At 56.3% G+C, this 57,089-nt stretch carries 56 protein-coding genes (2 of these 56 running past the window's edge); 30 read left to right on the top strand and 26 right to left on the bottom strand.

Features of this window, described 5'->3' with window-relative positions; all coding sequences use genetic code 11:
* From hslU to ACR0D7_RS11970, 3 genes are all read left to right on the top strand, one after another.
* Positions 1–1,200: the 3' portion of an ATP-dependent protease ATPase subunit HslU gene (gene hslU / locus ACR0D7_RS11980; RefSeq protein WP_480679213.1), read on the top strand. 108 nt of this gene lie to the left of the window's left edge; 1,200 of the gene's 1,308 nt are visible here — the last part of the coding sequence; the start codon falls outside the window, past its left edge; its stop codon occupies positions 1,198–1,200.
* Between the two features lie 97 nt (positions 1,201–1,297).
* On the top strand, positions 1,298–2,392 hold the full coding sequence (locus tag ACR0D7_RS11975; protein WP_170570881.1) for an alpha/beta hydrolase: 1,095 nt from the start codon (positions 1,298–1,300) through the stop codon (positions 2,390–2,392).
* Complete coding sequence (locus ACR0D7_RS11970) at positions 2,389–3,609, top strand: MFS transporter (RefSeq protein WP_480679212.1); 1,221 nt, start codon at positions 2,389–2,391, stop codon at positions 3,607–3,609. The genes ACR0D7_RS11975 and ACR0D7_RS11970 overlap by 4 nt, the downstream gene beginning before the upstream one ends.
* Here ACR0D7_RS11970 and ACR0D7_RS11965 read toward each other — a convergent pair.
* The 3 genes from ACR0D7_RS11965 to ACR0D7_RS11955 are packed head-to-tail and all read right to left on the bottom strand — an operon-like array spanning position 3,606 to position 5,889.
* Entirely contained in the window at positions 3,606–4,193 is a 588-nt protein-coding gene (locus ACR0D7_RS11965) for a Smr/MutS family protein (protein ID WP_480679211.1), read from the bottom strand. The two genes, ACR0D7_RS11970 and ACR0D7_RS11965, sit on opposite strands and share 4 nt — an antisense overlap.
* The gene (gene mltA, locus ACR0D7_RS11960) at positions 4,193–5,233 is read right to left on the bottom strand and encodes a murein transglycosylase A (RefSeq protein ID WP_480679210.1); all 1,041 of its coding nucleotides are present in this window, start codon (positions 5,231–5,233) and stop codon (positions 4,193–4,195) included. The genes ACR0D7_RS11965 and mltA overlap by 1 nt, the downstream gene beginning before the upstream one ends.
* The gene (locus tag ACR0D7_RS11955; protein WP_170382335.1) at positions 5,230–5,889 is read right to left on the bottom strand and encodes a Tim44/TimA family putative adaptor protein; all 660 of its coding nucleotides are present in this window, start codon (positions 5,887–5,889) and stop codon (positions 5,230–5,232) included. Before ACR0D7_RS11955 ends, mltA begins: the two co-directional genes overlap by 4 nt.
* Before the next feature lie 107 nt (positions 5,890–5,996).
* On the opposite strand from ACR0D7_RS11955, the gene ACR0D7_RS11950 reads away from it, so the two are divergent.
* The gene (locus ACR0D7_RS11950) at positions 5,997–6,494 is read left to right on the top strand and encodes an FxsA family protein (protein ID WP_170570893.1); all 498 of its coding nucleotides are present in this window, start codon (positions 5,997–5,999) and stop codon (positions 6,492–6,494) included.
* Positions 6,495–6,548: 54 nt separating this feature from the next.
* Positions 6,549–7,046, top strand: coding sequence for a protein-export chaperone SecB (gene secB, locus ACR0D7_RS11945; RefSeq protein WP_170382331.1), 498 nt, complete (start codon positions 6,549–6,551; stop codon positions 7,044–7,046).
* Positions 7,047–7,074: 28 nt separating this feature from the next.
* On the opposite strand, the gene dnaQ is transcribed toward secB, so the two are convergent.
* From dnaQ to ACR0D7_RS11925, 4 genes are read right to left on the bottom strand one after another with little or no spacing between them, the layout of a single operon-like run.
* Positions 7,075–7,797, bottom strand: a complete 723-nt coding sequence (dnaQ, locus tag ACR0D7_RS11940) for a DNA polymerase III subunit epsilon (protein ID WP_480679209.1) — start codon at positions 7,795–7,797, stop codon at positions 7,075–7,077.
* On the bottom strand, positions 7,790–8,383 hold the full coding sequence (gene coaE, locus ACR0D7_RS11935; RefSeq protein ID WP_480679208.1) for a dephospho-CoA kinase: 594 nt from the start codon (positions 8,381–8,383) through the stop codon (positions 7,790–7,792). The genes dnaQ and coaE overlap by 8 nt, the downstream gene beginning before the upstream one ends.
* Positions 8,380–9,213 carry a shikimate dehydrogenase gene (locus ACR0D7_RS11930; RefSeq protein ID WP_480679207.1) on the bottom strand — a complete coding sequence of 278 codons (834 nt, stop codon included), beginning with the start codon at positions 9,211–9,213 and terminating at the stop codon, positions 8,380–8,382. Before ACR0D7_RS11930 ends, coaE begins: the two co-directional genes overlap by 4 nt.
* Entirely contained in the window at positions 9,210–9,809 is a 600-nt protein-coding gene (locus tag ACR0D7_RS11925; protein WP_480679206.1) for a Maf family protein, read from the bottom strand. Before ACR0D7_RS11925 ends, ACR0D7_RS11930 begins: the two co-directional genes overlap by 4 nt.
* Positions 9,810–10,213: 404 nt before the next feature.
* Between ACR0D7_RS11925 and ACR0D7_RS11920 the strand changes: the two genes are divergently transcribed.
* The 7 genes from ACR0D7_RS11920 (at position 10,214) to ACR0D7_RS11890 (ending at position 17,576) form a co-directional block, all read left to right on the top strand.
* On the top strand, positions 10,214–10,663 hold the full coding sequence (locus ACR0D7_RS11920) for a CopD family protein (RefSeq protein WP_480679205.1): 450 nt from the start codon (positions 10,214–10,216) through the stop codon (positions 10,661–10,663).
* A gap of 122 nt (positions 10,664–10,785) precedes the next feature.
* Complete coding sequence (gene rho / locus ACR0D7_RS11915) at positions 10,786–12,057, top strand: transcription termination factor Rho (RefSeq protein ID WP_480679204.1); 1,272 nt, start codon at positions 10,786–10,788, stop codon at positions 12,055–12,057.
* 30 nt (positions 12,058–12,087) lie between these two features.
* Complete coding sequence (mnmE, locus tag ACR0D7_RS11910) at positions 12,088–13,374, top strand: tRNA uridine-5-carboxymethylaminomethyl(34) synthesis GTPase MnmE (protein ID WP_480679203.1); 1,287 nt, start codon at positions 12,088–12,090, stop codon at positions 13,372–13,374.
* 12 nt (positions 13,375–13,386) lie between these two features.
* On the top strand, positions 13,387–15,255 hold the full coding sequence (gene mnmG / locus ACR0D7_RS11905) for a tRNA uridine-5-carboxymethylaminomethyl(34) synthesis enzyme MnmG (RefSeq protein ID WP_480679202.1): 1,869 nt from the start codon (positions 13,387–13,389) through the stop codon (positions 15,253–15,255).
* Entirely contained in the window at positions 15,252–15,866 is a 615-nt protein-coding gene (gene rsmG / locus ACR0D7_RS11900; RefSeq protein WP_480679201.1) for a 16S rRNA (guanine(527)-N(7))-methyltransferase RsmG, read from the top strand. Before mnmG ends, rsmG begins: the two co-directional genes overlap by 4 nt.
* Positions 15,859–16,662, top strand: coding sequence for a ParA family protein (locus ACR0D7_RS11895; RefSeq protein WP_480679200.1), 804 nt, complete (start codon positions 15,859–15,861; stop codon positions 16,660–16,662). Before rsmG ends, ACR0D7_RS11895 begins: the two co-directional genes overlap by 8 nt.
* Positions 16,663–16,682: 20 nt before the next feature.
* Complete coding sequence (locus tag ACR0D7_RS11890; protein ID WP_480679199.1) at positions 16,683–17,576, top strand: ParB/RepB/Spo0J family partition protein; 894 nt, start codon at positions 16,683–16,685, stop codon at positions 17,574–17,576.
* Here ACR0D7_RS11890 and ACR0D7_RS11885 read toward each other — a convergent pair.
* Genes ACR0D7_RS11885 through rph form a run of 4 tightly spaced genes read right to left on the bottom strand, consistent with a single transcriptional unit; the run spans position 17,566 to position 20,391 of the window.
* Positions 17,566–17,919 carry a YbaN family protein gene (locus ACR0D7_RS11885; protein ID WP_480679198.1) on the bottom strand — a complete coding sequence of 118 codons (354 nt, stop codon included), beginning with the start codon at positions 17,917–17,919 and terminating at the stop codon, positions 17,566–17,568. The two genes, ACR0D7_RS11890 and ACR0D7_RS11885, sit on opposite strands and share 11 nt — an antisense overlap.
* A 3-nt stretch (positions 17,920–17,922) precedes the next feature.
* On the bottom strand, positions 17,923–19,077 hold the full coding sequence (gene hemW, locus ACR0D7_RS11880; protein WP_480679197.1) for a radical SAM family heme chaperone HemW: 1,155 nt from the start codon (positions 19,075–19,077) through the stop codon (positions 17,923–17,925).
* Positions 19,067–19,681: an RdgB/HAM1 family non-canonical purine NTP pyrophosphatase gene (rdgB, locus tag ACR0D7_RS11875; RefSeq protein WP_480679196.1), complete on the bottom strand. Its 615-nt coding sequence runs from the start codon at positions 19,679–19,681 to the stop codon at positions 19,067–19,069. The genes hemW and rdgB overlap by 11 nt, the downstream gene beginning before the upstream one ends.
* A complete protein-coding gene (gene rph / locus ACR0D7_RS11870) occupies positions 19,678–20,391 on the bottom strand; it encodes a ribonuclease PH (RefSeq protein ID WP_480679195.1) in 714 nt (237 codons plus the stop codon). Before rph ends, rdgB begins: the two co-directional genes overlap by 4 nt.
* A 112-nt stretch (positions 20,392–20,503) precedes the next feature.
* On the opposite strand from rph, the gene hrcA reads away from it, so the two are divergent.
* Positions 20,504–21,568, top strand: a complete 1,065-nt coding sequence (gene hrcA, locus ACR0D7_RS11865) for a heat-inducible transcriptional repressor HrcA (RefSeq protein WP_480679194.1) — start codon at positions 20,504–20,506, stop codon at positions 21,566–21,568.
* Positions 21,569–21,578: 10 nt separating this feature from the next.
* Positions 21,579–22,142 carry a nucleotide exchange factor GrpE gene (locus ACR0D7_RS11860; RefSeq protein ID WP_480679193.1) on the top strand — a complete coding sequence of 188 codons (564 nt, stop codon included), beginning with the start codon at positions 21,579–21,581 and terminating at the stop codon, positions 22,140–22,142.
* A 58-nt stretch (positions 22,143–22,200) separates the two neighbouring features.
* Here the strand turns inward: ACR0D7_RS11860 and mutS are convergent, their stop codons facing one another.
* Positions 22,201–24,816 carry a DNA mismatch repair protein MutS gene (gene mutS / locus ACR0D7_RS11855; protein ID WP_480679272.1) on the bottom strand — a complete coding sequence of 872 codons (2,616 nt, stop codon included), beginning with the start codon at positions 24,814–24,816 and terminating at the stop codon, positions 22,201–22,203.
* Between the two features lie 163 nt (positions 24,817–24,979).
* Between mutS and ACR0D7_RS11850 the strand changes: the two genes are divergently transcribed.
* Positions 24,980–27,235 (top strand): NADP-dependent malic enzyme, encoded by a 2,256-nt coding sequence (locus ACR0D7_RS11850; protein WP_480679192.1) that lies wholly within the window; start codon positions 24,980–24,982, stop codon positions 27,233–27,235.
* Between the two features lie 3 nt (positions 27,236–27,238).
* Positions 27,239–28,108, top strand: a complete 870-nt coding sequence (locus ACR0D7_RS11845) for a ribokinase (protein ID WP_480679191.1) — start codon at positions 27,239–27,241, stop codon at positions 28,106–28,108.
* Here ACR0D7_RS11845 and msrA read toward each other — a convergent pair.
* From msrA to ACR0D7_RS11825, 4 genes are all read right to left on the bottom strand, one after another.
* Positions 28,105–28,776: a peptide-methionine (S)-S-oxide reductase MsrA gene (gene msrA, locus ACR0D7_RS11840; protein WP_480679190.1), complete on the bottom strand. Its 672-nt coding sequence runs from the start codon at positions 28,774–28,776 to the stop codon at positions 28,105–28,107. The two genes, ACR0D7_RS11845 and msrA, sit on opposite strands and share 4 nt — an antisense overlap.
* Before the next feature lie 95 nt (positions 28,777–28,871).
* Complete coding sequence (locus tag ACR0D7_RS11835; protein ID WP_170382288.1) at positions 28,872–29,153, bottom strand: SCP2 sterol-binding domain-containing protein; 282 nt, start codon at positions 29,151–29,153, stop codon at positions 28,872–28,874.
* A gap of 79 nt (positions 29,154–29,232) precedes the next feature.
* Entirely contained in the window at positions 29,233–29,637 is a 405-nt protein-coding gene (locus tag ACR0D7_RS11830) for a DUF1810 domain-containing protein (RefSeq protein WP_480679271.1), read from the bottom strand.
* Between the two features lie 32 nt (positions 29,638–29,669).
* Positions 29,670–30,896 carry an argininosuccinate synthase gene (locus ACR0D7_RS11825; RefSeq protein ID WP_480679189.1) on the bottom strand — a complete coding sequence of 409 codons (1,227 nt, stop codon included), beginning with the start codon at positions 30,894–30,896 and terminating at the stop codon, positions 29,670–29,672.
* Positions 30,897–31,034: 138 nt separating this feature from the next.
* On the opposite strand from ACR0D7_RS11825, the gene ACR0D7_RS11820 reads away from it, so the two are divergent.
* Both ACR0D7_RS11820 and ilvA read left to right on the top strand, forming a co-directional pair.
* On the top strand, positions 31,035–31,799 hold the full coding sequence (locus tag ACR0D7_RS11820) for a hypothetical protein (protein WP_480679188.1): 765 nt from the start codon (positions 31,035–31,037) through the stop codon (positions 31,797–31,799).
* Positions 31,800–31,858: 59 nt separating this feature from the next.
* Positions 31,859–33,085 (top strand): threonine ammonia-lyase IlvA, encoded by a 1,227-nt coding sequence (gene ilvA / locus ACR0D7_RS11815; protein ID WP_480679187.1) that lies wholly within the window; start codon positions 31,859–31,861, stop codon positions 33,083–33,085.
* On the opposite strand, the gene ACR0D7_RS11810 is transcribed toward ilvA, so the two are convergent.
* Positions 33,082–33,411 carry an Hpt domain-containing protein gene (locus ACR0D7_RS11810; protein ID WP_480679186.1) on the bottom strand — a complete coding sequence of 110 codons (330 nt, stop codon included), beginning with the start codon at positions 33,409–33,411 and terminating at the stop codon, positions 33,082–33,084. The genes ilvA and ACR0D7_RS11810 overlap by 4 nt on opposite strands.
* Positions 33,412–33,567: 156 nt before the next feature.
* Between ACR0D7_RS11810 and ACR0D7_RS11805 the strand changes: the two genes are divergently transcribed.
* On the top strand, positions 33,568–34,839 hold the full coding sequence (locus tag ACR0D7_RS11805; RefSeq protein WP_480679270.1) for a PP2C family protein-serine/threonine phosphatase: 1,272 nt from the start codon (positions 33,568–33,570) through the stop codon (positions 34,837–34,839).
* On the opposite strand, the gene ACR0D7_RS11800 is transcribed toward ACR0D7_RS11805, so the two are convergent.
* On the bottom strand, positions 34,836–35,282 hold the full coding sequence (locus ACR0D7_RS11800) for an NUDIX domain-containing protein (RefSeq protein WP_480679185.1): 447 nt from the start codon (positions 35,280–35,282) through the stop codon (positions 34,836–34,838). The genes ACR0D7_RS11805 and ACR0D7_RS11800 overlap by 4 nt on opposite strands.
* A 76-nt stretch (positions 35,283–35,358) precedes the next feature.
* Here ACR0D7_RS11800 and hslO point away from each other — a divergent pair, with 76 nt between their 5' ends.
* From hslO to ACR0D7_RS11760, 8 genes are all read left to right on the top strand, one after another.
* On the top strand, positions 35,359–36,336 hold the full coding sequence (gene hslO, locus ACR0D7_RS11795) for an Hsp33 family molecular chaperone HslO (RefSeq protein WP_480679184.1): 978 nt from the start codon (positions 35,359–35,361) through the stop codon (positions 36,334–36,336).
* On the top strand, positions 36,326–36,925 hold the full coding sequence (locus ACR0D7_RS11790; RefSeq protein WP_480679269.1) for a CoA pyrophosphatase: 600 nt from the start codon (positions 36,326–36,328) through the stop codon (positions 36,923–36,925). The genes hslO and ACR0D7_RS11790 overlap by 11 nt, the downstream gene beginning before the upstream one ends.
* A complete protein-coding gene (locus ACR0D7_RS11785; RefSeq protein WP_480679183.1) occupies positions 36,922–38,076 on the top strand; it encodes a CCA tRNA nucleotidyltransferase in 1,155 nt (384 codons plus the stop codon). The genes ACR0D7_RS11790 and ACR0D7_RS11785 overlap by 4 nt, the downstream gene beginning before the upstream one ends.
* 191 nt (positions 38,077–38,267) lie before the next feature.
* On the top strand, positions 38,268–40,106 hold the full coding sequence (locus ACR0D7_RS11780) for an ABC transporter ATP-binding protein (protein ID WP_480679182.1): 1,839 nt from the start codon (positions 38,268–38,270) through the stop codon (positions 40,104–40,106).
* A complete protein-coding gene (locus ACR0D7_RS11775; RefSeq protein ID WP_480679181.1) occupies positions 40,103–41,935 on the top strand; it encodes an ABC transporter ATP-binding protein in 1,833 nt (610 codons plus the stop codon). Before ACR0D7_RS11780 ends, ACR0D7_RS11775 begins: the two co-directional genes overlap by 4 nt.
* 57 nt (positions 41,936–41,992) lie before the next feature.
* Positions 41,993–43,222 carry a class I SAM-dependent RNA methyltransferase gene (locus ACR0D7_RS11770; protein WP_480679180.1) on the top strand — a complete coding sequence of 410 codons (1,230 nt, stop codon included), beginning with the start codon at positions 41,993–41,995 and terminating at the stop codon, positions 43,220–43,222.
* 20 nt (positions 43,223–43,242) lie between these two features.
* Positions 43,243–44,028, top strand: coding sequence for an ion transporter (locus ACR0D7_RS11765; protein WP_170382264.1), 786 nt, complete (start codon positions 43,243–43,245; stop codon positions 44,026–44,028).
* Positions 44,029–44,090: 62 nt separating this feature from the next.
* Entirely contained in the window at positions 44,091–44,609 is a 519-nt protein-coding gene (locus tag ACR0D7_RS11760; protein WP_480679179.1) for a L,D-transpeptidase family protein, read from the top strand.
* Here the strand turns inward: ACR0D7_RS11760 and ACR0D7_RS11755 are convergent.
* From ACR0D7_RS11755 to cysQ, 7 genes are all read right to left on the bottom strand, one after another.
* Entirely contained in the window at positions 44,593–46,038 is a 1,446-nt protein-coding gene (locus ACR0D7_RS11755) for a nodulation protein NodH (RefSeq protein WP_480679178.1), read from the bottom strand. The two genes, ACR0D7_RS11760 and ACR0D7_RS11755, sit on opposite strands and share 17 nt — an antisense overlap.
* Positions 46,039–46,044: 6 nt before the next feature.
* Entirely contained in the window at positions 46,045–47,745 is a 1,701-nt protein-coding gene (locus tag ACR0D7_RS11750) for a DUF5927 domain-containing protein (RefSeq protein ID WP_480679177.1), read from the bottom strand.
* Entirely contained in the window at positions 47,742–48,728 is a 987-nt protein-coding gene (locus ACR0D7_RS11745) for a glycosyltransferase family 2 protein (RefSeq protein WP_480679268.1), read from the bottom strand. Before ACR0D7_RS11745 ends, ACR0D7_RS11750 begins: the two co-directional genes overlap by 4 nt.
* A 165-nt stretch (positions 48,729–48,893) precedes the next feature.
* The gene (locus tag ACR0D7_RS11740) at positions 48,894–49,931 is read right to left on the bottom strand and encodes a glycosyltransferase family 2 protein (protein ID WP_480679176.1); all 1,038 of its coding nucleotides are present in this window, start codon (positions 49,929–49,931) and stop codon (positions 48,894–48,896) included.
* 7 nt (positions 49,932–49,938) lie between these two features.
* Positions 49,939–50,922 (bottom strand): UDP-glucose 4-epimerase GalE, encoded by a 984-nt coding sequence (gene galE, locus ACR0D7_RS11735; protein WP_480679175.1) that lies wholly within the window; start codon positions 50,920–50,922, stop codon positions 49,939–49,941.
* A 66-nt stretch (positions 50,923–50,988) separates the two neighbouring features.
* Positions 50,989–51,789 (bottom strand): 3-deoxy-manno-octulosonate cytidylyltransferase family protein, encoded by an 801-nt coding sequence (locus ACR0D7_RS11730; protein ID WP_170570988.1) that lies wholly within the window; start codon positions 51,787–51,789, stop codon positions 50,989–50,991.
* Entirely contained in the window at positions 51,790–52,587 is a 798-nt protein-coding gene (cysQ, locus tag ACR0D7_RS11725; RefSeq protein WP_480679174.1) for a 3'(2'),5'-bisphosphate nucleotidase CysQ, read from the bottom strand.
* 122 nt (positions 52,588–52,709) lie between these two features.
* Between cysQ and ACR0D7_RS11720 the strand changes: the two genes are divergently transcribed.
* Positions 52,710–53,531 (top strand): ABC transporter permease, encoded by an 822-nt coding sequence (locus ACR0D7_RS11720; protein ID WP_170382249.1) that lies wholly within the window; start codon positions 52,710–52,712, stop codon positions 53,529–53,531.
* On the opposite strand, the gene ACR0D7_RS11715 is transcribed toward ACR0D7_RS11720, so the two are convergent.
* Positions 53,528–54,130 (bottom strand): alpha-ketoglutarate-dependent dioxygenase AlkB family protein, encoded by a 603-nt coding sequence (locus ACR0D7_RS11715; RefSeq protein ID WP_480679173.1) that lies wholly within the window; start codon positions 54,128–54,130, stop codon positions 53,528–53,530. The genes ACR0D7_RS11720 and ACR0D7_RS11715 overlap by 4 nt on opposite strands.
* Before the next feature lie 212 nt (positions 54,131–54,342).
* Here ACR0D7_RS11715 and dnaK point away from each other — a divergent pair, with 212 nt between their 5' ends.
* Positions 54,343–56,250: a molecular chaperone DnaK gene (gene dnaK, locus ACR0D7_RS11710; RefSeq protein ID WP_480679172.1), complete on the top strand. Its 1,908-nt coding sequence runs from the start codon at positions 54,343–54,345 to the stop codon at positions 56,248–56,250.
* 74 nt (positions 56,251–56,324) lie between these two features.
* Positions 56,325–57,089, top strand: partial view of a molecular chaperone DnaJ gene (gene dnaJ / locus ACR0D7_RS11705; protein ID WP_480679171.1) — the 5' portion only. Its footprint extends 384 nt past the window's final position; only the first 765 of its 1,149 coding nucleotides appear in the window; its start codon is at positions 56,325–56,327; its stop codon lies off the right edge, out of view.

Here is a 57,089-nt window from a genome sequence, read left to right as displayed (position 1 = left end):
CGCAAGCAATTGGCCGATGACATTCGGGAAGAGGTCTATCCCAAGAACATCTTGATGATCGGCCCCACCGGTGTCGGCAAGACCGAAATCAGCCGCCGTCTGGCCAAGCTGGCCCGCGCGCCCTTTATCAAGGTCGAAGCGACCAAGTTCACCGAGGTCGGTTATGTGGGCCGCGACGTGGAACAGATTATCCGCGATCTGGCCGATGCGGCCATCATCCAGACCCGCGAATACATGCGCGAAGACGTCAAGGCGCGTGCTCATCAGGCCGCCGAGGATCGGGTGATCGCTGCCATTGCAGGCGAAGACGCCCGCGAAGGCACGCGCGAGATGTTCCGCAAAAAGCTGAAAGCAGGTGAACTGGATGACACAGTGATCGAACTGGAACTGTCCGACAGCTCAAATCCGATGCCAATGTTCGACATTCCGGGTCAGCCCGGCAGCCAGATGGGGATGATGAACCTAGGCGATATCTTTGGCAAAGCCTTTGGCGGACGCACTGTCAAGAAGCGCATGACCGTCGCAGAAAGCTACGACGCACTGATCGGGGAAGAGGCCGACAAGCTGCTGGATGATGAAACCGTCAACCGTGTGGCGCTGGAGTCGGTCGAACAGAACGGTATCGTGTTTCTGGACGAGATCGACAAAGTCTGCGCGCGCACAGACGCACGCGGTGGCGATGTCAGCCGCGAAGGGGTGCAGCGGGACCTGCTGCCTCTGATCGAAGGCACCACTGTTTCAACCAAGTACGGCGCGGTGAAAACCGATCATATCCTGTTCATCGCATCTGGTGCGTTCCACATTGCCAAACCGTCAGACCTATTGCCGGAACTTCAGGGCCGCCTGCCGATCCGCGTAGAACTGCGCGCCCTGACCGAAGAAGATTTCGTGCGCATCCTGACCGAAACAGACAACGCATTGACCCGCCAGTACACCGCATTGATGGGAACAGAAGAAGTCACCGTCAGCTTTACAGATAACGGCATCGCTGCGCTGGCTCGTATCGCTGCTGATGTGAACCAGAGCGTCGAAAACATCGGTGCGCGGCGGCTGTACACTGTGATGGAGCGCGTGTTCGAAGAGCTTTCATTCACCGCACCCGATCAGGCCGGAGCCGAGATCACGGTAAACGCGCAGTTTGTAGAGGACAATCTGGGCGAACTGACCAAATCAACTGACCTGAGTCGTTACGTCCTGTAACCTTTTCAGCCAGATTTCGCTGTTGTTCTGCCCCTATGTCGCTGGACGTGGGGTCAAAATTCGATAGCTTAGCGCAAAAGGCCGCAAGGACCCATTTATGCGCTATCTGATCGTTTTGTTTATCTCTCTTTCACTGGGCGCCTGCGTTGACAGGACGGTAACCGAAATTGTGCCTGCGGCTGCAACCATCGGTACACCAACGACCGTCTTTGCAAGCACCACCCGCGCCCGCGAAGCAGACGGGTCTTACGGCTTCCGGCGCGGTGAAAAGCTGCAGTTTCTGGACACCACCGTCTCGATCCCGCCGACACATACGCCGGGTACGTTGAAGTTTTCATATGCGAACCCGAACCCGAAAAAAGAATTCGTCCTTGCAAATGTGACCGAACTGGACGGGCCTCAGGGGCTGCACGAGCATCTGCGCGGTCAAGACGACGTCACGATTTTTGTGCACGGCTACAACTCCACCCAAACAGAAACCATATTCCGCGCGGCGCAGCTGTCTCATGATATTGGCATTCCGGGTTCTATTCTGGTTTATTCCTGGCCCAGTCGCGCGACTGGATTTGGATATGCCTACGATTTGGACAGCATGCTTTTCGCCCGCGATGGTCTGGAACAGACTATTCGTGAATTGAAATCCATGGGTGTCAAACGGGTTCTTCTCGTGGCACATTCCATGGGCAGCGCCCTTTCAATGGAGATGATGCGCCAGACGGAACTGCAGGAACCGGGCTGGGCCAACAGAAACATTGAAGGTGTGGTTCTGATCTCTCCCGATTTGGATGTGGATCTGTTCCGGTCACAGATGGGACGGATCAAAAATCCGCCTGACCCATTCATTGTCATGGTTTCACAAAAGGACAAGATTCTGAATATATCATCCCGCCTTCGTGGTACGGATGAAGGAGAGCGGCTGGGCAACATCAGTTCGATTGAAACATTAAAGGAATTCCCGATCAACGTGATCGACACGACTGCATTTAACAGCGATGCTCAATCTTCGCATTTCGTTGCAGCGACGTCTCCGGCTTTGCTGGCAATCCTTAGCTCGGTCCGCCGTGTCACCAATACCTTCGGGCCAGATGAAAAAACCCTCGACATTCTGGTTCCGCCTGACGAACGCAACCCTGTCGGCGCAACCGAAATCGTCTTGACGGAAACCGGGCAGGCGCAGGTCTCAACTCCGTGACGCAGTACAAGCTGCTTGGTTTCCTTTACCAGAACGCCTCATGGCTGAGTGCCGGTGTTTTGTTGACCTTCCTGTCCAGTTTTGGCCAGACATTCTTTATCTCGATCTTCGCTGGTGAAATCCGCGCGGCCTATGGGCTAAGCCACGGATCATGGGGCGCAATCTATTCGCTGGGCACCACCCTGTCGGCTGTTGTGATGATCTGGGCAGGAGGGCTGACTGACATCCTCCGCGTGCGGGTATTGGGCCCAGTGGTGCTGGCTGGATTAACACTTGCCGCGCTAGCCATGGCGCTGAACAGCTGGGTATTTCTGTTACCTCTGGTGATTTTCCTGTTGCGTTTGTTCGGGCAAGGTATGAGCACCCATCTTGCTTTGGTCGCCATGGCGCGCTGGTTCACCGCAAACCGGGGAAAGGCGCTGTCGATTGCCTCAATCGGCTATGCGTTTGGCGAGGCGCTGCTGCCGCTGGCCTTTGTTGCGGCGATGGTTTTTCTGGATTGGCGCTGGCTTTGGGTTGTCGCAGCGGGCATCGCTGCTTTGGGTATTCCCATACTAATAAGGTTCTTGCGCCAGGAAAGAACGCCACAAAGTCTTGCGGCCGGGTATTCGTCTACCGGCATGCAAGACCACCACTGGACGCGGCGCGAGGCGCTGCTGCATCCGTTGTTCTGGTTCATGATGCCCGCTGTTCTGGGCCCGTCGGCCTTTATCACCGCCTTTTTCTTTCATCAGGTTCATCTGGCAGAGGTTAAGGGCTGGCTTCATATCCAACTCGTGGCCCTATTTCCCGTCTACACAGGTGTATCGCTGGTTTCGATGTTCGCCGCAGGCTGGGCATTGGATAAATTGGGCACGGCACGCCTGATGCCATTTTATCAACTGCCAATGGCGCTTGGATTTACCATTTTGGCCATATCATCAACCATTGGTGGCGCTACGGTCGGGCTGATTTTCCTGGGGCTGACAGTGGGCGCCAACAGCACCCTACCGAGTGCATTCTGGGCCGAGTTCTACGGCACACAGCATATCGGCGCGATCAAGGCGCTGGCCACGGCGGTCTTGGTTCTTGGCTCTGCCATTGGGCCCGGCCTGACCGGAGTTCTGATCGACTTGGGTGTCCCGCTTAGCACTCAGTTTCTGTGGATTGGTGGTTTTTTTGTTGGGGTCTGCGTGCTGGTCTGGAGAGGTGTATCCCGCGCAGAACCCAGCCTTTAGCGAATACGGCGAAGATAGACGTAATAGGCGCCGTCACCACCGTGACTGATATGCGCAGGTGTAACCTGCATAACCGCTTGCGCCAATGGTGGGATCGTCAACCAATGCGGAACCTGATTGCGCAGAATACCACGCGGGGTCGGGATTGGACCGGGCTCGTCCCTGTCCTTGCCCTTGCCTGTCACCACAAGGACCAACCGTTTGCCCTGCGCCTGAGCTGTCAGTACAAAACGGATCAACGCCGGATGTGCTGCATCCACCCGCATTCCATGCAGATCCAACTTGCCTTCTGGCTTCAGCTTACCACGCTTCATCCGGCCAAAGGCCTTGCTGTCCATCTGAACCGGCGCATTGCGTAGCGTATCTGTTACCGATGGTTTCAGATCGTTAGTCTTTGTCTTTGATTTATGTGACTGGCCCAGCTCGAACGCTTCAAAGCGGGGTTTTGGCACCTTTTTGGGCTTGGGTTTGGGCAGAGACGTTGGATGTACCGTTTGCGGTATCTCAGGATGCATGCGCTCGGCCTGTTTGGCGACCTTGCGCCATAGCTCGATCTCTTCAGCGGTCAGTTTACGGCGAGACATCAATACTCATCCGTGATCAAGGCATAGGCGCGTTGGATTGGCAGCAAGACCACCATTCGACCCGGATCTTTCAGACGTCCGGCCGCCTGACCGGCACTGTCGCCGGTGCCGAAAAAGATGTCGGCCCGCTGTGCACCCTTGATGGCAGCACCAGTGTCTTGCGCAATCATCAGCCTGCGCATTGGATCCTTTCCATCTTTCTCAACCCAAACCGGAGCCCCCAACGGCGTATAGGATGGATCGGCCGCGATACTGCGCATTGAAGTAACGGACCTATTCATCGCCCCCAACGGCCCAAACTCGGGAGCGACGCGCGTGACCTCACGGAAAAACACATAGGAGGGGTTGTGAAACAGCAGTTCGGCCCCAGCTTCGGGGTTCTTGCGCACCCAGGCGCGGATCATCTGGGCGCTGACCTCATGCGCGCCCAAAGCGCCGCGGCGGATCAGCTCGGCCCCGATTGAACGATAAGGATGTCCATTCGCGCCGCCATAACCCACACGCAACGCGCCGCCATCTGGCAGGCGAATACGGCCCGAGCCCTGAATCTGCAAAAAGAACAACTCAACCGGATCATCGACCCAAGCGATTTCAAGCCCCCGGCCCGTCATGGCATCGGTAGACAGGATTTCTCGGCGGCTGAGCCACGGCCCTTCGGCCCGTGCCTCGGGCGGCATTTTGTAGATTGGGTTTTTGTATCGATCCGTCCGTGTGCGCGATCCGTCCAATTCGGGTTCAAAATACCCGGTGAACAGCGCATCCTTTCCGTCTTCGACCAGAACCGGACGGAAGAACAGCTCAAAGAACGACCGCGCAGCATCGGCTTCATAGGTCCGCGCCACACCGCACAGCGCACGCCAGTCTGGGTCTTCCAGATCGCCACATGTGTTCAGAAAAACAGAAAGGGCCGCCCCGTGATCATCGGCGGCCCAGTCTTCAAGGTCGTCAAACGACAGGATCGAGCGCGTCGCCTCAGCTCCGGCGGCACTTGCGGTGGTCATCGCGCCCACCAGTAAGAGCGACCGGAGTGCGGCAATCATGCGTCCGTGGCAACAAGCAGCCAGTTCGGATCGTCCGAGCCCATAACACGGGCAAAGGTCCAGCTGTCCTTTTGGCGTTTGACGGTATTCGGGTTGCCTTCGATGATGTCGCCGCCACGATCCCGAACAACCGAGGTCAACTCACCCACAAACTTCATGGTAATCTCGGCCTGATTGGTATCCTTGTCGAACTTCGCGTCAGTCAGCGCTGTTTCGCGTACACCGATGAACTCGGCCTCGATGGTCAGGCCCTTGTCTTCACGGTCTGCAACGACAGAGACAAATGTGTCGAACACCTCTTCGGACAGGAAAGGCTGGATCTCGTCCAGGTTCCCTTTTTCGAACCCCATGACAATCATCTCATAGGCGCCACGCGCACCCTGCACAAATTCACTGACGGAAAAGCTGGGTTCAATCCGCTTCATCGCGGCCAGTGTCTGTGCTTGTTCGCTGTCTTCGGCGACATGGTCTGTAATGTCGTGATCCGGGCCGCCGTCGATCACTTCGAACCCGCGGCGGGCGCTGTGCCCTTCGGGTTGTTGCTGAACGGGGGGTTTCTCAAAACCTTCACGCGTGCCCAGCACACTTTTCAGGCGCAGGATCAGGAAAACGGCTATTCCGGCAAGGACCAGCAACTGGATCATCGGTTCGTTCATTTCATCCTCTTTTCAGACCGCGACTTTGTATACGCGGCCTCATGCCACTATGTAGGTGACAGTTCGTGGCAAGTCCACTGCCCGACCTCTGGTAAAGGATAACGCAAATGTACCTGTTCTTGGCATTTTTATTGGTCCCGATCATCGAGATTGCCCTGTTCATTCAGGTGGGTGGCCTGATCGGGTTGTGGCCCACTCTGGCAATTGTGGTGCTGACGGCCGTTCTGGGCACCGCTTTGGTCAGGACACAAGGTCGCATGGCGCTGGCCGATCTGCAGCGATCTTTTGCCGAACTGGATGACCCGACCGAGCCGCTGGCCCATGGCGCGATGATCTTGATGTCTGGCATGTTGCTGCTGACGCCGGGCTTTTTCACCGACGCGGTTGGATTTGCACTCCTTATTCCCGGTGTTCGAATCTCGGTCTTTCGCTATCTGAAATCCAGAGTGAAGATCACTCAGTTCCAAATGGGCACTGGATCGCAATTCCGATCCGGACAAACGACGTTTGACGATGACGTGATCGATGGTGAATTCACCGAGGTAAAGCCACGCCAAAACCCGGCGAAACCGTCGAAATGGGTCGAAGGACCGCACCAGCATTGAGGTACCGCGCCCAACTTGCTAAGCAATGGCGGATTTTATTTTTGGAGTAGTTCCATGGCCGAAGAAAACGCTGCAGAAAACACTGCGGCCCAAACCGCCCCTCAAGTTCAGATGCGCGTTCTGGGACAATTCATTCGCGATTTGTCCTTTGAAAATGTAATGGCGCAAAAGGGCGTATCCGGGGACGTACAGCCCGAGATTGCAGTTCAGGTAAACCTGGATGCGAAAAAGCGTAAGGTAGAGCATCAGTACGAAATCTCGATAAAACTGAATCTGACGTCCAAAGCCAAAGGCATGGAAGACGTCCTGTTTCTGTGCGAGATCGACTATTGCGGTCTGTTCCACGTGGAAGGCGTTGCCGAAGATCAACTGCACCCGTTCCTGCTGATTGAATGCCCGCGGATGCTGTTCCCGTTCCTGCGCCGCATCGTCAGTGACGTCACCCGCGACGGTGGTTATCCGCCGGTCAATCTGGACAATATCGACTTTGTTGCACTGTATCGCAACGAGTTGATGCGCCGTCAGGCCGAAGCTCAGAAAGCGCAAGCTTAATAAGTCTGACCCGCGCTGGGTTAGTTTCTCAGGCGCGGGTCCACAGGGCATTCTCGCCCAGTTTTTCTACAAACGCCTCATGCGCAGAACGCTCTTCTTCGGTGATCTTCGACGCCAACGGGGTCGGGCGCGCTGTTGGGCGCCAGTCGTCCTGACCACCCGCACCCGATGAAGCCGCAGATGACAGGCCGAAATCCGGTTGCCGACCCCCGATCAGCTCCAGATAGACCTCGGCCAGAATTTCCGAGTCCAAAAGTGCCCCGTGCAGCACCCGGTTCGTGTTGTCGATGTTAAATCGCCTGCACAGTGCGTCTAGTGACGCGGGCGAACCCGGAAACCGTTTGCGCGCAATCGCCAGCGTATCCAGCGCTTGATCCATTGGGATTTGGGGCAAACCCATCCATCTGAGTTCTGCGTTCAGGAATTTCATATCGAAGGATGCATTGTGGATCACCAGCTTTGAATCCTTGATGAAATCAAGAAACCCCTGACCGATCTTGGCAAAGACAGGTTTGTCCTTCAGCGTGACCTCGCCTTTTTCTGCCGGGCGCGGATTCTCCAAAAGGTCGGGGCCGATGCCGTGCACGCCAAACGCCTCTTCAGGCATGGACCGTTCGGGGTTGATATAGACGTGATAGGTCTCGCCCGTGGCCACGTGGTTCCACAGCTCAACCGCGCCGATCTCGACAATCCGGTCGCCGCTTTCGGGGTCGAACCCGGTGGTTTCGGTATCGAGTACAATCTCACGCATCTGCCATCCCCGCCCGTATCTGCCTGACCACATCCTGCACCTGCGCGCGGGCATGGTCCAGCGTATCCGTCACGATCACATAGTCCGACCGCGCGCATTTCTCATCATTCGGCATCTGCTTGGAGCGGATCTGTTCGAACTGCGCCTCGGTCATCGTGCCGCGCTCCATCACGCGGCGCTTTTGTTCATCGGCGGGAATCGAGACGCAGGCAACGGCATCCATCGCCGCGTCACCGCCGGTTTCAAACAGCAAGGGAATGTCGAACACCAGAATATCCGCCGTGGCCTGCTCCCGAAACGCTGCACGATCAGCGGCTACCAGAGGGTGCACGATGGCCTCGATCTGTTTCAGTGCAGATGGGTCCTGCGCAATGATCCGTTTCAGCGCATCACGGCTGACGGTATCCTCGACAATCGCCTCAGGAAAGGCCTCGCGCATGGGCTCAACTGCGGCTCCACCCTTTGTATAGAGTCTATGTACGGCCGCATCAGCATCCCACAGCGCGCAGCCCTCCTCGACAAACATCTGTGCCGTGGTGCTTTTACCCATACCGATCGAGCCTGTCAGGCCAAGCGCAAAACTCATCCCAAAACCGCCGCACGGAGATCGTCGGTCACCTCGGGGCGGATGCCGAACCAGCGTTCAAATCCAGGTACCGCCTGATGCAGCAACATACCCAACCCGTCGACCGTCGTGCAGCCCGCCTCGTCCGCCGTTTTCAGCAAATGTGTTTGCAGCGGGGCATAGACCAAATCCGTAACCACCGCGCCAGACTGCAACCCATCCAGTGGCACTCGTAGTTCAGGCTGGCCCTGCATACCCAGAGAGGTAGTGTTGACCACCAGTTCAGCCTCTTCAACAGAATTCCCGGCCTGAACCCAATCCACCACGGTGATGCGGTCTCCGAATTCCTCTTTCAGCTGTTCAGCCCGTGCCCGAGTACGGTTGGTCAGCATAATTTTCGGTACGCCAGCCTCAAGCAGCCCTTGCAGAACCGCGCGCGCTGCACCGCCTGCACCAAACACCAATGCGGGTCCGTCTGATGGCACCCAATCCGGCGCGCCACTGTGCAGGTTCTGCATAAACCCGTAGCCATCAGTGTTGTCCGCATGGATTGAGCCGTCGTTCTGAAACACAAGCGTATTCGCAGCACCAATCAGCTTGGCCCGCTCAGATACATGGTCTGCAATTCGCAGCGCAGCCTCTTTATGGGGTACAGTCACATTTGCCCCTACAAAACCCGCTTTGGGTAGAGTGCGTAAAACACGCTCAAAATCTGCAGGCGCAACATCCATTGGGATGTAATGCCCAGCCAGCCCATAACTTTTTAGCCAGTGCCCATGCAGCTTGGGCGATTTGGAATGTGCAATCGGATGCCCGATCACCCCGGCCAGCGGAATATGATTATGCGTCATTGGTCGATCACCCCTTTGACAGCCAGATAATTGAGCAGTTCCAACAGGGGCATACCCAAGACATTAAAGTAGTCGCCGTCAATGGTAGCGAACAGACGGACACCTTCCTCTTCCAGCTTATAGGCGCCGACCGCATGGCGGATGCTGTCCCAGTTGCGGTTGATATAATCGCGCAGAAACGCATCCGAGCTCATCCGCATCCGCAGGCGCACTTGCCCGACATGGCGCCAGATCGGCTCTCCATCCTGATAGATCACCGCAGCAGACAACAGCATATGCCGCTTGCCCCGCATCGCCTTGAGCTGCGCAAGAGCATCTTCGAATGTTTCAGGTTTCGACAACAGTTGCCCGTCAAAATCCAACACCTGATCGCAGCCCAGAACCATCGCGCCGGGATTTTTGTCGCTAACTTTGCGAGCTTTCATCTCGGCGAGTGCATCAGCAATATCACGGGGAGATGCCTCTTCGGCCAACAGTGCGCGTTTTATGGTATCCTCATCCACGCGCGCCACCTGAACGGAAAATGGCACGCCTGCGTTTTCCAGCAGCTGTGCGCGAATAAATGACCCCGAGGCCAGGATGATGGGGACAGACATGTGGACAACCCCGTGTGCAAATCGTTGAGCGTTACTGGACGGTTTGTATGGTTTTCAGATTGACACGCAACCCCGGGATTTTCGCCCAAAACTTCCCTGAGTCGCTCAAACCCTGTCCATCCGGGACAAGGATAAGTCTAAAGACATGGATAACCCGATATTCCGGGTTTACCCAAAGAGTTATCCTCAGAGGTCTTCTATATGCCAATATACAACTTATTGTTTTAAAACTATAAATCATGAAATTCACAGAATCACCTGAAAATCACGGAACTCTTTCCACCTGGGGAAAAAGCATGTGTAAAAAAGTAATCCACGGATTTTGTTCACCCTACAAAACCATCTTCCTTTTTCTTTTCTTATTTTTTTATTAGGGAGAGTTCCGAACAACACCCGGAGCCAGAATGACCGATCTTCTTTTCACGATTTACCCGTGGGTGAAGTCTTTACACATCATGGCCGTGATCTCGTGGATGGCAGGACTGTTCTATTTGCCCAGGCTGTTCGTCTATCACGTAGAAAAGGCACAGACGGTCGACGGGGCAGAAACCATCTTCTTTGAAATGGAAGACAAGTTGCTGCGTGTGATCATGCGACCAGCGATGTACGTAGCATGGGTGTGCGGGCTTATCATGGTGTTCACGCCGGGCATCGTTGGGTGGGACTGGTCTTGGCCCTGGGTCAAGGGGGCGGCTGTGATTGGTATGACCTGGTTTCATCATTGGCTGATGGCACGGCGCAAGGACTTCTTAGAGGGCGAAAATAAGCTCACTGGGCGGCAATATCGCATGATGAACGAGGTACCGACCATTTTAATGGTTGCCATCGTTCTGGCGGTCGTTCTGAAGTTCTGAAGGCCTGTTTGACTCCGAAAGCTACCGGGCTTATGTAGGGGTCAACACGCCCGTCCGGGCGGCGTATTTTCCGTACTGAATTTCCACTTCAAGCCGCACAGTCAGCGGTGAAGGTATGTATCATGTCCACTGAATCCCTGAATCTGGCCGACCTGAAAGCCAAAAGCCCCAAAGATCTTCTGGCGATGGCCGAAGAACTGGAGATCGAAAACGCCTCGACCATGCGTAAAGGCGAGATGATGTTCCAGATTCTGCGCGAACGTGCAGATGAAGGCTGGACCGTTGGCGGCGATGGCGTGCTTGAGGTTCTGCAGGACGGCTTCGGCTTTCTGCGCTCGCCTGAGGCGAACTATCTGCCGGGTCCGGACGATATCTATGTCTCGCCCGACATGATCCGCCTGCACTCGCTGCGCACAGGCGACACGGTCGAAGGTGAGATCAAGGCGCCGGACGATAACGAACGGTACTTCGCGCTGACCAAGGTCACGATGATCAACTTCGAGAACCCTGAGAAGGCGAAACACAAGATTCTGTTCGACAACCTGACGCCTCTGTATCCCGATGAGCGTCTGAAGATGGAGATCGAAGATCCCACCATCAAAGACAAGTCGGCCCGTGTGATAGACCTTGTGTCGCCCATCGGTAAAGGCCAGCGGTCACTGATCGTGGCGCCGCCACGGACCGGTAAGACGGTGATCCTGCAGAACATCGCGCATTCGATCGAACAGAACCACCCGGAATGCTATCTGATCGTGTTGTTGATCGACGAACGCCCGGAAGAGGTGACCGACATGCAGCGCTCGGTAAAAGGTGAGGTTGTGTCTTCGACCTTTGACGAACCGGCAACCCGTCACGTGGCGGTGTCTGAAATGGTCATTGAAAAAGCCAAACGCTTGGTCGAGCATAAACGAGATGTTGTTATACTTCTTGACTCAATCACAAGACTTGGTAGGGCGTTTAACACTGTGGTCCCATCTTCGGGTAAAGTTCTGACCGGTGGTGTGGATGCGAATGCGCTGCAGCGGCCCAAGCGTTTCTTTGGTGCGGCGCGGAATATCGAAGAGGGTGGTTCGCTGACCATCATCGCGACTGCGCTGATCGACACCGGTAGCCGGATGGACGAAGTCATTTTCGAAGAATTCAAAGGCACCGGTAACTCGGAAATCGTTCTGGATCGCAAGATTGCAGACAAGCGCGTGTTCCCGGCCATCGACATCCTCAAGTCCGGTACCCGGAAAGAAGACCTGCTGGTCGACAAAGGCGATCTGGCCAAGACCTTCGTTCTGCGCCGCATCCTCAACCCGATGGGTACCACCGACGCAATCGAATTCCTGTTGTCGAAGTTGAAGCAGACGAAGACAAACGGCGAGTTCTTCGATTCAATGAACACCTGACACAGGTCTTAAACGACGCGAGGCCTTCGAATGGATACGATATTCGCCTTGGCCAGCGCACAAGGCAAAGCAGGAGTGGCGGTTATCCGCCTCTCAGGCCCATTGGCGCATTCTGCAGCGGCCGATCTAACAGACAGCGCGCTGCCGCCCCGCGGTATGCGGGTTCGGTCATTGTACGCGGGTGATGGATCGCGCCTGGATGATGGGCTGATCTTGACATTTCAAGCGCCGGCGAGTTTCACCGGTGAAGATGTGGCCGAGCTTCAAATTCACGGAAGTACGGCTGCGATCAATGCTGTGATGCGCTGTTTGTCGGACACAGATGGTTTGCGTTTGGCAGAACCTGGGGAATTTACGCGGCGTGCACTTGAGAATGGCAAGATGGACCTGACGCAGGTTGAAGGGCTTGCAGATCTGATCGATGCCGAAACCGAAGCGCAGCGCAAACAGGCCCAGACCATTCTGGCTGGCGAACTAGGTGGCTTGGCGGAGCGTTGGCGTCGTGATCTGATACGGGCGGCATCGTTGCTGGAGGCGGTCATTGATTTTGCCGATGAAGAAGTGCCCACAGATGTCACGCCTGAAGTTCGGAATTTGATTACCGGAGTCATGGAAGATATTCGGCGTGAGGCAGATGGCGTTAAGATCGCTGAACGTATTCGTACTGGATTTGAGGTTGCCATTGTTGGTTTACCTAACGCGGGTAAGTCTACCTTATTGAACGCGCTGGCAGGGCGGGAAGCAGCGATTACCTCAGAATACGCGGGAACGACACGAGACGTGATCGAAGTTCGCATGGATCTTGGCGGTCTACCCGTCACTCTGCTGGACACAGCTGGATTGCGTGAAACTGAGGATCACGTTGAAAACCTGGGAATCGAACTCGCCCGAAAACGCGCTGACGCGGCTGATCTGCGCGTGTTTCTGACAGAGAATCCAAAAGAGCTGGGTGTTCCCATGGCAGATGGGGATATTCAAATTTTGCCGAAATCTGATCTTCGTGATGGTGTCGAAGGCGGAGTTTCTGGAAAAACTGGTCAAGGGATTGATCAGCTAATTTCCCATATATCGCGTGTGTTGGCTGATCGATCTACTAGCCATGGTATCGCGACGCGAGAACGGCATCGCGTCGCGCTGAATGACGCCAGTGCGGCGCTAGCCGCTGCAATGACGGTTCTGGAATCAGGACCGGACTTGTATGATATCGCGGCAGAAGAGCTACGTACGGCGATCCGCGCACTTGAAACATTGGTTGGTAGAATTGGGGTCGAGGACCTATTGGATGAAATATTTTCCAGTTTCTGCCTTGGGAAATAAGGAGTGTTTCACGTGAAACATTCAAAGTTTGATGTGGTGATCATTGGGGCTGGCCATGCTGGAACCGAAGCAGCTCATGCGGCTGCCCGGATGGGTGTCGAAACTGCTTTGGTAACCTTGTCAGGGCAGGATATCGGCGTCATGTCCTGTAACCCTGCTATTGGTGGCCTTGGGAAAGGTCATTTGGTGCGTGAAATCGATGCGCTGGATGGCGTCATGGGGCGTGTGGCTGATCAAGCCGGGATTCAGTTTCGCCTTTTGAACCGTCGGAAAGGTCCAGCAGTGCAGGGGCCAAGAACACAAGCTGACCGAGCACTGTATCGTGCGGCCATGCAGAAAGAGACGCAGCAGCAAGAGCATCTATCCATTGTTGTCGGTGAAGTTGTCGACTTTCTGATGGATGGCTCGAAGGTTGTTGGAATCAAGCTAGCGGACGGTTCGGAAATTCATGCCGGAGCTGTCATCCTAACATCTGGTACATTTTTGCGGGGTGTCATTCACATTGGAGACGTTTCCAAGCCCGGTGGTCGGATGGGGGACCGACCGTCGGTGAAGTTGGCCGAACGTCTGGATAGCTTTGATCTTCCTCTGGGTCGATTGAAAACCGGTACACCGCCCCGGCTGGACGGTCGCACAATAAATTGGACAGACCTTGAACGACAAGACGGCGATGAAGATCCCACGCTGTTTTCCTTTCTCTCAACTTCAGTTGTCGCGCCGCAAATCTCTTGCGGAATTACACATACAAATGCGCGAACGCACGAGATCATCGAAAAGAACCTGTCTCGGTCTGCAATGTATGGCGGGCATATCGATGGAGTGGGTCCACGCTATTGCCCATCCATCGAGGACAAAATCGTCCGCTTTTCCGACAAGGAATCGCACCAAATTTTCTTGGAACCCGAAGGAGTTAACGACCACACGATCTACCCAAACGGGATTTCGACGTCTTTACCACAAGATGTACAACAAGATTATGTTCGATCAATCAAGGGACTGGAGAATGCAGTCATATTGCAACCTGGTTATGCGATTGAATACGATTACGTCGATCCACGCGTATTGACGTCATCTTTGTCATTGCCAGAGACGCCGGGTCTTTATCTTGCTGGTCAAATCAACGGAACGACAGGATATGAAGAAGCAGCAGCGCAGGGACTTGTTGCGGGGTTGAACGCTGCACTAGCCGTTTTGGGACGTGACCCGCTCCATTTCACGCGTGCGGACAGCTACATTGGTGTGATGATTGACGATCTAACTACTCGCGGAGTGGCGGAGCCTTACCGAATGTTTACCTCTCGCGCGGAATTCCGTTTGTCGCTGCGAGCAGATAACGCAGATCAGAGGTTAACGCCAATAGGCATTGATCTTGGGTGTGTTGGTGAATCGCGGAAAATTCAGTTTGAACGGAAAATGGACAAGCTGGAGACTGCCAAGTCTAAATTGACGGATCGCAAATTTACACCGAAGGAGATGCGATCAGCAGGCATTAATGTCAACCAAGATGGAAATCGCAGGGACGGAATGGCGATATTGGCATTTCCAGATGTGTCATTCGACGACCTTTTGCCACTTGTTCCTGAGCTAGAGTGTGTTGAAGCGGATATCCGCCTTCAGGTCGAACGGGACGCGCTTTATGCGAACTACATTGTGCGGCAAAAAAAGGATGTTGAAGCTATGAAACGCGATGAATCTTATGAGATTCCGCGAGATTTTGACTATTCAACGTTGGAAGGTCTGTCATCTGAGATGAAACAGAAACTATCGACGGCAAGACCGGTAAATATAGCACAGGCTGGGCGCGTAGAAGGCGTAACACCTGCTGCACTGACTTTGTTGCTGGCCAAATTGCGGCGTGAACATCGGGTGCGCAAAGTATGAGCTCCGAAGTGCTGAACGGGTTGAATGTTTCACGTGAAACACTCGATCGGCTTGAGGTCTACGTAAATCTGGTGCAGCGCTGGAATCCCAAGATAAACTTGGTTTCCAGGAACAGCCTTAATGATATCTGGACCCGGCATATATTGGACTCGGTACAAGTCTTTCGGTGTGCAGAAGCTTTCCAAACCTGGGTGGACTTAGGAAGTGGAGGAGGCTTTCCAGGGATGGTTTGCGCTATTTTGGCCGCTGATGAAGCGCCAGATACACATTTTACATTTGTTGAAAGCGATCAGAGAAAATCGGCGTTTCTACGCACCGTTGTCCGAGAGTGCGGGGCAAAATGTACTGTTGTTTCAAAGAGAATCGAGGACGTAGACCCCTTGAGCGCAGATATACTATCAGCACGTGCGCTAGCTGACCTGAAGATGTTATTGTCCTTTTGCGACAGACATTTAGGAGAACACGGTACCGCGCTGTTGCCTAAAGGCGCAAACTGGAAAAAAGAGCTGGATGACGCACGCGAGGAATGGAAATTCGATTGCGAGCCGATTACAAGTTTAACTGAACCCCAAGCTGTTATCCTAAGGATCAAAGGAGTATCGCGTGGTTGATCTGTCTCGCCCTTCAGGGCCCCGGATAATTGCGGTTGCCAATCAAAAGGGTGGGGTGGGAAAAACTACGACAGCGATTAACCTTGCCGCTGGACTTGCCGAAGCAGGGTGTAGGGTGTTGGTTGTTGATTTGGACCCTCAAGGTAATGCGTCGACAGGATTGGGGGTCGAGGATAGGGATTGGACGACTTATGATCTGATCCTGGATGAAGCACCGCTTGAGGCAGTACTGCAGGAAACGGATATCGAAGGGCTTTTTGTTGTTCCTGCGACTGTTGATTTGAGCTCGGCTGATATTGAATTGATTTCCAATGAAAAACGCAGCTATCTTCTTCATGACGCACTGCGCCAGACGGCTATTGATAAATTCAAGTTGGATTTCATCCTGATCGATTGCCCTCCGTCTCTCAATCTTCTGACTGTGAATGCGATGGTGGCATCGCATTCGGTTTTGGTTCCGCTGCAAAGTGAGTTCTTTGCTTTGGAGGGTCTTTCGCAGTTGATGCTGACGATCCGAGAGGTCCGTCAAACCGCCAATCCTGACCTCAGAATCGAAGGTGTTGTGCTTACCATGTATGACAACCGCAATAACTTGTCCCGTCAGGTCGAAAAGGATGCACGTGACAATTTGGGTGAGATGGTATTTAAAACCAAAATACCCAGGAATGTGCGGGTCAGCGAAGCGCCGTCTTACGCTTTGCCAGTTCTGCAATATGATTCGGGATCGTTGGGTGCGATGGCATATCGGCATCTGGCTCGCGAAGTCATTCACAAGAATAAAAATATCGCCGCCTGAGCGGCAGTGAGGAGGGCTCAGTGACCGCCAAAAAAACAAAACACAGAGGCCTAGGCCGAGGCCTTTCCGCATTGATGGCTGATGTAACACAAGAAGCAGAAGGTCTAGTCTCATCAGAGCCGCGCCGTCCGGACATGACGGTTCCAATTGAAAAATTGCGGGCCAACCCAAATCAGCCGCGCCGGACGTTTTCGGCAGAGCATCTTGATGAGCTTGCCGCATCTGTTAAGGAAAAAGGTATTATCCAGCCGCTGATCGTACGCGAAATCAGTAGCGGTGAGTATGAAATTGTTGCCGGTGAACGGCGTTGGCGTGCTGCTCAGATGGCGCAGCTACATGATATTCCGGTTATCGTACGCGAATTCGACGATACCGAGGTTCTTGAAGTTGCGATTATCGAGAATATTCAGCGCGCAGATCTGAATGCCGTTGAAGAGGCTGCTGGATACAAGCAGCTTATGGACCGTTTCGGGCACACACAGGAAAAGCTGGCCGAAGCTCTTGGGAAAAGCCGCAGCCACATTGCGAATCTACTGCGATTGCTTTCCTTGCCGTTGGACGTTCAGACATTGGTTATTGAGGGCAAGCTGTCAGCGGGTCATGCACGGGCTTTGATAACAGCGGAAAACCCATCAGAATTGGCCAAAATTGTCGTTCGGGATGGCCTTTCGGTGCGTGCGACCGAAGCGTTGGTGAAAAAACAACAAGCAGATCCTGCCAAGGCCACGCCGCGGTCCAGAAATCTGAATGCTGGCAAGGACGCGGATACGCGTGCATTGGAGAAAGATCTCTCGGCGATTCTGGCTATGAAAGTTGCGATCAACCACAAGGCTGGTACTGAAACTGGGCAGGTGGTTTTGACCTATGAAAATCTGGATCAGTTAGACGATCTTTGTGCTAAGCTCAGCCGTTAGGTCGTGTCCAGATAAAGATCATGACACAGCCTAAAACCACAGCCTGAATAATCAGAACGTGGGAAGGCAAGGCCAGCAGAATAGATAATCCAAACACGGCGGTAACTGAAATGGTGGCCGCCTTTTTTGCACCCGGTCGAATGACACCAGAGGTTTGCCAATCAACGATCAATGGCCCAAAAGTCTGATGAGTTACCAGCCAGTGATGAAGGCGAGAGGAAGAGCGGGCAAAGAAGAAAGCGGCCAACAACAAGAATGGTACAGTCGGCAGAAGAGGTAGAGCAATACCTACCGCTGCAAGTCCAACGCAAATCAACCCCAAGGTAGCCCAGATATATTGCATCACCTACCCCAACAACTCCCGGATCACCGCATTAAGAACCGCGCGTCCATTCTTGGTGGCAATAAGACGACCATTTTTCTGTTCTAACATGCCGATTTCCATCAAATCAGACAGCTTTTTCTGCTGTAGAGGCTGATCAGTTAAGGCGTTAAATCTATCAATATCTAGTCCCTCTATTATCCTCAACCCCATCATCAGGTATTCAACTGCTTGGTCTTGCGTTGAAAGGGCTACCCGTTCCCTTTCCCCTGTGCCTTTTGCTACAGCGGTTAGCCATGCGTTCGGGGACAGATAAGTTTCCGTCGCCAGCTTTTGGCCGTTCAGTGTGATCCGTCCATGCGCACCGGGGCCGATTCCGACGTAATCGCCATAGCGCCAATAGATAAGGTTGTGTTGGGACTCGGACCCCGGCCGCGCGTGATTTGAGACCTCATAGGAGGGCAGGCCATGCGCTTCGCAGATTTCCTGTGTGGCCAGATACATGTCGGCGGCGCTGTCGTCTTCTGGCAGACCGCGCAGTTTACCGACAGCATAGCGGTCACCAAAGGCGGTGCCGTCCTCGACGGTGAGTTGGTACAGAGACAAATGGTCGACAGCCATCGTCAAAGCTTCGGTCAGCTCGGCACGCCAGGCTTCAAGGGTTTGATGCTGCCGGGCGTAAATCAGATCAAAACTGACTCTTTCAAAGCAATTACGGGCGATATTAAATGCGCTACGAGCCTCGGCCACCGTGTGAATGCGACCCAAACGGCGGAGATCTTCGTCGTTCAACGCTTGTATGCCCATCGAGATACGGTTCACGCCAGCATCGCGATAAGCCGCGAAACGGCCGGCTTCTACCGAGCCGGGATTGGCCTCGAGCGTAATCTCCATATCATTGGCTGGGCGCCACAGGGTGCGGGCCTCGTCGATAACTGCGGCGACGGTGTCGGGATCCATCAGAGACGGCGTTCCGCCACCGAAAAAGATGGTGTTCAAGACACGGTCGGGAGTTTCCAGGGCAGAGCGGCGAAGCTCGGCTAGATACGCATCAAGCCATTGTTTTTGATCAATAATTTTGGAAACATGGCTGTTGAAATCGCAATAGGGACACTTGGCCTCGCAGAAAGGCCAATGCACGTACAGGCCAAAGCCCCCATTGCGCCAATCATCCGCCAAAACAGCCCTTCACGAACATCTCCACCGCGCGACCGCGATGGCTGATCTTGTTCTTTTCCCAGCGATCCATCTCGGCAAAGGTAATGTCATGTCCTTCTGGGACAAACATTGGGTCATAACCGAACCCATCCTTGCCGCGGATTGGCCAGACCAAGTGGCCGGGCGCAACGCCCTCAAACACTTCATCGTGCCCGTCTGGCCAAGCCAGAACCAACGTGCAGCGGAATTGCGCCGCGCGGGGATGTGCGGCGCCTTTTGCCTCAAGCTCTTTATGGGCCCGGGTCATGGCCATTAGGAAATCGCGGCCATTGCCAGTTTCAGCCCAATCAGCGGTATAGACGCCCGGCGCGCCGTCCAGTGCGTCGATAGTAAGCCCGGAATCGTCCGACAGTGCAGGCAGGCCAGTGGCCTTGGCGGCGGCATGGGCTTTGATCCGCGCGTTACCAACGAAAGTATCCTCGGTCTCATCCGGTTCAGGCAGGTTCATTTCACCTGCGCCTATTACAGCCACCCCAAAGGGTTCGAGGAGATGCGCCATCTCCTCTAGCTTGCCTTTGTTATGGGTGGCCACCAGCAGCCTGTCACCGTCGAACTTACGGGTCATGCAGTTGCAGCTTTCTGTGCTGCGGCCAGTTCACCCACGCCTTTTTCCGCCAGATCCATCAGCTGATCCATCTGAGTACGGCTAAAGACCGAACCTTCGGCAGACATCTGTACTTCGATCAGTTTGCCAGAACCTGTCATGATAAAGTTGCCGTCAACTCCGGCTTCGCTGTCCTCGGGGTAGTCCAGATCCAGAACTGGTTGACCTGCATAAATTCCGCAGGAAACGGCCGCAACAGGGTCTAACAAGGGGTCAGATATTACATCACCTGCCTTCATCAGTTTGTTTACGGCCAAACGCAGCGCAACCCAGCCGCCGGTGATCGAAGCACAGCGCGTACCGCCGTCGGCTTGAATTACATCGCAGTCAACGGTGATTTGGCGTTCACCAAGGGCAACCCGATCCACTCCGGCACGAAGTGCGCGGCCAATCAGGCGTTGAATTTCCACAGTGCGACCACCTTGTTTGCCGCTTGCCGCCTCGCGCCGCATCCGGGTGTTGGTTGCACGGGGCAGCATACCGTACTCGGCGGTAACCCAGCCCAGGCCCGATCCTTTGATGAAGGGCGGTACACGATCCTCGATCGTGGCAGTGCACAGCACATGGGTGTCACCCATTTTGATCAGGCAGGAACCTTCGGCATGTTTGGTGAACCCCGTTTCGATTGAAACGGCGCGCATTTCGCTTAAATCTCGTCCTGAGGGTCGCATGGAAAATCCTTTGTTTGCTGGGTTGGGGATAACGCCCCCTTGGCTTACGATGCAACCCCGATTGACCTTTCGCACACCTGCGATTTAATGACGACCCAGCAGGGGACCGCCGATGAGCGAAGCGAGCAAAATTCTGGACGAGATGAATGACCGGTCGCGCGAAGTGTTCCGGTTGATCGTCGAGAGCTATTTGGACAGTGGCGAGCCCGTTGGCAGCCGCACATTGACTCGCACACTTTCAGAAAAAGTCAGCGCCGCGACCGTGCGCAATGTGATGCAGGATCTGGAGTTTCTGGGCCTGCTGGACAGTCCGCATGTCAGCGCAGGTCGGATACCGACGCAGCAAGGTTTGCGCATGTTCGTGGACGGCTTGCTTGAAGTTGGTGATCTGGGGGCCGATGATCGGCAGAAACTGGACGAGACATTAGGCTCTAACGCAGGCGATGTGGGCGGAATGCTAGATCGGGTCGGCTCGGCCCTGTCACACGTGACACATGGTGCGTCGCTGGTGCTGACGCCCAAGCATGAGGCCGAAATCAAGCATATCGAGTTTGTTTCGCTGGCACATGATCGTGCGTTGGTGGTTCTGGTGTTTTCGGATGGTCAGGTGGAGAACCGACTGTTCACACCGCCGCCCGGACAGACGCCCAGTTCGATGCGCGAGGCGGCGAATTTCCTGAACGCACTGATCGAGGGTCGCACGTTGAGTGAGGTGCGCCGCCAGATGCAAAGCCAGATCGCCGCCCGCAAACAAGAGATAGACGTATTGGCGCGCGAAATGGTCGAAAGCGGCATGGCCGCCTGGGACGGCGACGGGAGCGACTCGGCCCGGTTGATCGTGCGGGGGCGGGCGAATCTGCTAGGTGAGACCGGTCAGGAAGAGGAATTAGACCGAATTCGCACCTTGTTTGATGATCTGGAACGCAAACGTGACATCGCCGAATTCCTTGAATTGACCGAAGAAGGCGAGGGTGTGCGCATTTTTATCGGGTCTGAGAACAAACTTTTCTCACTTTCGGGTTCCTCTTTGGTGGTGTCTCCATATATGAACGCTGATCGAAAGATAATCGGTGCGGTCGGGGTCATCGGACCCACGCGTCTGAATTATGGACGGATCGTGCCGATCGTGGATTATACGGCGCAACTGGTCGGCAAGCTGATATCCGACCGGAGCTAGAGGGTAAGAGATGGCAGAGCCCAAGAACGAAGATTTTTTGGATGATATCGCAACCGCTGAAGCGGAAGAGTTGGACGAAGAATTTGCTGAGATCAGCGAAGAAGCGTTGGAAATGGACGCGCTGCGTGCTGAGAGGGACGACTTCAAGGACAAATTCATGCGCGCGTTGGCGGATGCAGAAAACGCGCGCAAACGCGGTGACAAGGCGCGTCGTGACGCGGAACAATACGGTGGGTCGAAACTCGCCCGCGACATGCTGCCGGTTTACGACAACATGAAACGCGCCCTTGAGGCCGCAACTGATGAGCAGAAAGAGGTTGCCGCCGGCCTGCTGGAAGGTGTGGAACTGACCATGCGCGCACTGAAGGATGTGTTCCAAAAGCACGGAATTGAAGTGATCACGCCTGAGGTTGGTGACCGGTTTGATCCGAATGTGCACGAGGCGATGTTCGAAGCCCCGTTACCCGGTACCAAAGCTGGTGACATCATTCAGGTCTCGGCTGAAGGGTTCATGCTACATGACCGTTTGCTGCGTCCGGCGCAGGTTGGTGTGTCGTCAATGCCTGCTAACTGATTGGCTTCAGAGAAGCCAAGCCTTCGGCGAGAGTATTTTTGAAAAGATGAAGAGGCGGTCAGGAATTGGCCGCCTCTTTCAATTTGTAGATCAGGTCCAGGGCCTCGCGCGGAGTGAGTTCGTCGGGCAGTACATCATTCAACATATCCGTGACTGGTGACGCTTTGGGTGCTGGGGGGGGAGGCGGAGCAGCAGCAGAGAACAGCGGCAGATCATCGATCAATGCCTTTTGCTTACCACCTTCACGTTCTGTCTTTTCCAACTGCTCTAGCACCACGCGGGCGCGGTCGACAACTGACGTGGGCAGGCCCGCAAGTTGGGCGACTTGCACGCCGTAAGACCTGTCGGCAGCGCCCTTATGGACCTCATGCAGGAAGATCACCTCACCCTCCCACTCCTTGACGGCGACGGTGGCGTTGTCGACACCTTCCAGCTTTCCGGCCAGAGCGGTCAGTTCATGGTAGTGGGTGGCGAATAAGGCGCGGCACTGGTTGGTGGCATGCAGATGTTCCAGCGTAGCCCAGGCGATCGACAGACCGTCATAGGTGGCGGTGCCACGGCCAATCTCGTCGAGGATGACCAGCGCGCGGTCGTCGGCCTGGTTCAGGATGGCGGCAGTTTCGACCATCTCGACCATGAAGGTCGAACGACCCCTCGCCAGATCGTCGGAGGCTCCGACACGGCTGAACAGTTGGCTGACCATGCCAATATGCGCCTGTTCGGCGGGGACATAGCTGCCCATTTGGGCCAGCAGGGCGATCAACGCGTTCTGGCGCAGGAAGGTCGATTTACCAGCCATGTTGGGACCAGTCAGCAGCCAGATGGCAGCTCCGTTTTCTGCGCTGAGGTCGCAATCATTGGCGATGAAGGCATCGCCGCTTTGTTGGCGCAGGGCGTGCTCGACAACCGGGTGGCGGCCGCCTTGCACATCAAAGGCACGGGAGGTGTCGACTTGCGGGCGGCACCAGTTTTCTCCACGCGCGAGATCGGCCAGGGCGGTGGTCAGGTCGAGTTCAGCCAGCCCTCGGGCGGCCTGGTTCAGGCGCGCGGCGAGGGTCAGAATCTCTTCAGATAGCCTTTGATAGAGCCGCTTCTCGATATCAAGCGCCAGATTGCCTGCGTTCAGGATACGGGTTTCTATTTCGGAGAGTTCCACGGTGGTAAACCGAACCTGATTGGCGGTGGTCTGGCGGTGGATATAGGTTTCGCTGAACGGTGGGTTCAGCATTTTCTCGGCATGAGTGGCCGTGGTTTCAATGAAGTAGCCCAGCACGTTGTTATGCTTGATCTTTAGCGACGTGATGCCGGTATGTTCCGCGTATTTCTGCTGAAACCCGGCGATGACCGAGCGGCCTTCGTCGCGCAAGGTGCGGGCTTCGTCCAGTTCGGAATCGAAGCCGGGGGCAATGAAGCCGCCGTCGCGGGCCAGCAGCGGGGGCTCAGCCACCAAGGCTTCGTCCAGCAGGGCAAGCAGGTCGTCAAAGCCGACAAGGTTTTGCACCGCGGTCGCCAGAAGGACCGGCAGGTCTTGCCCTGCACAGACTTCGGCGATTGACGCAGCTTGCGTCAGCCCGTTGCGGACAGCGGCCAGATCGCGCGGGCCGCCACGTTCCAGCGACAAGCGGGACAACGCACGGTCGAGATCAGGGGTTTTGCGCAGCGCTTCGCGCAAGTCTGATGCGATTAGGCTTTCCTCAGCTGCGAATGACACGGCGTCGAGCCGTGCATGGACCACATCCAGATTGCGCGAAGGGCTAGAGAGGCGTTGTTCCAGCAACCGAGCGCCGCCAGGGGTCACGGTGCGGTCGATTACGGACAACAGCGATCCGGCGCGACCACCGGACAAGGACCGGGTCAGTTCCAGATTGCGGCGCGTGGCGGCGTCGATCTGGACCACGCGGTCCTCGGATTCCTTCAGCGGCGTTTGCAGGAGCGGAAGTTTGCCCTTCTGTGTGATCTCTAGATAGTCGATCAACGCGCCCATGGCCGAAACTTCTGCGCGACCAAAGCTCCCGAAAGCATCCAGTGCGCCCACGTGAAACAAACCGCAAATGCGCTTCTCTGCCGCAGTGCTGTCGAAACTGGCGCGCCCGATGGGGGTCAGCGAAATCCCTAGATCGCGGACCGTTTCGTACAATGGCTGCTCCGACCCGTCAGCCACGATCAGTTCGGAGGGGGCCAAGCGTGCCAACTCGGGGCTGAGCCTCACGGAGGTCAACGGCATCACGTGAAAGGCGCCGGTTGAAATATCGGCCCAGGCCAGCGCGGCCTCATCCCGTACCTCGGCATAGGCTGCGAGAAAGTTGTGGCGGCGGGCTTCAAGCAGCGCGTCTTCGGTCAGCGTGCCGGGTGTCACCAGACGCACGACATCGCGCTTTACCACCGATTTAGAGCCTCTTTTCTTCGCCTCAGCGGGGCTTTCCATCTGTTCGCAGACGGCCACGCGAAAGCCTTTGCGGATCAGGGTCAGCAGGTAACCTTCAGCCGCATGAACCGGGACGCCGCACATGGGAATATCAGTGCCGTTATGCTTGCCACGTTTGGTCAGGGCGATGTCCAGTGCCTCGGCGGCGTTGACGGCGTCTTGGAAGAACATCTCGTAAAAGTCACCCATGCGGTAAAACAGCAGGGCGTCGGCATGCGCCTCTTTGATTTCGAGATATTGCGCCATCATCGGCGTGACTGTGGACAAAGGTGGCCCCCTTCTGGCGTGTTCCGGGCGCGACCTTACAAATCCCGCATCTTCTGTAAAAGCCGAAAACTCATTCTCGTTGAGGCGCGCGTTCACCTGCGCTATGAGGCGACAGCCCAACAGTTGTAAAGAAACGACATATCCGATGCCCAAAGCGAAGATCACCAAAGAAGAGGCGCTGGCCTTTCACCTCGACCCGACCCCCGGCAAGTGGGAGGTGCAGGCCACCGTTCCCATGACCACGCAGCGCGATCTGTCGCTGGCTTACAGCCCAGGCGTTGCTGTTCCATGTGAAGCTATCGCAGAAGCACCCGAGACCGCGTATGACTACACCAACAAGGGTAATCTGGTCGCCGTGATCTCGAACGGGACGGCTGTTCTGGGTCTTGGAAACCTCGGCGCGTTGGGGTCGAAACCGGTGATGGAAGGGAAATCTGTCCTTTTCAAACGGTTCGCCGATGTGAACTCGATCGACATCGAATTGGATACTGAAGACCCGGATGAGTTCTGCCGCGCGGTGCGTCTGATGGGGCCGACCTTTGGCGGCATCAATCTGGAAGACATCAAGGCGCCCGAGTGTTTCATCATCGAACAGCGCCTGAAAGAAGAGATGGATATCCCCGTCTTCCACGACGACCAGCACGGGACAGCGGTGATCTGTGCGGCAGGTCTGCTGAACGCGCTGCATATCTCGGGCAAAAAGATCGAGGATGTTAAGATTGTCCTTAACGGTGCGGGCGCTGCAGGTATTGCTTGTATCGAATTGCTTAAATCGATGGGCGCCAAGCACGAAAATTGCATCGTATGTGACACCAAGGGTGTGATCTATCAGGGCCGAACCGAGGGGATGAACCAGTGGAAATCGGCCCACGCTATCACCACCGACCTGCGCACGCTGGAAGACGCCATGAAAGGCGCGGACGTATTCTTGGGTGTATCGGTAAAAGGGGCCGTGACGCAGGATATGGTTGCGAGCATGGCCGATAATCCGGTGATCTTTGCCATGGCAAACCCGGATCCTGAGATTACGCCGGAAGAGGCGCATGAGGTCCGCGTGGATGCCATCGTCGCCACCGGGCGCAGCGACTATCCCAACCAGGTGAACAACGTGTTGGGCTTCCCATACCTGTTCCGTGGTGCGCTGGACATTCATGCCCGTGCCATCAATGACGAGATGAAAATCGCCTGTGCCCACGCACTTGCCAATCTGGCGCGTGAGGATGTGCCCGATGAAGTTGCAATGGCCTATGGCAAATCGCTGACCTTCGGCCGCGATTACATCATCCCGACGCCGTTCGATCCGCGCCTGATCCACCGCATTCCGCCTGCCGTTGCCAAGGCCGGCATGGATACCGGGGCTGCGCGCCGTCCGATCATCGACATGGAGGCCTATGAGCTGAGCCTCAAGTCTCGCATGGACCCGACCGCCAGCATCCTGCGCGGCCTGAATGCCCGTGCGCGTCAGGCGCAAAGCCGCATGATCTTTGCCGAGGGTGACGATCCCCGCGTGTTGCGTGCGGCGGTGATGTATCAACGCTCGGGTTTTGGCAAAGCGTTGGTTGTTGGTCGGCCCGATGACGTAAAGCAAAAGCTGGAAGAGGCCGGTCTGGGCGATGCGGTGCGCGAACTGGAGGTGGTGAATGCCGCCAATACCGCGCATCTCGAGACGTACTCGGATTTCCTGTACCAGCGACTGCAGCGTAAGGGTTTTGACAGCAAGGACATTCACCGCCTCGCGGCTCGTGATCGGCATGTATTCTCGTCTCTGATGCTGGCCCATGGGCATGGCGACGGTCTGGTCACCGGGGCCACCCGTAAATCGGCGCATGTTCTGGATCGCATCAATCACGTATTTGATGCCGATGCCTCGCACGGGGCGGCGGGTGTGACGGCTTTGTTGCACAAGGGTCGGATCGTGCTGATTGGCGATACGCTGGTGCATGAATGGCCGGACGAGAACGATCTAGCCAATATTGCCGAGCGTTCGGCCGCCGTTGCGCGTCACATGGGGCTTGAGCCACGCGTGGCTTTCGTTAGCTTCTCGACTTTCGGTTATCCAGTGTCGGAACGGGCCGAGAAGATGCACCGCGCGCCTGCGGTTCTGGACCACCGCGGTGTGGACTTTGAGTATGAGGGCGAAATGACCGTGGATGTGGCCCTGAACGTTGATCAGCAGGCAGGTTATCCGTTCCAGCGTCTGACTGGTCCGGCGAATATCCTGATCGTGCCAGCGCGCCATTCGGCATCGATCTCGACCAAGCTGATGCAGGAAATGGGCGGTGCTACCGTTATCGGCCCGATCCTTTCGGGCGTCGATAAACCCATTCAGATCTGTTCGACCGTGTCGACGGCAAATGACATCTTGAACATGGCCATCCTGGCCTCCTGCGATATCGGGTAAACCATGACGATCTGGAATCTCGGCTCGATCAATGCGGACATGATTTATGATGTGCCGCACCTGCCCGGGCCGGGAGAGACGCTTTCAGCCAACCGTCTGGATCAGTTCCTGGGCGGTAAGGGGGCAAATATGTCGGTGGCTTCGTCGCGGGCGGGCGCGCGGACGGCACATATCGGTGCGGTGGGGCCTGATGGGCGCTGGGCGCGGGATCGTCTGACCGAATATGGTGTGGATACACGTCATATTGCTGTGGTCGAGGTTCCCACAGGCCACGCCATCATTGCAGTCGACGCTGAGGGTGAGAATAACATCATCCTGTTTCAGGGCGCGAACCATGCGATCTCGCAGGATCAGTTGGGACAGGCCCTGTCATCCGCCGAACCGGGCGATCTTCTGGTGATGCAGAACGAAACAAACTTGCAGGTTGAGGCTGCAAAGATGGGGCGTGAACTCGGCCTGACTGTCTGCTATGCCGCTGCACCATTTCAGGCCGACGCGGTGCAGGCTGTGCTGCCTTACCTGGATTTCCTGATCCTGAACGAGATCGAGGCAGAACAGTTGCGACAGGCAACCGGTCAGTCGGTGTCTGACCTGACTGTGCAGCACGTTATCGTCACGTTGGGGTCACAAGGTGCGCGGTATTTCCACAATTGCGCGGATTCTGACTTTCCGGCGCACAAGGTGCAGGCTGTAGATACCACCGGCGCGGGGGATACCTTTACTGGATATGTTCTGGCTGGGATGGACCGAGGCATGCCAATGGCGCAGGCGATCACTCAAGCAAATCGTGCCGCGGCCCTGATGGTCACGCGGCACGGGACGGCGGATGTTATTCCAGATCTTAAAGAGGTGCGCGAGGCGCAGTTGGGTTAAGACCCGACGAAGGGTGCCTCACTCCCCCACAATTGCTTGACCCGGGCGTCGCGACCGCAGGCTTTGCGATAGGCTTTGTACGCGCTGGCCTGCCGTTTGGGGCCAAAGCGGGTCAAAACCAGCTTGGTGCCTTTGTAATAGTCCTGATGGTAGGCCTCAGCTGGATAAAACGCGCCTTCTTGCAGGATTGGGGTCACGATTTTCTGCCCCAGCGCATTTTGAGCATTGGATTTGGCTTGCTCAGCAAGCGCCTTTTCCCCTGTGTTAGAGACGAAAATCGCTGTTCGGTAGCTATCCCCCCGGTCACAGAACTGACCACCTGCGTCGGTAGGATCGACCGATCGGAAGAACATGTTCAGCAGGGTTTCACGGGAAACGCGGGACGGATCAAAGGTAATCTGAACCGCTTCATAGTGGCCAGTACCACCTTTAGTGACCTGACTGTAACTCGGGTTGGCGGATGTGCCACCGGTAAAACCCGAAACGGCACCAATCACGCCCGGAACGGATTCGAAATCGGATTCGACGCACCAGAAACAACCCCCGGCAACCGTCAAGGTTTCGGTCTCGGCCGCAGGTGCCGGAGCGGCCCGTAACAGTGTCGTCAGCGCCATTAGCGAAAAAAGAAGGGTTGGTTTGAGAAAGTCGAGATAGGCGATGCGGGTCATGGCAGGTCTCCTTTCAGGATCAGGTTGCCCTGACTTATGTACTGGCGCAATCTGCCGACATGGTTTGTCACGGGGTGGTGAGACGATTTTATCGCCTAACCCAGCAATTGCCCCAACTTCATTGCCACGCCCATATTGCCTGAGATTTTGAGCTTGCCTAACGCCACGCCGGTCATCGGGTTCAGCTTACCAGTCAGTAATTTGGCCAGATTGTCTTGCGAGATCCGAATAGTGCAATCGGTGTCGCGATCTTGCGTGGTGGCTTGATTGTCAGCCAGAACGATAACGCCATCCTCGCCGCAATCGAATTTGAGTGAGCCTTCAAAGCTCTTGCCATTCAAACCTTGTTGAATCCCGTTGGCGATGTCCTGAAGCATTCTCGTCCCCTTCACAATTTGCGTATGCGTAAAGAGAAGGGGCGTTCATGTGCAAGGATGACCCAACTGGACCCTGCGTTTACGACATCCGCAAGATCTGCAGAGTCCGCTCACAGGGTTGCCCTGCATAGAAAGCATCAAGCACGGCCTGAAACTCGGTTGGGGCTCCGGGAACGGATGAAAACAACGTCATGGAGGATTGTAGTTTCTTTGCGTCGATCCCACCCAGAATGTCGCTGGCATCGCGCCCTTTATGTCGCAGCATCAGCCCTGCAACCTCGGTCAGGCGTTGGCGGAGGTCCGTGTGGTCCAGATAGGCCGTAGCTTCGGCAAGATCCTCGATCCCGTAAAGCTGCGCCATGTGAGACCGACCAAGTTCGGCCAGCTGCGGAAACACGAACCACATCCAGTGGCTGGTTTTCTGCCCGTGTTCCAATTCGCGCAGGACGTCGGACCAGACCGCGTCCTGCGCCTCGATGAACATATCGAGTTCGTCGTTGAGATCGTCGTCGTCGATCACTTGGACAAGCGCTTGTCCCGCGCCGCCAGCAGCTTCAGACGCAGCGCGTTCAGCTGGATGAAGCCTGCCGCGTCGGTCTGATCGTAGGCACCGGCATCTTCTTCGAAGGTCACATGCGCCTCGGAATACAGCGAGTGATCCGACCAGCGGCCCACCGTCGAGGCCAGACCTTTGTACAGTTTCACGCGGACGGTGCCGGTGACGTGCTCTTGGCTTTTGTCGATGGCCGCCTGCAGCATCTCGCGCTCGGGCGAGTACCAGAAGCCGTTATAGATCAGCTCGGCATATTGCGGCATCAGTTGGTCTTTCAGGTGCATCGCGCCACGGTCCATGGTGATGGACTCGATACCACGATGTGCTTCCAGCAGAATGGTGCCGCCCGGAGTCTCATAGATGCCACGCGATTTCATACCGACAAAGCGACCTTCGACCAGGTCCAGACGGCCAATGCCGTGCTTGCCGCCATATTCGTTCAGCTTGGTCAGGATGGTGGCCGGGCTCATCGCTTCGCCATTGATGCTGACCGCGTCGCCTTTTTCAAAGCCGATCTCGATGAACTCGGGCTCATTCGGTGCGTCCTCGGGGTGGACGGTGCGCTGATAGACATAATCGGGTGCCATATCGGCTGGGTCTTCCAGAACCTTACCCTCGGACGAGGTGTGCAGCAGGTTGGCATCGACCGAGAAGGGTGCCTCGCCGCGCTTGTCCTTGGCAATCGGAATCTGGTTCGCTTCGGCAAATTCCAGCAGCTTGGTGCGGCTGGTCAGGTCCCATTCGCGCCACGGGGCAATGACCTTAATGTCAGGGTTCAGTGCGTAAGCGGCCAGTTCGAACCGGACCTGATCGTTGCCCTTGCCGGTCGCGCCGTGGGCGACTGCATCAGCACCGGTTTCCTCGGCAATTTCAACCAGACGTTTCGAGATCAGCGGACGCGCGATCGAGGTGCCCAGCAGGTACAGACCTTCGTAAACGGCATTGGCGCGGAACATGGGGAAGACGAAATCGCGAACGAATTCTTCGCGGATGTCCTCGATATAGATGTTTTCGGGTTTGATCCCCAGAAGCTCGGCCTTTTTGCGGGCGGGCTCCAGTTCCTCACCCTGACCCAGGTCGGCGGTGAAGGTTACCACCTCACAGCCATACTCGGTCTGCAACCATTTCAGGATGATCGAGGTATCAAGGCCACCGGAATAGGCCAGGACAACTTTCTTGGGCGCGGACATCTGACTTCCCCTTATTCGTAAGACGATTGGCCCCTAACGGGTTTTGGACGTGGGGGCAAGTTATCTGCGTTGACGCAGGGTGGGAATTGGGGTGAAACGGGTGGAAAGAGAACAAGGATTGGTTGAGGGGATTGAATTTTGTTAGGCTACCAATTTTTTAGACATGCTGTTTTGATGCTCTTGGACAACATATCAGTTGCGTTAAAACTAAGTCTCTTCCCATTTCTCTGCTTGGGTGCCGCTTTCTATCTTCTGACTGTACTCCCGATGGGCGTTTCAGAAACGACCGGTGAAGCTCCCTCAGTATCTGGGGTTTTGGTACTTGGTGTCTTGGCTATTATCGCGCTATACCTCATCGTTCTTGTTTGGATAGCTGTTGGCTGGCACCGATATGTGCTTCAAAGTATCGAGCCAAATCTGGCGTGGCCAATATGGAACAGCGATAGAATGTGGGCATATGCGGGCGCATTCATCAGGATTATTCCGCTTAGCTCTTTGCTGTGCTTTGTTGCCATCATTGTTTTCTTGATACCCGCAGCCCTTTTCAACGACGGTGCTGTATCGACCAATGACGGAACAATTCTTGGTTTTTTACTTGGTGTTGTAGTCTCTTATATCTCGATGAGGCTTTCGCTAGTGCTTCCAGCTGCGGCAGTCGGAGAATTTATGAGAGTGCCGGATTCTTGGAGCAAAACCAAGGAATACTCGAAGCCAATTCTTGTCGCGGCGCTCTGTATTGGAGTTCTCACTGCAATCCCAAACTTGCTGCTTCATACTCCGCTCGCTTCATTTATCGGCAGTTTTTTCTATCTCCTTGTTGCGCAGTGGTTCCTGTTCATGTTGGGCATCAGCATGATGACTGCCCTCTACGGTTACATTATCGAAAATCGAGAGCTTCGCTGACTGCCCGTACACATATGTATTCCTTGCCCTTTCGGCGGTGATGCGGCACTGAAATCGCTATGACTGATTTCATGACCCGCGCCCGCGCCGCCGAACAGGCAATGCGCACTGTGTTTCCGCCCACACCGCTGCAGCGGAATGCCCATCTGTCCGACCGCTATGGCGCGGATATCTGGCTCAAGCGAGAAGACCTCAGCCCGGTGCGGTCATACAAGATCCGCGGCGCGTTCAATGCTATGCGCAAACAGCAGGGGCAGGACCTGTTCGTCTGTGCCAGTGCGGGAAACCACGCACAGGGCGTGGCCTTCATGTGCAAGCATCTGGGCGTGAAGGGTGTGATTTTCATGCCGGTGACGACCCCGCAGCAGAAAATCCAGAAGACCCGTATTTTTGGTGGTGACAATATCGAGGTCCACCTAATCGGCGACTACTTCGACGACACGCTGAATGCGGCTCAGAAATGGTGCACGCAGCAGGGCGGGCATTTCCTGTCGCCTTTCGACGATGAGGATGTGATCGAAGGTCAGGCCTCATTGGCGGTTGAGATCGAGGCGCAGTTAGGCGGCTTGCCTGATCATGTGATTCTGCCTGTGGGTGGGGGCGGCATGTCCTCGGGCGTGGCAACGTGGTTCGGAGATCGGACCCATTGCCTGTTTGTCGAACCCAAGGGTGGGGCTTGCCTGCACGCGGCGATGGCGGCGGGACACCCGGTGGTGCTGGATCAGGTGGATAACTTCGTCGATGGTGCGGCGGTCGGAAGGATCGGTGCGAAACCCTTTGAACTGCTCAAGGATCGTCACCTGTCCGACGTGCTGGTGCTGTCCGAGGACCGCATCTGCACCACCATGATCGAAATGCTGAATGTCGAAGGCATCGTTCTGGAGCCCGCCGGTGCTTTGGCGATTGAAGCGGTCGCCGATGTGCAGAGTTTTATTCGCGGCAAGACCGTGGTCTGCGTCACTTCGGGTGGAAACTTCGATTTCGAACGCCTGCCTGAGGTCAAGGAACGCGCGCAGCGTTATTCCGGCGTCAAAAAATACTTCATCCTGCGTCTACCTCAACGACCCGGCGCGCTGAAAGAGTTTCTGGGTATTCTCGGCCCCGAAGACGATATCGCCCGGTTCGAATACATGAAGAAATCGGCGCGCAATTTCGGCTCGGTCCTGATCGGCATCGAAACGCGCAAGCCGGAAAACTTCGCCCGCCTTTTCGCGCATCTGGACGAGGCCGGGTTTACCTATACCGACATAACCGAGGATGAGACGCTGGCTCAGTTTGTGATCTAGGCCAGCCGTGCGGCGCATTCATTGACGAAGACGGCCTTGGACTCGTCATAGACCTTGAGGATCGCAGCAAGATCAACCTCAGCCGCATTGCCGGCGGCCGCATTGCGCTCACCGTCTTGGCAGAGTTTTGAGAACTGGTCAAAACCAAGGCTCAGCGCGCTGCCTTTGAGGAAGTGCATGTTCCGCTCGAACTCGGAACGGTATTTGTCTTTGTGCAGCCGGTTAATGGTATCCTGCACTTCTTCCAGAAAAATCTGCACCACCTCGTCGAATTCAGCGGCGCCCATCTCATCCCGCAGTTGTTTGACCCTGGACCAGTCGATCATGTTCGGCCTTTCCACACATTCCGCGATCGGATTTGGATAACCCAACGCCGGTAAAGAGCAGGTTAAGCAACATGAAAATGCCGCCTTCACCGGATGTTAAGCCGACGCGCGCTAGGGTCGCGACGTTCCGTGACGGTCACAGTACAGAGGGTTCAGGTGGCAGAGGGCAGTCAGGCAGAGATCAGAACAGAACTGGATTTTGGCGCGATCCAAAAGGTGCTGGTCGTCGATGACAGCCGCTTACAACGGCGGATTCTGGTGGCGTCGCTGAAAAAATGGGGGTTCGAAGTGCTGGAGGCCGCCAGTGGTGATATGGCCATTGAGATGTGTGCCAAGGACCCGCCGGACCTTGTTCTAAGCGACTGGATAATGCCGGGGATGAGCGGGCTTGAATTCTGCCGGGCCTTTCGTGCGCTGGAAAGAGATCAGTACAGCTATTTCATCCTTCTGACCTCAAAAAGCGAAAAGCAGGAAGTGGCGCGCGGGCTGGATGCTGGTGCTGATGATTTCCTGATCAAGCCACTTGAGGCTGATGAGCTGCGCGCACGTATTTCGGCGGGGGCCCGGATTCTGGATATGCAGCGCGAACTTTCTGAAAAAAACCGGATGATCGAATCCGCGCTGAAAGAACTGCGGGTCGCGCATGACGCCATCGACAAGGATTTGATCCAGGCCCGAAAGATACAGGAATCACTGGTTCCGGAACTGACGCGAACCTTTGGAAAGTCGCAGGTCAGCCTCTTGCTGAAACCCTGTGGCCACATTGGCGGCGATCTGGTGGGGATGTTCTCGCCCGGGGTCAATCGTCTGGGGTTCTACAGCATCGACGTATCGGGCCACGGTATTACCTCGGCGATGATGACGGCGCGGTTGGGGGGATATCTGTCCAGCAACCATTTCGACCAGAACGTGGCGATGGAAAAGCGCTTTGACAAATTCTATGCACTGCTGCCGCCCGAACAAGTCGCCGGCATGTTGAATTGCCGCCTGATGGCCGATGCAGGCGTCGAAGAATACTTCACGATGGTTTACGCTATCGTCGACCTGCGAAACGGTCACCTGAAAATGGTGCAGGCCGGGCACCCGCATCCGCTTGTACTGCGTCACGATGGCAGTACCGAGTTTCTGGGCGAGGGCGGACTGCCCATCGGATTGTTGCCGGATATCAGTTTCCAGCGAACCGAAACCTATTTGCGGCCGGGCGACAAGGTGTTGCTGTACTCGGACGGGTTTACGGAATGCGGTCTGGCCGAAGGGGGCCTGCTGGAGGAAGAGGGGCTGCGCCAGATGGCGAAGGGCTGCGCGCCTGGCCGTACGGGTCCTGAATTTCTGGACGACATGTTCTGGCGCCTGACGCAGGCCATGGCCCCCGGAACAGGTATGGATGACGATGTTTCTGCAGTTTTCTTTGAGTATAATGGGCCTTAAAGCCCGTTCAGGTGCCGGGTGGCAAAGTGACGGTCCCCGTCATTACCCAGCATATGTACTGCGGCGGCGGTCTCCATCCAGATCGCCTCATGAAAGGCTTCGCGGGGTGGGCCCATCCGGCGCACGGGGCGGGCGCTGTAGATCATGCAGATTTTCTCGGCCCAGAGGTCATATTCTGGCATATAGGTAAACCGGCGAAACGCTCCAATCCGACGGGGGGCCGCGATCAGCCAACCGGTTTCCTCGAACACTTCCCGGTGCAGCGCGCTGATCGGCGATTCACCGGGGTCGATGCCACCGCCCGGCAGCTGTAATTCGGGGTTCAGACCATCGTCGTACCAAGTCACCAGCAAGTCCTTTCCCTGCGGCAGCAGGGCGTAAACTCCCGGTCTGCGTGTATAGGACCGACCCGTTTCCGGGGTTTCACCGAACCGTCTGATCATGTATGGCCCCTTACAACCCAAACTGTACGACCTATATGGTGCCGGTATGCCAACCCGTGGCGTGTAAGGAAACCCCATGTCTCTTGGAACGAAAATCGCGTGGGACGACACCGTCCTGCCCTTTCAACTCGATTTATCGGATATGCGCGGCCGTGTGGCCCGTCTGGACGGTGTGCTGGACGGCATTCTGAAACAGCACGACTATCCGGAAAAGGTCGAGGCGCTCGTGGCTGAGATGGCCTTGCTGACCGCGTTGATCGGCCAGACCGTTTCGCTGCGCTGGAAATTGTCGTTGCAGGTTCAGTCCAAGGGCCCGGTGCGCATGATTGCAACCGACTACTATGCACCCAAGCAAGAGGGCGAGCCGGCCCGCATCCGCGCTTATGCCAGTTTTGACCGCGAGCGCCTGACCGATGGTGCGCCGTTCGATCAGGTGGGTGAGGGCTATTTCGCCATCATGATCGATCAGGGTGAGGGTACGCAGCCCTATCAGGGGATCACCCCGCTGGCTGGTGGCTCGATCTCTGCCTGTGCCGAGGCGTATTTCGCGCAATCCGAGCAGCTGCCGACCCGCTTCTCGCTGAGCTTCGGCAAATCGACCGAACCGGGTATTGGGGAACACTGGCGTGCGGGCGGTGTCATGTTGCAGCACATGCCCAAGGCGTCGCCTTTTGTCGCCACCGGAGACGGTGAGGGTCAAATTCTGACCGCCGAAGATCTGGTTGATGGCGAAGAGGGCGAAAACTGGGGCCGCGTAAACATCCTCCTGGATACGGTCGAGGATTTGGAGCTGATCGGGCCTTCAGTGGCACCTACTGACCTGTTGATTCGACTGTTTCACGAAGAACAGCCCCGTGTTTATGATGCGCAGTCGGTGCAGTTTGGCTGTACCTGCTCGGAAGATCGCGTGCGGCAAAGCCTGTCGATTTATTCGGCCAAGGACATCGAAAAGATGACCACGCCCGAGGGTAAAGTGACGGCGGATTGCCAGTTTTGCGGTGCCCATTACGTATTGGATCCGGGTTCGGTTGGCTTTGATGCGGATGACGCCTGATCCAACGGAAAAGTTGCGGGCGGCACTTAGTCGCCCCGGCATCGAGTCGAGTGATTTCGACCTGAACCCCGAAACTGTTCTGCCCGAAGGACGCAAACTGCGTCCGGCTGGCGTTTTGGTTCCAATCACGCTGGCGGGCGACACACCGCGTTTGATTTTGACGAAACGGTCTTCGGCCCTGAAACATCATCCCGGCCAAATTGCTTTTCCCGGCGGCAAGCAGGATGATGGTGATGCCGATGTGACCGCCACCGCGTTGCGCGAAGCGCAGGAAGAAATCGGTCTGCCGCCGGAGCTGCCAGAAATTCTGGGCCACTTGTCGCCCCATGAAACAGTCACTTCTTTCACCGTGACGCCCGTCGTTGCGATTCTACGTGACACGTTCCAGTCGATCCCCGAACCGGGAGAAGTGGACGAAGTATTCTCGGTTCCGCTTGCACATGTACTTAACCCTGCGAATTATATCATTGAATCGCGCCGCTGGCGGGGTCAGAAAAGGTATTATTACACAGTGCCGTTCGGTCCTTATTATATCTGGGGCGCGACGGCCCGGATGTTGCGGGGATTGGCCGCGCGGGTGAATGAATGACGCAAATTACCGAAGGTTGGGTTTCTGACCCGGCCACGCAAAAAGTCTGCTCGGCGCTGACGGATGCCGGGGCGCTGGCTTTGTTCGTTGGGGGTTGTGTCCGCAACGCGCTGTTGGGTGCGCCGGTCTCGGATATAGACATCGCCACTGATGCGAGGCCCGAGCAGGTTATGGAATTGGCGCAGGCGGCAGGGTTGAAAGCCATCCCTACCGGGATTGAGCACGGTACGGTCACCGTGGTCAGCGGTGGTGCGCCGCATGAGATCACCACTTTTCGCCGGGACGTGGAAACAGACGGGCGCCGTGCGGTGGTGGCCTTTTCCGACAAGGTCGAGGAAGACGCGGCGCGCCGTGATTTCACAATGAACGCGATCTACGCGCGGCCCGACGGCACTATTCTTGACCCGTTGAACGGGTTGCCGGACCTTCAAGCGCGGCATGTACGGTTCATCGGCACTGCCGCGAACCGTATCCGCGAAGATTACCTGCGTTCGCTGCGCTATTTCCGATTTCACGCCTGGTATGGCGATACCGAGGCCGGGTTTGATCCGGATGCTCTGGCGGCGATTGCGGCCAATCTGGATGGATTGGAGGGGCTGTCCCGTGAAAGGGTCGGGGCCGAGCTGCTCAAGCTAATGGGCGCGCCTGATCCCGCGCCCTCGATTGCGGCGATGCGTCAGACAGGTGTTCTGGCGCGGCTGTTGCCCGGGGCTGAGGATCGCGCGCTGGCCCCTTTGATCGCGTTGGAGGAACAGGCCGGGGCAGTGCCCGAGCCGATCCGCCGATTGGCCGCCATTGCGACAACCGATATTGCCAAAACCCTACGCCTCAGCAAAGCACAGCTGCAGCGTCTGACACGTATGCGGGACGAGGCATCAGGTACCGCCAGTGTGGCCGAGTTAGGGTTTCGCTATGGCGAAGAAGGCGGCTTGCATGAGACCCTGTTGCGCTGTGCCTTTCTGGAACAGCTCTGGAGCGAAGACCTACGTCAGGATTTGAACAAAGGGGCGAAGGCCGATTTCCCAATTCAGGCCATTGATCTGATCCCTGAATTCTCGGGCCCCGCGCTGGGCAAGAAACTGGCCGAGTTGGAGGCCCGCTGGATCGCCTCGGGTTTCACGCTGACCCGCGAAGACCTTTTGGGCGGTTGACCCAAAGTCTCAAAAGGGGATGACAAATCAACTTCGTTGTGGTTTCGTGCGGCTGTCACATGAATGGAGGGCTGCGAATGTATTACGGGATCTGGTTCGGCTAAAGCCGGGACACTTTGACCCGTAGGGGTGGTGTTCTGGCGCCATCATTCTTCGCATGACCTGTTATCTGCTCAATTGGAGCACTCTCCATGTTTCGCTATTTCGAAAATCTTGTTGACCCTTTTGCTGACTATACCGAGACCGACACGCCGCCCACGCGGTTGTGGCCATTCATGCTGGAGTATTCTCGGCCCTTCATGCGGGTTTTCTTCTGGACCGCGCTGATCTCGATCATCGTGGCAGCGGTCGAGGTTGGGCTGATCTACTATATGGGTCGGGTGGTTGATCTGTTATCTGGCTCCCCGGCTGAGGTCTGGCAGGCACATGGTACGGAACTGATCCTGATGGCGGTGTTTGTGCTGCTGTTTCGACCCATGCTGAATGTGGTCGACGTGCTGCTGTTGAACAACACGATCCTGCCGAACTTTGGCACCATCATCCGTTGGCGTGCGCATAAACACGTGCTGCGGCAGTCGGTAGGCTGGTTCGAGAATGACTTTGCAGGCCGTATCGCCAACCGGATCATGCAAACGCCCCCCGCTGCAGGTGAGGCGGTGTTTCAGGTGTTCGATGCGATTTCCTTTTCGCTGGCCTATCTGGTTGGCGCAGCGATCCTGCTGATGGCGGCCGATCCGCGCCTGCTGCTGCCCTTGCTGATTTGGTTTGCGCTCTATGCCCTGCTGGTGCGCTGGACGGTCGAGCGGGTTGGCCCCGCGTCAAAAGCTGCATCTGATGCGCGTTCGGCGGTGACGGGTCGGGTGGTCGATAGCTACACCAACATCCACTCGGTCAAGATGTTCGCCCATGATGAGCAAGAGCTGGACTACGCCCGTGAAGCCATCGCGGAAACGCGCCGGACCTTCCAGATCGAGATGCGGATTTTCACCATCATGGATGCGGTTTTGGTCACGCTGAACGGTTTGCTGATTGTTGGCGTCGTTGGCTGGGCGATTGCCTTGTGGATGCAGGGCAGCGCCTCGGTCGGAGTAGTTGCCGCGGCGACTGCCCTCACCCTGCGGCTGAATGCGATGACGGGATGGATCATGTGGGCGCTGACCAGTTTCTTCCGTCAGCTTGGTGTGGTGGCTGAGGGGATGGAGACGATAGCGCAACCGATCGACTTGCTGGATTCGCGGGATGCCAAGCCGTTGAAGCTGACAAATGGTCAGATCGAAATTCGTGATCTGTCGCACCACTACGGTCGCAAGACAGGCGGGTTGGATCACATCAATCTGACGATCCACCCGGGCGAAAAGATCGGTCTGATCGGGCGGTCTGGTGCGGGAAAATCGACTCTAGTTAAGCTGCTTTTGCGGTTTTATGACGTGGAACAGGGTGCGATCCTGATCGACGATCAGAACATTGCCTATGTCACTCAGGACAGTTTGCGCAGCCATATCGGTATGGTGCAACAAGACAGCGCGCTGCTGCATCGTTCGGTGCGCGACAACATCCTTTACGGTCGCCCCAATGCCACCGAGGAGCAGATGATTGCCGCCGCCAAACAGGCCGAGGCGCATGAGTTCATCCTCGACCTGCAAGACCCACAGGGGCGTACTGGGTACGACGCACATGTGGGCGAGAGGGGCGTGAAGCTAAGCGGTGGTCAGCGGCAACGGGTGACGCTGGCGCGGGTGATCCTGAAGGATGCGCCGATCCTACTGTTGGACGAGGCGACATCCGCCCTAGATTCCGAGGTCGAAGCATCCATTCAGGAGACCCTCTACGGCATGATGCAAGGTAAAACCGTGATCGCCATTGCCCACCGGCTGAGTACCATTGCCCAGATGGACCGTATCCTGGTGATGGATGGGGGACGGATCGTGGAACAGGGCGGGCATTCCGAGCTGTTGGCGCATGGTGGGCTTTACGCCCAGTTCTGGGCGCGGCAATCTGGAGGCTTCCTGAACCCGGAGGCTGCGGAATGAAGGTTGCCGACCTGATCGATCCGTTCAAAAACACTGAGACGCCCCCGCCGCAAACGTTGGGGGCGTTCATTCGCTGGTGTCTATCCGGCGCGTGGCCGATGATATTCGTTGCTGCTTTTTTCTCGGCCTCGGCGGGTGCGATGGAGGCTGGTACTGCCTGGATGCTGGGTTTGGTGGTTGATCTGGCGACACAAAGTGGCCCCGAAGGTTTTTTCTCGGGCGATAGCCTGCGGATGCTTTTTGGTGTGGTCGTGTTTTTCATGGTGCTGCGCCCGGCCTTGTTCGGGCTGTCTTCGGTTACCAACAATTACATCGTCATGCCGAATGTACCGCCTCTGGTTTTGGCCAAGCTGAACCGTTGGACCCTTGGCCAATCGGTCACGTATTTCGACGATGATTTCGCCGGTCGGATCGCACAGAAACAGATGCAAACCTCAAATGCGCTGGCCTCGGTCGTCTCAGAAACGATCAGCGCGATTGTATTTGCGCTGGCTTCCCTTGTGGGCTCTTTGCTCTTGTTAGGGTCTATTCACCCGTTGGTTATGCTTCCCTTTGCCGCTTGGCTGGTGGTGTATTTCCTGCTAATCCGCTGGTATCTGCCGCGCATCCGTGTGCGGTCTGCTGCGCGGGCCGGCGCGCGCGCGATGGTGTCAGGGCAGGTGGTCGACACGATCACCAATATCAAAACCGTCAAGTTGTTCGCCCATTCCGCGTTCGAAGATCAGGCCGCCCGCAAATCCATGGTCGACCTGCGCGAGAAGATGCTGGCGTTTGGCGCATTGTCCGCCAGTTTCCGCTTTATCTTGATGGTTCTGGCGGGGGTACTGCCGGTGCTTCTCTTGGGCGCGACATTGTTGTTGTGGCGGAACGGGATCGCAACGGCAGGGGATATTGTCGCGGCGGGAGCCGTTTCTATTCGCATCGCGCAGATGACTGGGTGGGTCAGTTTCACGCTGATGGGTCTTTATGCCAACGTGGGTGAGGTCGAGAACGGCATGAAGACGCTGGCCAAACGCGATCGGGTCGAGGATTTGGCTGGTGCAGCTGAACTGGCTGTGATCGAAGGACAGATTGATTTCGATCAGGTTAGCTTTGCCTATGGCCGCGATGTGGGTGGTGTGTCTGAAGTGAGCATGACCGTTCATTCAGGTGAAAAACTGGGTATCGTTGGGGCTTCGGGGGCCGGGAAGTCGACCTTAGTTTCACTGTTACTTAGGCTCTATGACGGGGAAAAGGGCGCTATCCGTATCGACGGGCAGAATGTGACACAGGTAACGCAGGACAGTTTGCGCGGACAGATCGGAATGGTTACGCAGGAAACGGCGATGTTCAATCGCTCGGCGCGTGAGAATATTCTATACGGCCGTCCGGGTGCTTCAGAAGACGAGATGATCGCGGCAGCGAAGAAGGCTGAAGCGCATGAATTTATCCTCAGCCTACAGGATGCCCATGGTCGCAAGGGTTACGACGCCCATCTGGGTGAGCGGGGCGTGAAACTCAGCGGTGGCCAGCGGCAGAGAATTGCCTTGGCTCGCGCGATCTTAAAGGATGCGCCAATCCTGGTCCTGGATGAGGCGACGTCGGCGCTGGATTCCGAGGTTGAAGCCTCGATCCAGGCGGCGCTGCACAGGGTGATGCAGGGCAAGACAGTGCTGGCGATAGCGCATCGCCTGTCGACGCTCGGCGAGATGGACCGAATTATCGTGCTGGATCAGGGACGAATTGTCGAAACCGGTACTCACGACGTGCTGTTGAAGCAAGGGGGGCTTTACGCGCGGTTCTGGCATCGCCAGTCGGGCGGGTTCATTCAGGCAGAAGCCGCCGAATAATGCGCAAAGCACGCTAAGGGCTTTTTTTGTCCGAAAAGCCCCGGTATCAGGCGCCATATGACACAGCAGTTCACCATAACCCGCCTTGGCCACCAGGGCGATGGCATCGCCGATGGCCCCGTTTATGCACCGCGCACCCTTCCGGGCGAAGTGGTCAGCGGGTCTCTGGAAGGGCAGGTGTTGACTGAAATCCGGGTTGAAATGCCCTCGGATCAGCGGGTCAAGGCGCCCTGTCGCCACTACAAGGCGTGCGGCGGGTGCCAATTGCAGCATGCTGCTGATGAGTTTGTAGCCAACTGGAAGGTCGATGTGGTGCGCAATGCACTGGCTGCGCAGGGGCTGGAGGCGCAGATGCGCCCGATCCACACCTCTCCGGCCCGATCACGCCGCCGGGCAACCATTGCGGTACGCCGTACAAAGAAAGGTACGCTGGCCGGGTTTCACGGTCGTGCATCCGACACAATCACCGAGATCACCGATTGCCACCTGTTGGATCCTGACCTGATCGCCGCTATTCCGGTGGCCGAATCCTTGGCCATTCTGGGCGGCAGTCGCAAGGGCGTGCTGGCCGTGACGCTGACCCTGTCCGAAGGGGGGCTGGATGTGGCGGTCAAAGGTGGCAAGCCACTGGACGGCCCGCTAGAGCTGGCATTGGCGCAGGCAACCGAGAAACACGGCCTTGCGCGCCTCAGCTGGAATGGTGAGGTGATCGCCATGCGTGAGCCCCCCGTTCAGCGCTTTGGTGCGGCTGGGGTGTTGCCACCCCCAGGGGCTTTCCTGCAGGCGACAAAAGACGGAGAAAAGGCTCTATTACAGGCCGTTTTGCAAGCCACCCAAGGCGCAAAGCGCGTTGTGGATCTGTTTGCGGGCAGCGGTACCTTCTCTCTGCCCCTTGCTCAGACAGCCGAAGTTCATGCGGTGGAAGGCGAGGCCGCGATGACAGATGCGCTGGATCAAGGTTGGCGCCGAACGCAGGGGTTGAAGCGCGTCACGGTCGAGGCCCGAGACTTGTTCCGTCGTCCGCTGATGCCGGATGAACTAAAACCCTTTGACGCGGTGGTCATCGACCCGCCCCGCGCCGGGGCCGAGGCGCAGGTGTCAGAGCTGGCGCACGCCCTTCTTCCGACAATCGCCTATGTTTCCTGCAACCCGGTGACTTTCGCGCGAGATGCAAAAATGCTGGTAAACGCAGGCTACACCCTTGAATGGGTGCAGGTGGTGGACCAATTTCGGTGGTCGTCACACACAGAACTTGCCGCACGGTTTGTACGGGGCCCCGGATCATGAGCACACAGGAGAATGTAACGATGGGATTTAATCAGCGCCTGCTGAACATCATTGAAAATCCCACCTTTGGCCGGTTCATCACTGCGGTCATTATCTTCAACGCCATTTTGCTGGGGATGGAGACCTCACCTACGCTTATGGAGGCCGCTGGCCCCCTGATCGTGACGCTGGACAGCATCTGTCTGGCTATCTTCGTGGCCGAGATTGCCATGAAACTGCTGGCAACCAGGCAGCGGTTCTTTACCAATGGCTGGAACATCTTTGACTTTATCGTTGTTGGCATCGCCTTAATCCCAAGTGCGGGTGGCTTGTCAGTGCTTCGGGCGCTGCGGATTTTGCGGGTTCTCCGGGTCATCTCGGTCGCGCCTCGCCTGCGCCGGGTGGTCGAAGGTTTCATCTCGGCCCTGCCTGGCATGGCCAGCGTGTTCCTGCTTATGGCAATCCTGTTCTATATCGGCGCGGTAATCTCGACCAAGCTGTTCTCGGTTTCTTTTCCAGACTGGTTCGGTGATTTGGGTCTGTCGGCCTATACGCTGTTCCAGATCATGACGCTGGAAAGCTGGTCCATGGGCATCGTCCGCCCGGTGATGGAGGTCTACCCCTATGCCTGGCTGTTCTTCGTGCCTTTCATCATGGTCACCACCTTTGCGGTGGTGAACCTTTTGGTCGGTCTGATCGTGAACTCGATGCAGGATGCACACCATGCCGAGGATGAGGTGAAGACCGATGCCTATCGTGACGAAGTGCTGGAACGGCTGGAAAGCATCGAACGTCGTCTGACTGAGCAACAACACAGAAAAAAGTGATTTCAGATTTTCAGAAATTTGGCATAATGCTTAAAAAAAATGAGCAGTAGCAGGCAGTGAACATGGATCGTCGAGCATTTGGATTGGGTGCTGTGGCAACGCTGGGCCTTTCGGCTTGTGCTTCGGCCAGCCCACGATTTCTGACTTATGATGGCCCCGAAGTGACCTCTTTGGTCATCAACAAGGGTGCGCGGAAGATGTATCTTCTGCACAACGAAACCATTCTCAAGGAATACAAGGTTGACTTGGGCTTTGCACCGAATGGCACGAAGACCAAGCGCGGCGATGGACGCACGCCTGAAGGCAGCTATTTGATCGACCGTCGCAATCCCAACAGCCGCTATCACTTGTCATTGGGGATTTCCTACCCGAATTCCAATGATATCGCGCAGGCCAAGGCAGCCGGTGTCGATCCGGGTGGCGATATTTTCATTCACGGCCAGCCGAAAAAGCGGTCGGAATTGAAGCGTGCCAAAAAGACGCCGGATTGGACCGCAGGTTGCATCGCCGTCAAGAATGAAGAGATCGAAGAAATCTATGCGATGGTGAACAAGGGCACGCTGATCACGCTGCGCCCGTAGGGGATTTCCACTCTCCGAACCCGAACTGCATATAATCGCGCTGGTAGACTTCGGTCGCCAGCGCTTCTAGTTTTGCGTCATAGATGTCGTCCAGCTTGAACGGCCCGTCCGATGGGCATTGTTCGGGGCTGGGCGGGGCGTCATGGCCCAAGCGGCGCGCCAAATCGGGTAAGGCCGTTTTTATTTCTTCTTCTCGCAAGATTAGATCAGGAATGGCAAATGAGGCTATGCCGTCTAGGACCTGAGATTGGCTGGCCCAAACCCCGTCGACCCGAACGGGTGTTTGCCCGGCAAGGTTCTGTCGTAAAAAGGTAAGGAAAGCCGAAAATGCCTGATAATGCTGCTCGATTGGGTAGTTATCCGGGCGTAATTGTCCGGGAATCGGTACCTTGAACCTGTTGCGCAGCATGTTGCGGATCTTCAGATATGCACCGGGTTCGGTGCTGAGGATATACGAACAGAAGGCCGAATGCGCGCGGGCCAGAGGGTGTCGGAGCACACAGAACTTTCGGTGCCCAGTTTGATTTTGCAGCCAGCGCCTCATTTGTTTGCGATTTTGATTGGTGACCAACCTGTCGGTGCTGACCTTGTCCAGATCGGCCAGCCATTGTGTCACTGGCCCCTCAATCCCGCTGCGGATCGGCAGATACAACAGCGGTGTGTCCGGGGCGGCGATGTAATTACCCACCGCCGGCCCGCGACGGGGTTCGAAATTTGGTGTGCGATGCAGATTGAAACTGTCGACCTCGGCCAAGGCTAACGCTGTTTCTTCAGGGTTCGTCACCTTGGACAGGGTCGGTTCCGGGTTTTGCGGCTTAATCGTGTCGTCGATCGCTGACAATCGCGCATTGACGCCCAGCCAGTCGGCAAGGCCGTTCAGAACGTCCAGATTGTTGAGATCGTCATAGGCAATGTAAAAACCGGTCTGACCTGTCGTCTGCAATGCGTTGAGCACCAGGAGTTGGAAATCCTGCTGTTGATCCAAATACCTTTCAAATTCCTGCGCGTCGAATTCGATTTGAGCCTCGCGGCGGCGTTTTATGTTCTTGAGCTGCCATTGCTTTGTCTCACGCGCGATTTTCAGTGAGACATAGCTATCCAAAGGATTCCGCGTCAGAATGATCTTGGCGCAGCGCGGATCGGTCAATGCAGGCTCTAACACTCGGGGATCGTGCCCCTGGAAGAAACGGAAACCGTTCAGTTTTCCACCGTCTGATTTGATTGCGCGGACAAGTTTCATCGGGTCGTTGTCGCGTTCTTCCAACGTCACACCAAGCAGGTTGTCCGATTTGAGCCGACCGATGAAATGGGGGTTGAACGCCTCACCATGGCACGCGACGCCTTCCAGTGCGTTCAGGTTGAACTCAAGCAGGTTGGACCCGGTACGCATGGCGGCAAGAATGATGAAATAGTCAAATCTGGGTGTCATGGCAGGTTATTGCACCAGATAAGGTTTCTTGAACGGACGGACCCGTGAACCAAACACATCGTCCGTGGGAAAGTCTCCCACAAGATAGGGATGCATACCTTGGTTCTTGAGGTTTTGCAGGAATTTCCCAAAGCCGGATAGATCTACCATCACCGGAGTTTCGGTCAGGTGGCTGGCGCGTTTGGTCCCGATTTCCTCGATCACGGTTTGCAGGGGCTCCATCGGGGATTCCACGAATTCCGCCAGCGACCATGTACGCACCCGTGCCTTGGTCCAGACGGAATTCAGGACCTCAAGCTGTTTGGTCTCGATTTGCTGCAGACGTGCGGCCTCACAACGGATATCGGCGAAATTCATGTTCGACAGGAACAGTGGGATCGCCCAGGCTCCGGTAATGACCGATATCTGAGCATTCTTGTCGCGTGCCAGAAACCAGTTGATTTTTTGGGTGTCTGCAGGGCCGAATTGAAAGCACTGCCTTTCACCGCGCGTGTTCCAGATCAGGTTCGAGATAAAGGCCGTCGGATTATAGTCTCGCAATACGGGGCAATCACTGAGCGCACCATTGGTAATGGTTTCCTCATCTGCAAACTCGGCCCGCTCAGGCGCAAATAGATGCCCGTGGACACGGGTCCCTGTGGCTTCGCTCAGCCAGGGCACGAAATCATCAAACAGTTCGGCAAAGCCTTGAAATACCGAATAGGGGAAAGAAGTCAGCCCGTTTTCACTACCGTGGCGCGGAAAACGGCTTTGCATATACAGCCCGTCACGCCCACACGTCCGGCGCTCAACCGCTTTGGAGAACACTCGGTCGATCTTGCCCGGGTTGGGCTCGGTCGGTCGCATTGCGCTGTTCTGATCGGTCAGAAAGGCCTGGTATAGCCGGTCTGCACGCGGCCAAATTTTGCGAGCAACAAAACAATCCGACCGGCGTAGCAACTGCAAATGGTCATCATAAAAGATGTGGGGCCGCCCCTGGTAATCGAATTTGGACAGGGTCAGAGACCGGCTTTCGATATGGGTGGAATAGAGTCTGGTTAGCGTTTGGAAATAACTTTCATCCGGAATCCAGACCTGGCGGAAATAGCGATCATAAATCTGGCGCTTTGGATCCTGAAGTATAGCCGAGAGGGTCTGTCGCGTCAGACACCACCACTGGCTGCCCATATGTGGCATCAACCCATCAGGGATTTTGCGACGCATGCCGACGGTTCGCTGGAATTTTACGTAGGCATCAAACAGCGTGCGGTTTCTGCGCCAGGAAAATGGAAATCGCAGCGTAAATCGCTCTTGGTCCAACCCGCCGATCGTCCAGCTGACATCGGCCGTGGTTGCACTTTCAATGAAATCCACACGGGGCCGGTCAGCAATATAGGCGATCAGCTCGTCTATTGGCCGTAACGGCAGGCAAGCGCCCGAAGATAGAAAAACATGGTGCACATCCGGAAACGCCTCGAGCATTAGTTCGGCTGCGGATTGAGAGGCTGCGACGATGCCCCAGCCCCCCCATTCGCAAATATGACGTTCCGAGAAACGGATCAGCGGATCATCTGCGCAGGCGGCCAGGAAATCGGAATAGTCTTGCGCAGGTACCTTGCGGTCTACATGGATCACAACCGGGCAACCGGATGCTGTCCAGTGCCGCGCAACCTGAGCGGCCCGGTGCAGGGCCGTATGGGCCAGCATGACAATGCCCAGACGATTCATGCCCAGTTTCCCTTCGACATTAGGCCCAAGATTTCAAGCTGTCGCCAATTGATATATTTTTCGGACTGCTCACACCAGAACACCGGTTTGTCTCCCAGCCCTTCGGAATAGGCACGGTATTCGCCCGAGCGGCGGTAATGCTGGCGGCGGTGCATCTCTTCCGAGGCTTTTTCGCCTAGCGTGCTGATCAGCTTGGCATGCAGCAGCGCACCGCTGGCCTTTTCACCACCCCATTCATCATACACTTGGTTCAATCCGCGCGGCAGCAGTGAATGCGTCGAGCTGACATAGACATACCGCTTGTCCCACTTCACCAGAGGGATCTTGTTCAGTGCAGGCGCTTTCGAAGGGTTGTCACGAAAGAAAACGCGCGCGCGTGGGCCACCCTGAATCCAAAGGTTCTTATACGCCGGGTTCTTGGTGATCATGTAATTGCCGGCATCGAACCAGCGCGCGATTTCGAACGGGTCTTGTCCTTCGCGATAGGGTTCGGCGTCCACGGGGCCTTGCGGATACATATCAACCAACATTGTGCCAAAGCTGCGCACCGCGCAGCCATCCAGCCAATCCGTCAGCGCGCGAACCGGGCGGGTGTCGCAGAACGGGTATATAAAGAACTCATCTGGATCGACGGTCAGAACCCAGTGACCATGCGCAAATTTGCGCAGCAGGTAATTCGACCAATCCAGACCGAAAGTGGCACGTTTGTAACTGGCCTGCGCATGCCAGACCGAGGCGTCGGGTTGGCTGGTCAAGTATTCGCGCGTGCCGTCATCGCTGTCATTGTCGGTAAACAGAAAATGGTCGACGCCCAGCTTCCGGTAATAATCCAGAAAATAGGGCATGCGGATCTTTTCGTTCCGAAGAACGCTCATCAACAGGATATCGTCGTGTTGGATTTGGGCAGTATTGTCAGAAACTGGCTTTAATTCCCGCCGCTTACGCAAGCAGCGCGCTAGACGACGCTTGCGCCGCAATCTCATCCGGTATGAATCCAACAGGCTCACGCGTTTGCACTGCCCTTTTTGTTACGCGAGCATGCCCGGGGGCTGGTAAGCCAGAGTGGTGCCGGGCAATTGCCGTGTTATGCCATCTTTGCATCTTTCAAGGCAACGACTTTAAAAACCGTTAGTCAGATATGCCGCGGCTTAGAAAACTTTCCCCATCAATCCCAATTGCTGCAATTGGGCCCAGCCATCAAACCGAACCGAGTCCGGCGTCCACATATCGGGGCTGTCGCCGATTGCATCATAGTAGGTCCCAAAGAGGTCGGGATCGTGGAAATGCTGGCGCCGGGTCTTTTCGATTTTAGATTTGTCCACCACTTCGGGCAGGAATTTGGTGTGCAGCAAAATGCCCGAAGGAATTTCGCCGCCCGGCCCTCCATACGCGGCGTTCAGATGCCGCGGCAGGGCTGAATGGCACGAGTTCACATAGGCATAGCGCCGCGACCATCGGACCAGAGGGATTTTGTTCAGTGTCGGTGAATGACGGGGTCGATCGGCAAAGAACATGCGTTCCCGCGCACCGCCCTGCACCCATAGATTACCCATCGGAACTTGCCGCTGTGCCCGGTAAGGGCCAGAATCGAACCAGCACAGGGTTCCGGTTGGGTCCGATCGCGGCTCATAGGTCTGATCGCCCAGCGGCCCCTTGGGATAAAGGTCCAACATCATTGCGCCAAAAGCGACGCGATCTTGTTGGTCGAGTGTCTCGGTCAACTCATGCAGCGATTTGCTGTTGTGCTCGGGGTAGATCAGCAGCTCATCTGCATCGACCATCAGGGTCCAATGCCCGTGCCCATAACGCATTTGCAGCCATGTCAGCCAATCCAGCCCGTAACGTGACGCGCGATAGCTGGCATCGGTCTGCCACAATGACACGTCAGACTGCGTGCGCAGAAATTCGACCGATCCGTCATCGCTGCCGTTATCGACAATCAGAAAGTGATCCACCCCCAACGCGCGGTAGTGGTGGAAGAACCACGGCAGCCGGGTGATTTCATTGCGCAGGGTGGTGAAGGCCAGAATGCTTCCCGGTTTAATCTGTTTGGTTTGATCGTTGAGGCAGGTAAGTTGATGGCGGCTGCGAAAGGACCGCCACCGCAACCGGCGCCGTTTAAGCCGCAACCGATATTTCTGAACCCATCCGATGGGTGGAAGACTGTCGGTTGGCGTATCGGTCACCTGCGGCTCACTTCTCGTAGTGGCCGTTTTGGTGCCAACGCCACGCGTCGCTTATCATTGTCTCTAACGTTGATCTTTTTGGGGTCCAGCCCAACTCCTTGCTCGCGCGGACCGAGCCCGAAACCAGCTTAGTGCAATCCCCGGCGCGACGGGGGCCGATAGAGTATGGAACCTCTCGGTTGGTGACGGCTTTGGAATGGCTGATCACCTCCATCACTGAAAAGCCCGAGCCGGTGCCCAGGTTGAACACCCGGCTGCCTTTGCCCTGCTCCAACCAGTTCAGCCCCAGGACGTGGGCGTCGACTAGATCGCAGACATGCACGTAGTCACGGATACAGGTGCCGTCCGGCGTGTCGTAGTCGGTTCCGAAGACGGTTAGCCCATCACGCTTGCCGTCGATAGCGTCCAGCATCAGCGGCACCAGATGGGTTTCTGGGCGGTGGAATTCACCCACTTCGCCATCCGGATCAGCACCGGCTACGTTGAAATAGCGAAAGATCACATGGTTCAGCTCAAGTGCGGCCTCGAAATCACGCAGAATCTCTTCGATGGCGCGTTTTGAGGCACCATAGGCGTTCAGTGGTTCCTGCGGTGTGCTTTCGTCCAGCACCACATTGTCGTGATCGCCGTAGGTGGCACAGGTCGACGAGAACACAAAATTCAGGCACCCCGCGTCAACGGCGGCCTCAATCAGGTTCAGAGAACCCGTGACATTGTTTCTCCAATACCTGCCGGGCTGGGACATTGCCTCGCCAACTTGGCTGAGCGCGGCGAAATGCATCACGGCGGCGGGCTGATACTTGGCGAAAACTTCGTCCAGCCGAGCTCGGTCAAGAAGATCACCCTGTTCAAAAGGGCCGAATTTCACCGCGTCCTGCCAACCGGTTATCAGGCTATCATACGTAACCGGCGTATAGCCCGCTCGCGCCAGCGCTTTGCAAGCGTGAGAGCCGATATATCCGGCCCCGCCGGTTACAAGAATATTGGTCATTTATTCTCCCGAATTCAAAGACCAAGCACACTAACTGAACAAGCTATCCATCTTAAGGGATAGAGATCAATCCAACCCCATCGCCGCCATCATCTCTTCCAGTTTGGGTACATCCTGTGGATTGTTCAGTTCCCAGAACTGGCGACCTTTGGCCTCGACCTCGACGCACAACACCTTGCGGCCATTTTCCATAAATCGCAGCTGTTCCAGCCCCTCCAGTTGTTCAAGCGGACCAGTGGGCCAAGTGGGATACGCGGCCAGGGCATCGGGGCGATAGGCGTAGACGCCGACATGATGGAAAACCGGGGTCGCGTCTTGGCTTGCATATGTCTGCGCGGTGAAGGGCACGACCTCTTTCGAGAAATACATGGCACTGTGGTCAGCAGCGAATACGGCAGTGGTGCCTCCGACGCGCCCATGTTTGCGGTCATTCAGCAGGCTGTTCAGCGCGTCCCCGTCGCAGCGCAGCACCGGCGTGGCCACGCCTGCCTCGGGCGCGGCGCGCAGGCCTGCGATCAGGTCTTCTACAAACCAATGCGGCGTTAGTGGAGCGTCACCCTGCAGGTTAACCACGATCTCGTAATCAGCGCCCAAGTTCGCATGGGTTTCGGCGCAGCGCTCGGTACCGTTCTGGCAGTTTTCCGATGTCATTACCACTTCGGCTCCGAACCCCTCGGCTGCCTCGCGGATGCGGTCGTCGTCAGTGGCAACGACCACTTTGTCCACTCCTGACACTGAGCATGCCGCGCGCCAAGACCGCTCGATCAGTGTCATCGCTTTGCCACTTGCTCCAGTCAGCGGAACAAGGGGTTTGCCCGGATAACGGGTCGAGGCATAGCGGGCGGGAATGGCGATCAGAACAGACATTCAGGCTTCCTTGAGATCAACACCCGGAGCGTAAGCGATAAAGAACGGGTTTGCATAGCCGTCCTTGCCGTAGGTCAGTGGCGAATGGTCGTCGAACCGCACGACTTTGCCGCCTGCACCTGCCAGTACGGCGTGACCTGCGGCAGTGTCCCACTCCATCGTGCGACCCACACGGGGATAGAGGTCAGCTTCGCCGGTTGCCACCAGACAGAATTTCAGAGATGAACCTGCGCTCTTGCTGTCTTTGACCCGGTATTTGTTGATGTAATCCTCGGTCGCCTGATCCCGGTGCGATTTTGACGCCACGATCATAAGTGCCGAATTGTCTGGTTTAGAGACTGAAATCGGCCCAACATCCCCAATATGCACCTTGTCCAACGCGCCGGTTTCTTCGACTGACTGACCATCAGCCTGCGTGTAAAACATCCGCCCCTTGGCCGGCGCATAAACCACGCCGCGTGTTGGAACACCATTTTCGACCAGTGCAATATTTACCGTGAAATCACCGCGGCGGTTGATGAATTCCTTGGTACCGTCCAGCGGATCGACGATCAGGAATGTATCGCCTTTTTCAGAATGTGAGGCTGCCTGTTCCTCGGTCACCAGCAGGGTGTCGGGAAACGCTTCGCGCAGGCCAGCCGAGATTAAGGCATCGGCAGCTTCATCCGCTTCGGTCACGGGACTGGAATCGGATTTGACCTTTACGTCGAAATCATCGGAATTGTAGATTTCCATGATCTTGTCGCCCGCTTCCAGGGCCAGACGTCGGATAACGGGAATGAGGGCGTCATAGGTCACAAAAATGCTCCGTTCCTGTGCTTTGTTGATCGAATGTTCTGACGGTCTTATGATGTGGTGGTTACGGAACGGCAAGAAATTCGTGGCAGATTGCAGGCGAAAAAACGGGAAAGACGCTTCGGGTGTATTATTTCAAGCGAAACCGAACATTGCTGGGCGGCGCGTTTACGACCGCCGAGTTGATATTTCACGCCGTCGTGCGCAGCGTGCGATCACAACATCACAATGCAGTCTTGGCGATCATTGTTAATATCGTCCAGATTCTGGCTTTGGTCGCGGTGTTCTACACCATAATGTCGTTTCTGGGCCCGCGAGTCGCTAAGATCCGAGGAGAGTTCATACTTTTCCTGTTATCCGGCGTTTTTTTGTTCATCACGCACATCAAGTCCGTCAGCGCGATTGCAGGTGTCGGTACCGGCAATAACCCGATGATGCTTCATTCACCGATGAACATGATGGTGGTGCTGTTGGCGACCGCTTTTGGCATGCTTTACACGCAGATGGTGACGATCATCATAATCCTGTTTCTCTATGTTGTTGCGGTCTCTCCGATCGAGGTACAGGACCCTGGCGGCGCATTTGCGATGCTCATGCTGGCCTGGTTCACAGGTTGTGCAATTGGCGTGGTATTCATGGCCTTAAAGCCGTGGTTTCCGGGCACAGTTACAATCCTGACCAGCGTGTACAGGCGTTTGAACATGATCTTTTCAGGGAAAATGTTCGTGGCAAACGCACTGGGCGGCGCGACACTGGCCTTGTTTGCGTGGAATCCTTTGTTTCACATCATCGATCAGTGCCGGGGTTTTATTTTTCGAAACTACTACCCCCGCAATACCAGCTGGGAATACGCACTATGGGTGGGGGTGGCCCTTTTGATGATCGGGCTGTTGGGGATATTCTTTTCGCGCCAGCATGAGTCTCAAAGCTGGAATGCCCGTCGTTAACTGGCCACGCGCAGGGTCAGGTTGATCCGCCCACCCTTGGGCAGCAGTTTCGATGACCCAAACCGAATGCGGTCGATCCCGTGATAGGTCAGTCGCGCCGGGCCGCACATGATAACCACATCGCCAGAGCTCAACCAAATCGACTCGGACTTGCCGCCTCGGGTCTGGTTGCCGATGCGGAACAGGGCGTCATCGCCCAATGAGATCGACAAAACCGGCCACGAAAAATCGGCCTCGTCCTTGTCCTGATGCAACCCCATTTTTGCACTTTCCCCGTAGTAGTTGATAAGGCAGCAATCGGGATCACGATCAGCGCTGGCCAGTTCGCGCCAGATTTTAAGGATTGGTTCGGGAATTGCTGGCCAGTCCACCCCTTTGGGATGTTGGGGCTGATACCTGTACCCGGATTTATCGGTGACCCAGCCAAGCTTTCCGGCAGAAGTCATACGCACTGACATTTCTTTGCCTGACGGTGTTATTGGTCTGAACAGGGGGGCCGATCTCAGAATCGGACGCAGCTCCTCGATCAGCTGCGCCTGTGCTGAGGCATTCAGATGCCCTTTTCTGATATCAAATCCGCGCAAAAGCAGCTGCGCCATTCAAGATTCCCCAATCCTTGCCAAAACCTTGCCAAAAAGGCCACAGATTCCCGAAAACCGGCCTTTTAGACCGCTTGCAGGGCTCTGATCTCGCCCTTATATACGCCGGGACGCGCGATGGTGTAGGGCCGTTCGCGCATATCAGATCGGGGCCGGGTGCCATAACGGGTCCGCACCCCGGACATCGCCTTGAAGAGAAAGGGATTGAACATATGGGAAAAGTAATCGGGATTGACCTCGGGACCACCAACTCTTGCGTGGCCATCATGGACGGCTCGCAGCCGAAGGTCATCGAAAACGCCGAAGGGGCGCGGACCACGCCCTCGATCGTCGCCTTCACCGAAGATGAGCGACTGGTCGGTCAGCCTGCAAAACGTCAGGCGGTCACCAACCCCGACAACACGATCTTTGGCGTCAAGCGCCTGATCGGTCGTCGCGTGGATGATGCAGAAGTCGAAAAAGACAAGAAAATGGTTCCCTATGCCATCGTGAATGGCGGCAATGGCGACGCGTGGGTGGAAGCCCGCGGTGAAAAGTACTCCCCAAGCCAGATCTCGGCCTTCACTCTGGGCAAGATGAAGGAAACCGCCGAGAGCTATCTGGGTGAGGAAGTCACGCAGGCAGTTATCACCGTTCCGGCCTATTTCAACGACGCTCAGCGTCAGGCCACCAAAGACGCCGGTAAGATCGCCGGGCTGGAAGTGCTGCGGATCATCAACGAACCGACAGCGGCTGCTCTGGCCTATGGTCTGGACAAGGAAGAAACTCAAACCATCGCGGTCTATGACCTTGGCGGCGGTACCTTCGACGTGACCATCCTGGAAATCGACGACGGCCTGTTCGAGGTGAAGTCGACCAACGGCGACACCTTCCTGGGTGGTGAAGACTTTGACATGCGCATCGTCAACTATCTGGCGGATGAGTTCAAAAAGGAACACGGTGTTGATCTGTCGCAAGACAAGATGGCGCTGCAGCGTCTGAAAGAAGCCGCCGAGAAAGCCAAGATCGAGCTGTCCTCGACCTCGCAGACCGAGATCAACCAGCCGTTCATCTCGATGGGTTCGAACGGCCAGCCGCTGCACATGGTCATGAAACTGACCCGTGCCAAGCTGGAATCACTGGTTGGTGATTTGATCAAGAAGTCGATGAAGCCCTGCGCCGCTGCTCTGAAAGACGCGGGCCTGTCGGCTGCTGATGTCGATGAGGTTGTTCTGGTCGGTGGTATGACCCGGATGCCGAAAGTGATCGAAGAGGTCACCAAGTTCTTTGGTAAAGAGCCGCACAAAGGTGTGAACCCGGACGAAGTGGTTGCCATGGGCGCCGCTATTCAGGCCGGTGTTCTGCAGGGCGACGTTAAAGACGTGGTTCTGCTGGACGTGACGCCGCTGTCGCTGGGCATCGAGACGCTGGGTGGCGTGTTCACCCGCCTGATCGACCGCAATACCACGATCCCGACCAAGAAGTCTCAGGTCTTCTCGACCGCCGAAGACAACCAGAACGCCGTAACCATCCGCGTGTTCCAGGGTGAGCGTGAAATGGCCGCGGACAACAAGATCCTGGGTCAGTTCAACCTCGAAGATATCCCGCCCGCACCGCGTGGCATGCCTCAGATCGAGGTGACTTTTGACATCGACGCCAACGGCATTGTCTCGGTTTCGGCCAAGGACAAAGGCACCGGCAAAGAGCAGAAGATCACCATCCAGGCATCGGGCGGTCTGTCCGATGAGGACATCGAAAAGATGGTCAAGGACGCCGAAGAGAACGCGGAAGCCGACAAGGAACGCCGCGAGCTGGTCGACGCCAAGAACCAGGCGGAAAGCCTCATCCACTCGACCGAGAAGTCGATGGAAGAGCATGCTGACAAGGTCGACCCGACCACCATCGAAGCCATCGAGCTGGCGATTGCCGCGCTGAAGGACGAACTGGAAACTGAAAATGCCGACAAGATCAAGTCGGGCATCCAGAACGTCACCGAAGCGGCAATGAAGCTGGGCGAAGCCATCTACAAGGCGCAAGCCGAAGAGGGCGACGATGAACCTGCCGCAGCAGATGCCGCGCCGGGAGATGATGACATTGTCGACGCCGAGTTCGAAGATCTGGACGATGACAAGCGTAACTAACGGGTAACCGGGCCAATGCGGGCCGGTCCGGTTGCCGGGCCGGCCCGATTACGTTGAGACATAAGGAAACACTGATGTCAAAACGCGACTACTACGATGTGCTCGGCGTATCCAAGGGCGCATCGGCGGACGAGATCAAGAAGGGTTTTCGCAAGAAGGCCAAAGAATTGCATCCCGATCGCAACAAAGACAACCCGGATGCTGAGGCGCAGTTCAAGGAAGCGAACGAAGCCTATGACGTTCTGAAAGACGCAGAACGCAAGGCCGCCTACGACCGCTTTGGCCACGCCGCCTTTGAAAATGGCATGGGCGGCGGCGGCCGTCCGGGCGGTGGCTTTGGTCAGGGTGATTTCTCAAGTGCGTTTTCGGACGTGTTCGACGATTTGTTCGGCGACTTCATGGGCGGCCAACGCGGAGGCGGCGGTGGCCGTCGCGCGGCGCGGGGCTCGGACCTGCGTTATAACCTGCGTGTGACGCTGGAAGAGGCGTTCGCAGGTCTGCAAAAAACCATCAACGTGCCGGCTGCCGTTGCGTGTTCTTCCTGTGACGGTTCGGGTGCCGAAGGGGGTGTGGAACCCACGACCTGCCCGACCTGTTCCGGCATGGGCAAAGTGCGCGCGCAGCAAGGGTTCTTTACTGTTGAACGCACCTGCCCGACCTGTTCGGGACTGGGGCAGATCATCAAGAACCCCTGTAAATCCTGTGGTGGTGCTGGCCGCGTGGAAAAAGAGCGTGCCCTGTCCGTTAACATCCCTGCCGGTGTTGAAACCGGTACCCGTATTCGTCTGGCGGGTGAGGGTGAGGCTGGGATGCGCGGCGGTCCTCCGGGTGATCTCTAT

Source organism: Ruegeria sp. BB7, from assembly GCF_056539365.1.
This window is presented reverse-complemented; position numbering and strand designations above follow the sequence as displayed.

Bases quoted from the DNA above. Each gene is read 5' to 3' on its own strand.
- mltA (WP_480679210.1), bottom strand. From the start codon at position 5,233: ATGATTGCCGCACTCCGGTCGCTCTTACTGGTGGGCGCGATGACCACC.
- coaE (WP_480679208.1), bottom strand. From the start codon at position 8,383: ATGAGTTTTGCGCTTGGCCTGACAGGCTCGATCGGTATGGGTAAAAGC.
- ACR0D7_RS11965 (WP_480679211.1), bottom strand. From the start codon at position 4,193: ATGTCTCGCCGTAAACTGACCGCTGAAGAGATCGAGCTATGGCGCAAG.
- rph (WP_480679195.1), bottom strand. From the start codon at position 20,391: ATGCGACCCTCAGGACGAGATTTAAGCGAAATGCGCGCCGTTTCAATC.
- ACR0D7_RS11770 (WP_480679180.1), top strand. From the start codon at position 41,993: ATGACACAGCAGTTCACCATAACCCGCCTTGGCCACCAGGGCGATGGC.
- ACR0D7_RS11920 (WP_480679205.1), top strand. From the start codon at position 10,214: ATGACCGATCTTCTTTTCACGATTTACCCGTGGGTGAAGTCTTTACAC.
- ACR0D7_RS11845 (WP_480679191.1), top strand. From the start codon at position 27,239: ATGACGATCTGGAATCTCGGCTCGATCAATGCGGACATGATTTATGAT.
- ACR0D7_RS11715 (WP_480679173.1), bottom strand. From the start codon at position 54,130: ATGGCGCAGCTGCTTTTGCGCGGATTTGATATCAGAAAAGGGCATCTG.
- galE (WP_480679175.1), bottom strand. From the start codon at position 50,922: ATGACCAATATTCTTGTAACCGGCGGGGCCGGATATATCGGCTCTCAC.
- ACR0D7_RS11750 (WP_480679177.1), bottom strand. From the start codon at position 47,745: ATGAATCGTCTGGGCATTGTCATGCTGGCCCATACGGCCCTGCACCGG.
- dnaQ (WP_480679209.1), bottom strand. From the start codon at position 7,797: ATGCGTGAGATTGTACTCGATACCGAAACCACCGGGTTCGACCCCGAA.
- mnmE (WP_480679203.1), top strand. From the start codon at position 12,088: ATGGATACGATATTCGCCTTGGCCAGCGCACAAGGCAAAGCAGGAGTG.
- ACR0D7_RS11955 (WP_170382335.1), bottom strand. From the start codon at position 5,889: ATGAACGAACCGATGATCCAGTTGCTGGTCCTTGCCGGAATAGCCGTT.
- rho (WP_480679204.1), top strand. From the start codon at position 10,786: ATGTCCACTGAATCCCTGAATCTGGCCGACCTGAAAGCCAAAAGCCCC.
- ACR0D7_RS11930 (WP_480679207.1), bottom strand. From the start codon at position 9,213: ATGACGCATAATCATATTCCGCTGGCCGGGGTGATCGGGCATCCGATT.
- ACR0D7_RS11925 (WP_480679206.1), bottom strand. From the start codon at position 9,809: ATGTCTGTCCCCATCATCCTGGCCTCGGGGTCATTTATTCGCGCACAG.
- ACR0D7_RS11975 (WP_170570881.1), top strand. From the start codon at position 1,298: ATGCGCTATCTGATCGTTTTGTTTATCTCTCTTTCACTGGGCGCCTGC.
- msrA (WP_480679190.1), bottom strand. From the start codon at position 28,776: ATGACCCGCATCGCCTATCTCGACTTTCTCAAACCAACCCTTCTTTTT.
- ACR0D7_RS11730 (WP_170570988.1), bottom strand. From the start codon at position 51,789: ATGTCTGTTCTGATCGCCATTCCCGCCCGCTATGCCTCGACCCGTTAT.
- mutS (WP_480679272.1), bottom strand. From the start codon at position 24,816: ATGATGGCGCAATATCTCGAAATCAAAGAGGCGCATGCCGACGCCCTG.
- ACR0D7_RS11885 (WP_480679198.1), bottom strand. From the start codon at position 17,919: ATGCAATATATCTGGGCTACCTTGGGGTTGATTTGCGTTGGACTTGCA.
- ACR0D7_RS11825 (WP_480679189.1), bottom strand. From the start codon at position 30,896: ATGTCCGCGCCCAAGAAAGTTGTCCTGGCCTATTCCGGTGGCCTTGAT.
- ACR0D7_RS11785 (WP_480679183.1), top strand. From the start codon at position 36,922: ATGACGCAAATTACCGAAGGTTGGGTTTCTGACCCGGCCACGCAAAAA.
- ACR0D7_RS11850 (WP_480679192.1), top strand. From the start codon at position 24,980: ATGCCCAAAGCGAAGATCACCAAAGAAGAGGCGCTGGCCTTTCACCTC.
- ACR0D7_RS11835 (WP_170382288.1), bottom strand. From the start codon at position 29,153: ATGCTTCAGGACATCGCCAACGGGATTCAACAAGGTTTGAATGGCAAG.
- ilvA (WP_480679187.1), top strand. From the start codon at position 31,859: ATGACTGATTTCATGACCCGCGCCCGCGCCGCCGAACAGGCAATGCGC.
- ACR0D7_RS11780 (WP_480679182.1), top strand. From the start codon at position 38,268: ATGTTTCGCTATTTCGAAAATCTTGTTGACCCTTTTGCTGACTATACC.
- ACR0D7_RS11950 (WP_170570893.1), top strand. From the start codon at position 5,997: ATGTACCTGTTCTTGGCATTTTTATTGGTCCCGATCATCGAGATTGCC.
- ACR0D7_RS11775 (WP_480679181.1), top strand. From the start codon at position 40,103: ATGAAGGTTGCCGACCTGATCGATCCGTTCAAAAACACTGAGACGCCC.
- ACR0D7_RS11810 (WP_480679186.1), bottom strand. From the start codon at position 33,411: ATGATCGACTGGTCCAGGGTCAAACAACTGCGGGATGAGATGGGCGCC.
- hrcA (WP_480679194.1), top strand. From the start codon at position 20,504: ATGAGCGAAGCGAGCAAAATTCTGGACGAGATGAATGACCGGTCGCGC.
- ACR0D7_RS11860 (WP_480679193.1), top strand. From the start codon at position 21,579: ATGGCAGAGCCCAAGAACGAAGATTTTTTGGATGATATCGCAACCGCT.
- ACR0D7_RS11830 (WP_480679271.1), bottom strand. From the start codon at position 29,637: ATGTTCATCGAGGCGCAGGACGCGGTCTGGTCCGACGTCCTGCGCGAA.
- ACR0D7_RS11760 (WP_480679179.1), top strand. From the start codon at position 44,091: ATGGATCGTCGAGCATTTGGATTGGGTGCTGTGGCAACGCTGGGCCTT.
- ACR0D7_RS11790 (WP_480679269.1), top strand. From the start codon at position 36,326: ATGACGCCTGATCCAACGGAAAAGTTGCGGGCGGCACTTAGTCGCCCC.
- ACR0D7_RS11765 (WP_170382264.1), top strand. From the start codon at position 43,243: ATGGGATTTAATCAGCGCCTGCTGAACATCATTGAAAATCCCACCTTT.
- hslO (WP_480679184.1), top strand. From the start codon at position 35,359: ATGTCTCTTGGAACGAAAATCGCGTGGGACGACACCGTCCTGCCCTTT.
- secB (WP_170382331.1), top strand. From the start codon at position 6,549: ATGGCCGAAGAAAACGCTGCAGAAAACACTGCGGCCCAAACCGCCCCT.
- dnaK (WP_480679172.1), top strand. From the start codon at position 54,343: ATGGGAAAAGTAATCGGGATTGACCTCGGGACCACCAACTCTTGCGTG.
- rsmG (WP_480679201.1), top strand. From the start codon at position 15,252: ATGAGCTCCGAAGTGCTGAACGGGTTGAATGTTTCACGTGAAACACTC.
- ACR0D7_RS11800 (WP_480679185.1), bottom strand. From the start codon at position 35,282: ATGATCAGACGGTTCGGTGAAACCCCGGAAACGGGTCGGTCCTATACA.
- rdgB (WP_480679196.1), bottom strand. From the start codon at position 19,681: ATGACCCGTAAGTTCGACGGTGACAGGCTGCTGGTGGCCACCCATAAC.
- ACR0D7_RS11745 (WP_480679268.1), bottom strand. From the start codon at position 48,728: ATGAGATTGCGGCGCAAGCGTCGTCTAGCGCGCTGCTTGCGTAAGCGG.
- ACR0D7_RS11755 (WP_480679178.1), bottom strand. From the start codon at position 46,038: ATGACACCCAGATTTGACTATTTCATCATTCTTGCCGCCATGCGTACC.